The organism is Actinomycetospora sp. CA-084318, from assembly GCF_050955885.1.
Taxonomy (GTDB): domain Bacteria; phylum Actinomycetota; class Actinomycetes; order Mycobacteriales; family Pseudonocardiaceae; genus Actinomycetospora.
The window spans coordinates 5,579,053-5,635,203 of the sequence record NZ_CP192098.1 but is presented as its reverse complement, the minus strand read 5'-3'; the positions used below and the strand labels follow the sequence as shown (position 1 = coordinate 5,635,203).

At 71.3% G+C, this 56,151-nt stretch carries 59 protein-coding genes, 3 tRNA genes and 1 pseudogene (1 of these 63 only partly in view); 59 read left to right on the top strand and 4 right to left on the bottom strand.

Annotated features, from left to right (window positions below; genetic code table 11):
• The 3 genes in view from ACQPYX_RS27465 to ACQPYX_RS27455 are tightly spaced (at most 28 nt apart) and all read left to right on the top strand, a layout consistent with a single transcriptional unit that may run on beyond the window.
• Positions 1–1,109, top strand: partial view of an acyl-CoA synthetase gene (locus tag ACQPYX_RS27465; protein WP_433800450.1) — the 3' portion only. The gene continues 427 nt to the left of window position 1, outside the view; the window shows 1,109 of its 1,536 coding nt (coding positions 428–1,536); its start codon lies beyond the left edge, outside the window; the stop codon is at positions 1,107–1,109.
• Positions 1,106–1,921: an alpha/beta fold hydrolase gene (locus ACQPYX_RS27460; RefSeq protein ID WP_433800449.1), complete on the top strand. Its 816-nt coding sequence runs from the start codon at positions 1,106–1,108 to the stop codon at positions 1,919–1,921. The genes ACQPYX_RS27465 and ACQPYX_RS27460 overlap by 4 nt, the downstream gene beginning before the upstream one ends.
• A 28-nt stretch (positions 1,922–1,949) precedes the next feature.
• The gene (locus ACQPYX_RS27455) at positions 1,950–3,332 is read left to right on the top strand and encodes a WS/DGAT/MGAT family O-acyltransferase (RefSeq protein ID WP_230756031.1); all 1,383 of its coding nucleotides are present in this window, start codon (positions 1,950–1,952) and stop codon (positions 3,330–3,332) included.
• Here ACQPYX_RS27455 and ACQPYX_RS27450 read toward each other — a convergent pair.
• Entirely contained in the window at positions 3,329–4,165 is an 837-nt protein-coding gene (locus ACQPYX_RS27450; RefSeq protein WP_433800448.1) for an alpha/beta fold hydrolase, read from the bottom strand. The two genes, ACQPYX_RS27455 and ACQPYX_RS27450, sit on opposite strands and share 4 nt — an antisense overlap.
• A gap of 134 nt (positions 4,166–4,299) precedes the next feature.
• Here ACQPYX_RS27450 and ACQPYX_RS27445 point away from each other — a divergent pair, with 134 nt between their 5' ends.
• Positions 4,300–4,455, top strand: coding sequence for a hypothetical protein (locus ACQPYX_RS27445; protein WP_433800447.1), 156 nt, complete (start codon positions 4,300–4,302; stop codon positions 4,453–4,455).
• Here ACQPYX_RS27445 and ACQPYX_RS27440 read toward each other — a convergent pair.
• Positions 4,440–5,741 carry a competence/damage-inducible protein A gene (locus tag ACQPYX_RS27440; protein WP_433800446.1) on the bottom strand — a complete coding sequence of 434 codons (1,302 nt, stop codon included), beginning with the start codon at positions 5,739–5,741 and terminating at the stop codon, positions 4,440–4,442. The genes ACQPYX_RS27445 and ACQPYX_RS27440 overlap by 16 nt on opposite strands.
• A 318-nt stretch (positions 5,742–6,059) precedes the next feature.
• Here ACQPYX_RS27440 and ACQPYX_RS27435 point away from each other — a divergent pair, with 318 nt between their 5' ends.
• The 6 genes from ACQPYX_RS27435 to ACQPYX_RS27410 all read left to right on the top strand — a co-directional run bounded on the left by ACQPYX_RS27435 (position 6,060) and on the right by ACQPYX_RS27410 (position 9,420).
• Entirely contained in the window at positions 6,060–8,120 is a 2,061-nt protein-coding gene (locus tag ACQPYX_RS27435; RefSeq protein WP_230756022.1) for a putative bifunctional diguanylate cyclase/phosphodiesterase, read from the top strand.
• A 16-nt stretch (positions 8,121–8,136) separates the two neighbouring features.
• Positions 8,137–8,209 (top strand) — tRNA-Thr (locus ACQPYX_RS27430).
• A gap of 48 nt (positions 8,210–8,257) precedes the next feature.
• A tRNA-Met gene (locus ACQPYX_RS27425) sits at positions 8,258–8,333 on the top strand.
• A gap of 37 nt (positions 8,334–8,370) precedes the next feature.
• Complete coding sequence (gene rpmG, locus ACQPYX_RS27420) at positions 8,371–8,535, top strand: 50S ribosomal protein L33 (RefSeq protein WP_230756020.1); 165 nt, start codon at positions 8,371–8,373, stop codon at positions 8,533–8,535.
• 16 nt (positions 8,536–8,551) lie between these two features.
• Positions 8,552–9,001, top strand: a complete 450-nt coding sequence (locus ACQPYX_RS27415) for an FAS1-like dehydratase domain-containing protein (protein ID WP_433800445.1) — start codon at positions 8,552–8,554, stop codon at positions 8,999–9,001.
• Positions 8,998–9,420, top strand: coding sequence for a MaoC/PaaZ C-terminal domain-containing protein (locus ACQPYX_RS27410; RefSeq protein ID WP_433800444.1), 423 nt, complete (start codon positions 8,998–9,000; stop codon positions 9,418–9,420). Before ACQPYX_RS27415 ends, ACQPYX_RS27410 begins: the two co-directional genes overlap by 4 nt.
• A 60-nt stretch (positions 9,421–9,480) precedes the next feature.
• Here ACQPYX_RS27410 and ACQPYX_RS27405 read toward each other — a convergent pair whose 3' ends face one another.
• On the bottom strand, positions 9,481–10,743 hold the full coding sequence (locus ACQPYX_RS27405; protein ID WP_433800443.1) for a pyridoxal phosphate-dependent aminotransferase: 1,263 nt from the start codon (positions 10,741–10,743) through the stop codon (positions 9,481–9,483).
• A 197-nt stretch (positions 10,744–10,940) separates the two neighbouring features.
• On the opposite strand from ACQPYX_RS27405, the gene ACQPYX_RS27400 reads away from it, so the two are divergent.
• The 49 genes and pseudogenes from ACQPYX_RS27400 to ACQPYX_RS27160 all read left to right on the top strand — a co-directional run bounded on the left by ACQPYX_RS27400 (position 10,941) and on the right by ACQPYX_RS27160 (position 55,164).
• Positions 10,941–11,013 (top strand) — tRNA-Trp (locus ACQPYX_RS27400).
• Between the two features lie 85 nt (positions 11,014–11,098).
• Positions 11,099–11,479 carry a preprotein translocase subunit SecE gene (secE, locus tag ACQPYX_RS27395; RefSeq protein ID WP_433800442.1) on the top strand — a complete coding sequence of 127 codons (381 nt, stop codon included), beginning with the start codon at positions 11,099–11,101 and terminating at the stop codon, positions 11,477–11,479.
• A gap of 130 nt (positions 11,480–11,609) precedes the next feature.
• A complete protein-coding gene (nusG, locus tag ACQPYX_RS27390; protein WP_433803814.1) occupies positions 11,610–12,551 on the top strand; it encodes a transcription termination/antitermination protein NusG in 942 nt (313 codons plus the stop codon).
• 63 nt (positions 12,552–12,614) lie between these two features.
• Positions 12,615–13,049: a 50S ribosomal protein L11 gene (gene rplK, locus ACQPYX_RS27385; protein ID WP_433800441.1), complete on the top strand. Its 435-nt coding sequence runs from the start codon at positions 12,615–12,617 to the stop codon at positions 13,047–13,049.
• Between the two features lie 81 nt (positions 13,050–13,130).
• Positions 13,131–13,841 (top strand): 50S ribosomal protein L1, encoded by a 711-nt coding sequence (gene rplA, locus ACQPYX_RS27380; RefSeq protein WP_433800440.1) that lies wholly within the window; start codon positions 13,131–13,133, stop codon positions 13,839–13,841.
• 333 nt (positions 13,842–14,174) lie between these two features.
• Positions 14,175–14,771 carry a 50S ribosomal protein L10 gene (rplJ, locus tag ACQPYX_RS27375; protein ID WP_433800439.1) on the top strand — a complete coding sequence of 199 codons (597 nt, stop codon included), beginning with the start codon at positions 14,175–14,177 and terminating at the stop codon, positions 14,769–14,771.
• A 43-nt stretch (positions 14,772–14,814) separates the two neighbouring features.
• A complete protein-coding gene (gene rplL / locus ACQPYX_RS27370) occupies positions 14,815–15,204 on the top strand; it encodes a 50S ribosomal protein L7/L12 (protein WP_433800438.1) in 390 nt (129 codons plus the stop codon).
• A 346-nt stretch (positions 15,205–15,550) separates the two neighbouring features.
• Positions 15,551–16,549: pseudogene (locus ACQPYX_RS27365) on the top strand (ABC transporter ATP-binding protein); the annotation flags it as partial.
• 716 nt (positions 16,550–17,265) lie between these two features.
• Positions 17,266–18,060 (top strand): MlaE family ABC transporter permease, encoded by a 795-nt coding sequence (locus ACQPYX_RS27360; RefSeq protein ID WP_286051515.1) that lies wholly within the window; start codon positions 17,266–17,268, stop codon positions 18,058–18,060.
• 52 nt (positions 18,061–18,112) lie between these two features.
• Complete coding sequence (locus ACQPYX_RS27355) at positions 18,113–18,952, top strand: MlaE family ABC transporter permease (RefSeq protein ID WP_179795287.1); 840 nt, start codon at positions 18,113–18,115, stop codon at positions 18,950–18,952.
• Entirely contained in the window at positions 18,949–20,379 is a 1,431-nt protein-coding gene (locus tag ACQPYX_RS27350) for an MCE family protein (protein WP_433800437.1), read from the top strand. Before ACQPYX_RS27355 ends, ACQPYX_RS27350 begins: the two co-directional genes overlap by 4 nt.
• Positions 20,376–21,428, top strand: coding sequence for an MCE family protein (locus tag ACQPYX_RS27345; RefSeq protein WP_433800436.1), 1,053 nt, complete (start codon positions 20,376–20,378; stop codon positions 21,426–21,428). Before ACQPYX_RS27350 ends, ACQPYX_RS27345 begins: the two co-directional genes overlap by 4 nt.
• Entirely contained in the window at positions 21,416–22,648 is a 1,233-nt protein-coding gene (locus tag ACQPYX_RS27340; protein WP_433800435.1) for an MCE family protein, read from the top strand. Before ACQPYX_RS27345 ends, ACQPYX_RS27340 begins: the two co-directional genes overlap by 13 nt.
• A gap of 3 nt (positions 22,649–22,651) precedes the next feature.
• Positions 22,652–23,971: an MCE family protein gene (locus ACQPYX_RS27335; protein WP_433800434.1), complete on the top strand. Its 1,320-nt coding sequence runs from the start codon at positions 22,652–22,654 to the stop codon at positions 23,969–23,971.
• Entirely contained in the window at positions 23,968–25,272 is a 1,305-nt protein-coding gene (locus ACQPYX_RS27330; RefSeq protein ID WP_433800433.1) for an MCE family protein, read from the top strand. Before ACQPYX_RS27335 ends, ACQPYX_RS27330 begins: the two co-directional genes overlap by 4 nt.
• A gap of 1 nt (position 25,273) precedes the next feature.
• Entirely contained in the window at positions 25,274–26,680 is a 1,407-nt protein-coding gene (locus ACQPYX_RS27325) for an MCE family protein (protein WP_433800432.1), read from the top strand.
• Positions 26,646–27,284, top strand: coding sequence for a hypothetical protein (locus tag ACQPYX_RS27320; RefSeq protein ID WP_433800431.1), 639 nt, complete (start codon positions 26,646–26,648; stop codon positions 27,282–27,284). The genes ACQPYX_RS27325 and ACQPYX_RS27320 overlap by 35 nt, the downstream gene beginning before the upstream one ends.
• 14 nt (positions 27,285–27,298) lie before the next feature.
• Positions 27,299–28,372, top strand: coding sequence for a hypothetical protein (locus tag ACQPYX_RS27315; RefSeq protein ID WP_433800430.1), 1,074 nt, complete (start codon positions 27,299–27,301; stop codon positions 28,370–28,372).
• Positions 28,373–28,804: 432 nt separating this feature from the next.
• Complete coding sequence (gene rpoB, locus ACQPYX_RS27310) at positions 28,805–32,287, top strand: DNA-directed RNA polymerase subunit beta (RefSeq protein WP_433800429.1); 3,483 nt, start codon at positions 28,805–28,807, stop codon at positions 32,285–32,287.
• Positions 32,288–32,372: 85 nt separating this feature from the next.
• A complete protein-coding gene (locus ACQPYX_RS27305) occupies positions 32,373–36,281 on the top strand; it encodes a DNA-directed RNA polymerase subunit beta' (RefSeq protein WP_433800428.1) in 3,909 nt (1,302 codons plus the stop codon).
• A 485-nt stretch (positions 36,282–36,766) separates the two neighbouring features.
• Positions 36,767–37,141, top strand: coding sequence for a 30S ribosomal protein S12 (rpsL, locus tag ACQPYX_RS27300; protein ID WP_018330902.1), 375 nt, complete (start codon positions 36,767–36,769; stop codon positions 37,139–37,141).
• Between the two features lies 1 nt (position 37,142).
• On the top strand, positions 37,143–37,613 hold the full coding sequence (rpsG, locus tag ACQPYX_RS27295; RefSeq protein ID WP_230755987.1) for a 30S ribosomal protein S7: 471 nt from the start codon (positions 37,143–37,145) through the stop codon (positions 37,611–37,613).
• 101 nt (positions 37,614–37,714) lie between these two features.
• Positions 37,715–39,817: an elongation factor G gene (gene fusA / locus ACQPYX_RS27290; RefSeq protein ID WP_230755978.1), complete on the top strand. Its 2,103-nt coding sequence runs from the start codon at positions 37,715–37,717 to the stop codon at positions 39,815–39,817.
• Positions 39,818–40,005: 188 nt separating this feature from the next.
• Positions 40,006–41,199, top strand: a complete 1,194-nt coding sequence (gene tuf, locus ACQPYX_RS27285) for an elongation factor Tu (protein WP_230755976.1) — start codon at positions 40,006–40,008, stop codon at positions 41,197–41,199.
• Positions 41,200–41,598: 399 nt separating this feature from the next.
• Positions 41,599–41,904 carry a 30S ribosomal protein S10 gene (gene rpsJ / locus ACQPYX_RS27280; protein WP_018177839.1) on the top strand — a complete coding sequence of 102 codons (306 nt, stop codon included), beginning with the start codon at positions 41,599–41,601 and terminating at the stop codon, positions 41,902–41,904.
• A gap of 8 nt (positions 41,905–41,912) precedes the next feature.
• Complete coding sequence (rplC, locus tag ACQPYX_RS27275) at positions 41,913–42,593, top strand: 50S ribosomal protein L3 (RefSeq protein WP_230755974.1); 681 nt, start codon at positions 41,913–41,915, stop codon at positions 42,591–42,593.
• A 176-nt stretch (positions 42,594–42,769) separates the two neighbouring features.
• The gene (rplD, locus tag ACQPYX_RS27270; protein WP_433803813.1) at positions 42,770–43,453 is read left to right on the top strand and encodes a 50S ribosomal protein L4; all 684 of its coding nucleotides are present in this window, start codon (positions 42,770–42,772) and stop codon (positions 43,451–43,453) included.
• On the top strand, positions 43,450–43,749 hold the full coding sequence (gene rplW / locus ACQPYX_RS27265) for a 50S ribosomal protein L23 (RefSeq protein WP_433800427.1): 300 nt from the start codon (positions 43,450–43,452) through the stop codon (positions 43,747–43,749). Before rplD ends, rplW begins: the two co-directional genes overlap by 4 nt.
• Before the next feature lie 14 nt (positions 43,750–43,763).
• Positions 43,764–44,603 (top strand): 50S ribosomal protein L2, encoded by an 840-nt coding sequence (gene rplB / locus ACQPYX_RS27260; protein ID WP_230755970.1) that lies wholly within the window; start codon positions 43,764–43,766, stop codon positions 44,601–44,603.
• A gap of 18 nt (positions 44,604–44,621) precedes the next feature.
• Positions 44,622–44,903 carry a 30S ribosomal protein S19 gene (gene rpsS / locus ACQPYX_RS27255; protein ID WP_018330910.1) on the top strand — a complete coding sequence of 94 codons (282 nt, stop codon included), beginning with the start codon at positions 44,622–44,624 and terminating at the stop codon, positions 44,901–44,903.
• A 49-nt stretch (positions 44,904–44,952) separates the two neighbouring features.
• A complete protein-coding gene (rplV, locus tag ACQPYX_RS27250; protein ID WP_433800426.1) occupies positions 44,953–45,366 on the top strand; it encodes a 50S ribosomal protein L22 in 414 nt (137 codons plus the stop codon).
• Positions 45,366–46,193 carry a 30S ribosomal protein S3 gene (gene rpsC / locus ACQPYX_RS27245; protein WP_230755959.1) on the top strand — a complete coding sequence of 276 codons (828 nt, stop codon included), beginning with the start codon at positions 45,366–45,368 and terminating at the stop codon, positions 46,191–46,193. The genes rplV and rpsC overlap by 1 nt, the downstream gene beginning before the upstream one ends.
• Before the next feature lie 2 nt (positions 46,194–46,195).
• Positions 46,196–46,612, top strand: coding sequence for a 50S ribosomal protein L16 (gene rplP / locus ACQPYX_RS27240; RefSeq protein ID WP_230755957.1), 417 nt, complete (start codon positions 46,196–46,198; stop codon positions 46,610–46,612).
• Entirely contained in the window at positions 46,612–46,848 is a 237-nt protein-coding gene (gene rpmC / locus ACQPYX_RS27235; protein WP_230755955.1) for a 50S ribosomal protein L29, read from the top strand. Before rplP ends, rpmC begins: the two co-directional genes overlap by 1 nt.
• Positions 46,845–47,183 (top strand): 30S ribosomal protein S17, encoded by a 339-nt coding sequence (gene rpsQ, locus ACQPYX_RS27230; RefSeq protein WP_305058992.1) that lies wholly within the window; start codon positions 46,845–46,847, stop codon positions 47,181–47,183. The genes rpmC and rpsQ overlap by 4 nt, the downstream gene beginning before the upstream one ends.
• Positions 47,184–47,250: 67 nt before the next feature.
• On the top strand, positions 47,251–47,619 hold the full coding sequence (gene rplN, locus ACQPYX_RS27225; protein ID WP_018330916.1) for a 50S ribosomal protein L14: 369 nt from the start codon (positions 47,251–47,253) through the stop codon (positions 47,617–47,619).
• A gap of 4 nt (positions 47,620–47,623) precedes the next feature.
• Positions 47,624–47,947 carry a 50S ribosomal protein L24 gene (gene rplX, locus ACQPYX_RS27220; protein WP_230755948.1) on the top strand — a complete coding sequence of 108 codons (324 nt, stop codon included), beginning with the start codon at positions 47,624–47,626 and terminating at the stop codon, positions 47,945–47,947.
• Positions 47,944–48,504, top strand: coding sequence for a 50S ribosomal protein L5 (gene rplE, locus ACQPYX_RS27215; RefSeq protein ID WP_230755946.1), 561 nt, complete (start codon positions 47,944–47,946; stop codon positions 48,502–48,504). Before rplX ends, rplE begins: the two co-directional genes overlap by 4 nt.
• 2 nt (positions 48,505–48,506) lie before the next feature.
• Positions 48,507–48,692, top strand: coding sequence for a type Z 30S ribosomal protein S14 (locus tag ACQPYX_RS27210; RefSeq protein WP_018330919.1), 186 nt, complete (start codon positions 48,507–48,509; stop codon positions 48,690–48,692).
• A gap of 241 nt (positions 48,693–48,933) precedes the next feature.
• Complete coding sequence (gene rpsH, locus ACQPYX_RS27205; protein WP_230755944.1) at positions 48,934–49,332, top strand: 30S ribosomal protein S8; 399 nt, start codon at positions 48,934–48,936, stop codon at positions 49,330–49,332.
• Positions 49,333–49,351: 19 nt separating this feature from the next.
• Complete coding sequence (gene rplF / locus ACQPYX_RS27200; RefSeq protein ID WP_230755942.1) at positions 49,352–49,888, top strand: 50S ribosomal protein L6; 537 nt, start codon at positions 49,352–49,354, stop codon at positions 49,886–49,888.
• Positions 49,888–50,289 carry a 50S ribosomal protein L18 gene (rplR, locus tag ACQPYX_RS27195; RefSeq protein ID WP_230755939.1) on the top strand — a complete coding sequence of 134 codons (402 nt, stop codon included), beginning with the start codon at positions 49,888–49,890 and terminating at the stop codon, positions 50,287–50,289. Before rplF ends, rplR begins: the two co-directional genes overlap by 1 nt.
• Before the next feature lie 40 nt (positions 50,290–50,329).
• The gene (gene rpsE, locus ACQPYX_RS27190; protein WP_018330924.1) at positions 50,330–50,932 is read left to right on the top strand and encodes a 30S ribosomal protein S5; all 603 of its coding nucleotides are present in this window, start codon (positions 50,330–50,332) and stop codon (positions 50,930–50,932) included.
• A gap of 3 nt (positions 50,933–50,935) precedes the next feature.
• On the top strand, positions 50,936–51,115 hold the full coding sequence (gene rpmD / locus ACQPYX_RS27185) for a 50S ribosomal protein L30 (RefSeq protein WP_230755937.1): 180 nt from the start codon (positions 50,936–50,938) through the stop codon (positions 51,113–51,115).
• A gap of 1 nt (position 51,116) precedes the next feature.
• Positions 51,117–51,569: a 50S ribosomal protein L15 gene (rplO, locus tag ACQPYX_RS27180; protein WP_230755935.1), complete on the top strand. Its 453-nt coding sequence runs from the start codon at positions 51,117–51,119 to the stop codon at positions 51,567–51,569.
• A gap of 202 nt (positions 51,570–51,771) precedes the next feature.
• Positions 51,772–53,091 (top strand): preprotein translocase subunit SecY, encoded by a 1,320-nt coding sequence (gene secY, locus ACQPYX_RS27175; RefSeq protein WP_230755933.1) that lies wholly within the window; start codon positions 51,772–51,774, stop codon positions 53,089–53,091.
• 104 nt (positions 53,092–53,195) lie between these two features.
• The gene (locus ACQPYX_RS27170) at positions 53,196–53,753 is read left to right on the top strand and encodes an adenylate kinase (protein WP_433800425.1); all 558 of its coding nucleotides are present in this window, start codon (positions 53,196–53,198) and stop codon (positions 53,751–53,753) included.
• 44 nt (positions 53,754–53,797) lie between these two features.
• Entirely contained in the window at positions 53,798–54,640 is an 843-nt protein-coding gene (gene map, locus ACQPYX_RS27165) for a type I methionyl aminopeptidase (RefSeq protein ID WP_433800424.1), read from the top strand.
• A 53-nt stretch (positions 54,641–54,693) separates the two neighbouring features.
• Positions 54,694–55,164, top strand: a complete 471-nt coding sequence (locus tag ACQPYX_RS27160) for a DUF1707 SHOCT-like domain-containing protein (RefSeq protein ID WP_433800423.1) — start codon at positions 54,694–54,696, stop codon at positions 55,162–55,164.
• Positions 55,165–55,182: 18 nt separating this feature from the next.
• Here the strand turns inward: ACQPYX_RS27160 and ACQPYX_RS27155 are convergent, their stop codons facing one another.
• Positions 55,183–55,962 (bottom strand): 3-hydroxyacyl-CoA dehydrogenase, encoded by a 780-nt coding sequence (locus ACQPYX_RS27155; RefSeq protein WP_433800422.1) that lies wholly within the window; start codon positions 55,960–55,962, stop codon positions 55,183–55,185.
• Positions 55,963–56,151: the final 189 nt, after the last annotated feature.

The following is a 56,151-nucleotide window of genomic DNA, read 5'->3' as shown; positions in this document are numbered from 1 at the left end:
TGGCCGGGACGTCCGCCGAGCCGTTGGCCGACCAGCCCCGCGGCTCCGACATGCTCTACTCCTCGGGCACCACCGGCCGCCCCAAGGGGATCAAGCCGCCGCTGCCCGACCGCCAGGTCGACGAGCCCGGTGACCTCCTGCTCGCCGTGTTCGGCAAGCTCTACGGGTTCGACGAGGACACGGTCTACCTGTCGCCGGCGCCGGTCTACCACGCCGCGCCGCTGCGCTACTGCGGGATGATCCAGTCGACCGGCGGCACCGTGGTGCTGATGCAGCGCTTCGACCCCGAGGGCGCCCTCGCGGCGATCGCGGAGCACCGCGTCACCCACGGCCAGTTCGTGCCCACGATGTTCGTGCGCCTGCTCAAGCTGCCGCAGGAGACGAAGGACGCCTACGACGTGTCGAGCCTGCGCGTCGTGGTCCACGCCGCGGCGCCGTGCCCGGTCGACGTCAAGCGCGCCATGATCGACTGGTGGGGCCCGGTGCTGCAGGAGTACTACGCCTCCACCGAGGCCAACGGCGTCACGCTCATCGACTCGGCGACCTGGCTGGAGCACCCCGGCTCGGTCGGCCGCGCGGCGCTCGGCGTCCTGCACATCTGCGACGACGACGGGCGCGAGGTCCCGACGGGGGACGTGGGCACGGTCTACTTCGAGCGCGACGAGCTCCCGTTCGCCTACCACAACGACGACGAGAAGACCCGCGCCGCGCAGCATCCCGAGCACCCCACCTGGACGACGACCGGCGACCTCGGCCGGGTCGACGAGGAGGGCTTCCTCTACCTCACCGACCGCAAGAGCTTCATGATCATCTCGGGTGGCGTGAACATCTACCCGCAGGAGATCGAGGACGCCCTCGCCCTGCACCCGAAGGTGCTCGACGTCGCCGTCGTCGGGGTCCCCGACGAGGACATGGGCGAGTCGGTCCTCGCGGTGGTCAGCCCCGCGGGCGAGCCGTCCGACGACCTGGCCGAGGAACTCCTCGCGCACCTGCGGGGCCGTATCGCGGGCTACAAGGTGCCGAAGCGGCTGGTGTTCGACGACGACCTGCCGCGCACCCCCACCGGCAAGCTGGTCAAGGGGCAGCTGCGCGAGCGGTACGCCGCGTGAGCACCGACGCGCACCGCGGCGGCACCGGGTCGCCCCTGGTGCTGCTGCACGGCGCCTCGGTGTCCTGGCGCTCGTGGCAGCCGGTGCTCGCCCCGCTCGCGCGGGAGCACCGCGTGTTCGCCCCGACGATGCCCGGTCACCGCGGCGGACCGGTGTGGGACACCGCCCTCGGCCCGTTCACGATCGACCGCCTCGTCGACGGCGTCTGCGCCCAGCTGGACGCGGAGGGGATCGACACCGCCCACGTCGTCGGGAACTCCCTCGGCGGGTGGGTGGCCCTCGAGCTCGTCCGGCGGGGCCGGGCGCGGTCGGCGGTGGCGCTGTCGCCCGCCGGGGCGTGGCGGTCGGGCTGGGACCTGCGGCGGCTGCTGTGGACCTTCCGCGTGCTGCGGGCCGTGGCGCGACCGTCGTTCGCCCCGGTGCTCGCCGGGAACCCGCGCCTGCGTCGGGCGCTGCTGCGCAAGACCATGGAGCACGGCGACCGGGTCGGCCCGGAGCTGGTACCGGACATGATCGCCGACGTCCGGCAGTGCGACGTGCTGCTGCCGTTGCTCGACGCCGCCGTCGCGCACGGGGCGACCCGCGTGCTCCGGGACCTGTCCTGCCCGGTCCGGATCGCCTGGGCCGAGCACGACCGGATGATCCCCTGGCGGTCCTACGGCGCCCCGATGCGCCGCGTCGTCCCCGACGCCGAGTTCGTCCGCCTGCCCCGCGTCGGCCACGTGCCGATGTGGGACGACCCCGCCCTCGTCGTCGACGCGGTCCTCGGCGTCACCCGCACCGTCGACGCCTCCCGGAGAGCCCTCGCATGATCCCCGTCGCTCCGCTCGCCCCGCACGCATGACGACCCTCGTCCCACCGCAGGACGCGCTGTTCCTCCTCGGCGAGTCCCGCGAGAACCCGACCCACGTCACCGCCCTGCAGATCCTCCGGCCGCCCGCGGACGCCGGCGAGGACTGGCTCGACGAGCTGTACGCGACCCTCGTCGACCCCACCGACCTGAAGAGCGCCTTCGCGCGCAGGCCGGTCCGGTCGCTCACGACCGCGGGGGCCTGGGCCTGGGAGCCCGACGAGGACCTCGACCTCGCGAGTCACGTGCGCCGGACGGCACTCCCGGCCCCCGGCCGGGTGCGCGAACTGCTCGAGCACGTGTCCGCGCTGCACGCCCGGCTGCTCGACCGCAGCCGCCCGCTGTGGGAGGCCGAGCTCGTCACCGGGCTCGCGGACGGTCGCTTCGCACTGGTCACGAAGCTGCACCACTCGCTGTTCGACGGCATCACGCTGAGCCGGCACATCGTCTCCGGGCTGGCGTTCGACCCGGAGACCCGCGGGTGCCGACCGCCCTGGCGTCGCAGCACCACCCGACCCCGGCGGTCGTCGGGCGAGGAGGACGGCGGCACCGTCGGCGACCTGATCCGCAGCGCCGCCGGCATGGCCGGCGGGGTCGTCGGTGGTCTCCCGGCCCTGGCGAGGGCGCTCGCGCAGGTCGCCACGGGCGACGTCGGGGTCGCCTTCCAGGCCCCGCACACCCGCCTGAACGAGCGGCTCTCCGGGCAGCGCCGCTTCGCGGGCGAGAGCTGGCCGTACGCCCGGCTCGCCGACGTGGCGAAGCGCCACGAGGTGACCGTCAACGACGTCGGGCTCGCCATGTCCTCGGGCGCGCTGCGGGCCTATCTCGACGACCTCGGGGAACTGCCCCCGAGCTCGCTGGTGGCGATGGTGCCGGTGTCGCTGCGCGGGACGGACACCCGGGGCGAGGCCACCCAGGGCAACGCCTGGGGCTCGGTCTTCTGCGTGCTCGGCACCGATCTCGCCGACCCCGCCGACCGGCTCGCCAAGGTGCACGCCTCGATGACGCAGGGCAAGGCGGCGCTGCGCTCGCTCGACCCGGTCACGTCGGTGGCGCTGAACGTCGCGACCATGGGTCTCGCGGCCCTGCCGACCCTGCGGATGCTGCCGATGCCGCCGCGGCCGGTGGTCAACCTGATCATCTCGAACGTGCCCTCCACCGAGGAGCGGCAGTACTTCGACGGTGCCGAGGTGACCGACAACTACCCGGTGTCCATGGTGGCCGACGGGCAGGCCCTCAACATCACGCTCGTGCGCTACGCCGACGAGATGGCCTTCGGGCTCACCGGCTGCCCGCGGGCGGTACCGCACCTGCAGCGCCTGCTCGGCCACCTCGACACCGCGCTGGTCGAGCTGGAGTCGATCCAGCCCTAGACGTGCTCGCCGACGTGCTCCACGACGAGGTCCGCGAGGTCGTCCGGGGCCTCGTCCGGAATCCAGTGCGAGACCCCGGAGAGCACGACGAGCCGGTGCGGGGCGAGCACGAACCGGTCGTTGTGCTCCACGGCGGCGCGGGTGATGAAGCCGTCGCCGTCGCTCCACACCTGCAGGGCCGGCCGCTGCACCGGCCGGTGGGTGTAGCCCGGCGCCGCGAACGGCAGTGCCCGGTACCAGTTCAGCGGGCCGGTCGGGAACCGGGAGACGGCGGCCGCGTCCCGGGCGGCCTGGTCACGGGACGCGCCCGTCCGGCGCAGGATCGCGGCGAAGCGGGCCTCGTCGCCGAGCAGACGCTCCGGCAGCCACGGCAGCTGGAAGGCGCCCATGTACCAGGAGTGCGGCAGCTGCGGGCCCGCGTACATCGCGCGGAGGAACGCGGCGGGGTGCGGCACGGACACACCGGTCACGGTGCGGACCAGTTCCGGGCGGTGCGCCGCGAGCGCCCAGGCCACCACGGCGCCCCAGTCGTGCCCGACGACGTGCACCGAGCCGGCCCCGGAGGACTCCACGAGCGCGGCGGCGTCCTCGACGAGGTGCTCCACCCGGTAGGCGCGCCGACCCGAGGGCCGCGCGCCGGGGGAGTAGCCCCGCTGGTCCGGCGCGAGCGTGCGCAGGCCGGCGTCGTGCAGCCGCGCGGCGACCGGACCCCACGAGGCCGACGTCTGCGGGAACCCGTGCAGGAGCAGCACCGTCTCGTCCGCGTCCCGTGGCCCCGCGTCGACGACGTCGAAGCGCAGGGAGCCGTGGGTGAACGCGGTCAGCCGGGTCATGGTCCACATCGTGCCGCAGGACGCACGCGACACGTGCGGCGAACGCACCGTGTGCGGGGGTGCTCACGTTACGGTCGGCCCGCGCCCGATCCGGGTGGTGCACCGACCGGCGGAAGGACGCGATGAACCCGCGTGTGCGACTCCTGATCATCCTGGTCGTCGTCGCGATCGTGCTCTACTTCGTCATCGCCCAGCCCGACAACGCGGCCGCCCTCGTGCGCACCGTGCTCGCCGCGATCGGCGACGCCGTCGAGCAGATCATCCGCTTCTTCCGTCAGCTCACCGCCTGATCGCGCGGCGTGAGGATCCGCCGCACCAGGTGCATCGCGAGCACGACGGAGCGCTCGCGCACGTCGCCGCGCTCGCCCGGCAGCACCGGGTCGCGGACGATCTCGGCGCCGTCGGCGGTGCGCACGCAGAAGCAGACGTAGCCCACCGGCTTCGCCTCGGTGCCACCGCCGGGGCCCGCGATCCCGCTGATCGCCACCGCGACGTCCACGCCGAAGGCCTCGATCGCCCCCCGCGCCATCGCCTGCACGGCGCGGGGGGACACGGCGCCGTCGGTGTCGAGGACCTCCTGTGGCACGCCGAGCAGGTGCGCCTTCGCCTCGTTCGAGTAGGACACGATGCCGCCCTGCACGTGGGCGGAGGCGCCGGCCGGTGCGGTGAGCCGCCCGGCGAGCAGGCCACCGGTGCAGGACTCGGCGGTCGCGATGGTGTGTCCGGAGAGCAGGTCGAACAGGATCTCGTCGATCGTCTCGCCGGTCCGGGAGAACACCGCGGACCCGTGGCGGGCGTCGATCTCCGCGACGACCGCGTCGTGCGCGGCCGCCGCGGCCTCGTCGCCGGGAGCGCGGCGCAGGTCGACCTCGAGGGTGAAGTCGCGCAGGCAGGTGACGATCTCGAGCGGGGTGAGGTCGATGCGGCCGCCGACCGCGCGCAGGGTGGCCGCGATCTCCGACTCCGGGACACCGAACAGCCGCAGGTGGGTCTCCGCGAACGGCTCGGTGCGCGCCAGCAGCGCCTGCATCGGCGCGGAGGCGACCGCGTCGTCCCACATGCCCTGGACCTCGCGCGGAGGTCCCGGCAGCACCAGCACCGTGGGCCGGAAGCCGTCGCCGGGCGGGACCGCGAGGCCGGGGGCGGTGCCGACCGGCGGGATGGCGGAGGCCCCGCGCGGCACCATCGCCTGCTTGCGGTTGGCCTCCGCGAGCGCGTCGGCGTCCCAGCGCAGACGGTCGGCGAAGCGGGCGATGATGTCGCCGACCACCTTCTCCATGTGCTCGTCGAGCTCGAGCGGTCGGCCGGTGAGGTCCGCGACCACGGCCGCGGTGAGATCGTCGGCGGTCGGGCCGAGGCCGCCGCTGGTGACCACCAGGTCGAGCCCGGCGAGGGAGCGCAGCGCCGCCTCCATCTCCTCCGGCCGGTCGCCGACCAGGACGATCTCGGTGACGTCGATCCCGAGCCGACCGAGGCGCTCGGCGATCCAGGGCCCGTTCGCGTCCCGTACGCGGCCCGCGAGCAACTCGCTGCCGGTGGCGACGATGCCCGCCGTGACCCGTGCTCCCGCGGCCATCCGCTCCTCCTCGTCCACGACGGTGCGTCCGGTCCATCCCACCAGGACCGGGCGCGGTCCGCCGGTCGGCGTGAGCCCGGTGCCGGGTCGTGTCGATCCTGTCCCGGACGGTGACTGAATCCGATGGTTCCCCCGGAGATCGCGCACGATTGCTACGGACGGGTGATATACGGCGCCCCAGATCCATCAGGATTCTTGCGTAGAGTGAGCGGGTACCTGATGGGGTGACTGCATGACGTCCCGAGCGCGGGCGGAGGTGAGGGCCATGACGGCGACGACGCGGCGGCCCCGCACCCGACCCACCGGACGGGCCCGGCGGTGAGCGCGGGTCTCGTCGCGGTCGCCGTCGCGGTCGCCGTGGTCGGGCTGCTCGTCGTCGTCGCCCTGCTGCTGCGCGGCGCCCGCCGCCGCCGCTCGTCCGACCTGCGGACCCTCGGGGCGGTCGGGCGGGCGCTCGCCGCCCACGCCGGCCGCCGCGGCACCGACGACGGTCGTGTCGCCGCCCGGGCGGTCGCCGAGGCGTTGCGGGCGCGCTACGACGCGCGGCGGGTGGTGCTCGCGGTCGCCTCGGTCGTGGAGCACGCGGGTGCCCCCCTGCCCGAGGACCTGCGCGCCGTCGACCTGGTGGCCCCGGACGAGGCGTTCACGGCGCGCGGGGCGTCCCGGTGGCACCGGCGCACGGCCCCGGACGAGGTCCGCGGGTGGATGACCGCGCGCCGCGCGACCGAGGTGCTCGTCGCGCCGGTCGCGGCCCCCGAGATCCACGACGCGGCGGGCGAGCCGCTCTCCTCGCAGGTGGTGCGCGCGCGGCGCGGCGTCGTCGAGATCCACGACCCGGGACGGGGCCGGGCACGCCGGTCCGGCGCCCGTCGCCGGCCCGGTCGCGCCGTGGTCCGCGGCGAGCTCGCCCTGCTCGCCACCATCGCGCGGCAGGTGGGCGCCGAGGTGGAGAACACGCGGCTCGAGGCCCGCCTGCGCCGCGACGCCCACCGCGACCCGCAGACCCGCCTGCTCAACCGGTCCGGCTTCCTGCAGGCGTGCGCGCGCGAGGTCCACGCCGGTGCCGGCGCGGTCGCGGTCATCTCGTTCGGCCTGCTCGACCAGGTCAACGACACCCTCGGACACGCCGGTGGGGAGCACTTCGTGGCCCTCGCGGCCCGGCGCCTGGACGCCGTGTGCGGCAGCGAGCGCGCCGCGAGCGTGGCCCCGGGCGCCCGGCTCGCGGCCCGGTTGGAGGGCGACACCTTCGCCGTCCTCGTCGCGGGGGTCGACCCGCCCACCGCGAAGGCGAGCGCCGAGGAGATGCGCGAGGCCCTCGCCCGCCCGCTGGTGCTCGAGGGCATCCCGTTCGAGGCGCCCGTCCTGGTCGGGGTCGCCGCGGCCGGTGTCCCCGGGCTCGCCGGGGAGCACGACCCGCACGTGCTCGCGTCCCGCCTGCTCGCCCGCGCCGACGTCGCGCTGACCGCGGCCCGCGACGGCGGGCCCGTCCGCTGCTACGACCCGAGCATGGGGGAGCGGGCGGACCGCAGGCTCGCCGTGATCCGCGGCTTCGGGCGGGCCGTGGAGGGCGGGCACCTGCGGGTGCACTACCAGCCCACGGTCTCGCTGGAGGGCCGGACGGTGCTGGGGGTGGAGGCCCTCGCGCGCTGGGAGCACCCGGAACTCGGCGCGCTGCTGCCCGACGAGTTCGTGCCCGTCCTCGAGGCCACCGGCCAGATCGGCGGGCTCACCGAGTTCGTGCTCGACGAGTCCCTCGCGGCCGCCCGCCGCTGGCTCGACCGGGGCCGCCGGCTCTCGGTGGCGGTCAACCTCTCGGTCGGCTCCCTGGACGACGACTTCCCGGAGCTGGTCGCGGCCGCGCTCGCCCGGCACGGCGTCCCGGCCGAGCTGCTGACCCTCGAGGTCACCGAGAGCGGGGTGTCGGTCGAGCGCGACCACGCCCTGCCGGCGCTGCGCCGGCTGCACGCGCTGGGCTGCCGGCTCGCCGTGGACGACTTCGGCACCGGGCAGTCCTCGCTCGCGCACCTGCGGCGGTTGCCGGTGGACACCGTGAAGATCGACAAGAGCTTCGTGCTCGGGATGGGCACCGAGTCCGGTGACGTCGCGGTGGTCCGGGCCATCGTCGAGATGGGGCACACCCTCGGGCTGACGGTGGTCGCGGAGGGCGTCGAGAGTGCCGCCGTGCGCACCGCGCTGGCCGAGATGGGCTGCGACGTGGCGCAGGGCTACCTGGTCTCCAAGCCGCTGCCGGTCGGGAGCCTGGAGCGGTGGCTGGACGCGCTGGCCGAGGCAGGGGGTGCCGCGCAGGGTGCGGAGGGAGGCCCTGTACGCTGGTCACCGCCCGCAGAGACGGCGCCCGGAACCCCCGGGGCGGCCTGAACCGGCGGGATGACTGGCCCCTTTAGCTCAGTCGGCAGAGCGTCTCCATGGTAAGGAGAAGGTCTACGGTTCGATTCCGTAAAGGGGCTCGGCGAGAGGAGACCGGCGGGGGATTCCCGCCGGTTTCGTCATGCCGTGGCGGTGTAGCTCAGGTGGCAGAGCAAGCGGCTCATAATCGCTGTGTCGCCGGTTCAAGTCCGGCCACCGCTACCAGGACAGACGCAGTCGTAGTTCTCGAAAGGACACTCCCATGGCCGCAACCGACGTGCGCCCGAAGATCACGCTCGCGTGCGAGGAGTGCAAGAACCGCAACTACATCACGCGCAAGAACCGGCGCAACGACCCCGACCGGCTCACGCTGAAGAAGTTCTGCCCGAACTGCGGCACCCACCGCGGGCACCGCGAGACCCGCTAGGAGCGGGTCCCGCGCCGTGGCTCTCGACGCGTCGTTCGTCGGTCGCTCCTGGCCGCCCCGCACCTACCGCGTGGGGGCGGAGAAGGTCCGTGAGTTCGCCCGGGCCGTCGGGGCGACCGACCCGGTCCACACCGACGTCGAGGCGGCGCGGGCGGCGGGGCACGCCGACGTCGTGGCCCCGCCGACCTTCCCGGTGGTCTTCACCTGGGAGGCCACGCGCGAGGTCGTGGACGACCCCGCCCTCGGCCTGGACTTCACCCGCGTCGTGCACCGCGATCAGGCCTTCGAGCTGCACCGGCCGGTCGTCGCGGGCGACGTGCTGACCACCGTCGTCAGCGTCGCCGAGATCAAGGAACTCGCGGGCAACGACGTCGTGACCTTCCGCTGCGACGTCACCGACCCCGACGGTGCGTCGGTGCTGGTCAGCACCGCCACCCTCGTCGGGCGGGCCGGGGAGGACGCATGATGCTCCCCGCGGTGACCACCGGTGACGAGATCGCCGGCCGCGAGGTCACGCTCACCCGCGCCGACCTCGTCCGCTACGCCGGCGCGTCGGGCGACCTCAACCCCATCCACTGGAGCGAGCGCACCGCCACGGCGGTCGGGCTCCCCGGGGTCATCGCGCACGGGATGCTGACGATGGCCCTCGCCGCCCAGTTCGTCGCGGACTGGGCCGGCGACCCCGCCGCCGTGCGGTCGTTCTCCACCCGCTTCACCCGGCCCGTCGTCGTCCCGGACGACGACGAGGGCGCCACGGTGACGATCGGCGCCACGGTGAAGGCGGTCGACGACGACGGGTCGGTCACCCTCGGCGTGACCGCCGTCGGCCCGGACGGCAAGGCCGTCCTGGGCAAGGCCGTCGCGGTCGTCCGCTCGCGCCGATAGGGCCACGGCCTGCGGGACGTCCGGCCCGGGGGTCCCCCGGGTACCGGACGCCCCGACCGGTCAGCGCATCTCGGCGAGGAGCTCCGCCATCCGGGTCACCCCGGCGCGCAGGTCGTCGTCGCCGAGCGCGTAGGACAGGCGGAAGTAGCCCGGCGTCCCGAACGCCTCACCCGGCACCACCGCGACCTCGGCGTGCTCGAGGATGGCCGCGGCGAGGTCGACCGACGTCTTCGGGCGCTCGCCGCGGAGCTCCCGGCCGAGCAGGCCCTGGACGTCGGCGTACGCGTAGAAGGCGCCCTTCGGAGTCGGGCACTCGACCCCGTCGATCGCGGAGAGCAGCTCGACGATGGTCCGCCGGCGACGGTCGAAGGCCGCGCGCATCTCGTCGACCGCGTCGAGCGGGCCGGACACGGCGGCGAGCGCGGCGCGCTGCGCCACGTTGCAGACGTTCGAGGTGACGTGCGACTGCATGTTCGCGGCCGCCTTGATCACGTCGGTCGGGCCGATCAGCCAGCCCACCCGCCACCCGGTCATGGCGTAGGTCTTGGCCACGCCGTTCACGACGATGCAGCGGTCGGCGATCTCCGGGACCGCCACCGGCATGGACACGTGCTCGGCACCGTCGTAGACGAGGTGCTCGTAGATCTCGTCGGCGATCACCCAGATGCCGTGCTCGGCGGCCCACCGGCCGACGGCCTCGACGAGCTCGCGCGGCGCGACGGCGCCGGTGGGGTTGGACGGGGAGCACCACAGCAGCACCTTGGTGCGCGGGGTCCGCGCGGCCTCCAGGGCCTCGACGGTGGGCAGGAAGCCCGTCGAGGCGTCGGTGTCGACCTGGACCGGCTCGCCGCCGGCCATGCGCGCGGCCTCGGGGTAGGTGGTCCAGAACGGCGCCGGGAGCAGGACCTCGTCGCCCGGGTCGACGATCGTCGCGAAGGCCTCGAACACGGCCTGCTTGCCGCCGTTGGTGATGAGCACCTGCGAGGCGCTGATCTCCCAGCCGGAGTCGCGCAGCGTCTTCGCGGCGACGGCCTCGCGGAGCTCGGGCAGCCCGCCGGCGGGGGAGTAGCGGTGGTTCTTCGGGTCGCTGCACGCGGCCACGGCGGCGTCCACGACCGGCTGCGGGGTCGGGAAGTCCGGCTCGCCCGCGCCGAACCCGATGACCGGCCGGCCGGCCGCCTTGAGGGCCTTCGCCTTGGCGTCCACGGCGAGCGTCGCCGACTCCGCGATCCCGCCGATGCGCTCGGAGATGCGCCGGTCGGTGGCGGCGGGGGCGTGGCCCCCCGGGGACGTCGAGCCCGACGAGGGCGTGACTGCGGTCATGTCGTGGGATTCTCCCACGTGCGCGCACCCCGGTTCCGGGGGGAGGTCGCGGCCCGTCCCGGGGCGCCCCGGGGTCGTCGGGAACGCCGGTGACGGGGTGCCGTAGCATGGTCGGTGAAGGACGGGGAGTCCTCGATTCGGCGCGTGCGCGCCCGGGTCCGTGGCCCCCCGCCCGGCGGCTCCCGACGAGCCGCCACAGGGGCGTAGCTCAACTGGCAGAGCAGCGGTCTCCAAAACCGCAGGTTGCAGGTTCAAGTCCTGTCGCCCCTGCACTGCGACGTGCAGGAATCGAGAGACGGCGCCCGGCTGCCGGCCCGCCGGGCGTCCGGCGGACGGGCCGGGTGAGGACGGAACAGTGAGCGAGGAGCGCAGCGGCCGCGGGGCCAACCGGCCCGACGGCGACGACGCGCGTGCCGACGCCCGTCCCACCACGGCCGCGGGCCGGCGCCGACGCGGTGCTCCCGACGCCGACACCGCGTCGGGATCGGTCGCCACCAAGGGCACCGCCACCCCGTCCCGCGACGGCCGCCCGACGGCGTCCGAGGGGTCGGTGTTCGCCCGGCTGCGCCGCTTCCTGCGGGAGGTCGTCGCCGAGCTGCGCAAGGTGCACTGGCCGACCCGGCGGCAGATCGTGGTCTACACCGCGGTGGTCCTGGTCTTCGTGGCGTTCATGGTCACCCTGGTCGGGCTGCTGGACGTCGGGTTCCAGAAGCTGACCTTCACGCTGTTCGGCTGACCGCCCGACCACCGGCCCCGGGCCGGTACCCGAGTGCGGACGCCAGGCCGCGCACCCGAAGGAAGTGAGAAGCGAAGTGACCTCCGCAGATGTTCCCGCCACCGGGCCCGAGGGCGGCGAGCCCGAGCTCGTGGGCGAGGCCCGCACGCGCGGCGTGATCGTGCGCGAGGGCTCCGACCTCAGCACCGAGGAGGCCCCGGCCACCCTCGACGACGCCGAGGTCGCCCGGGCCGCCGCGCGGGCCCGTGAGGAGGGCGACGTCCCCGAGGGCGACGAGGAGGTCGACCCGGAGGCCGACCTGGCCGCGGCGCGGGAGGCGCTCGGGGGGACCCCCGAGGAGGAGCCCGAGGACCTGCCGAGCCAGGCGGCCGGGACGGGCGACGCCGCCGTCGTCGAGGCCGAGGGCGCCCCGGCCGTGGTGCCGACCGAGCCCGCCGAGCCGGAGGAGCCCGAGGACCCGGTCCAGGCGCTCAAGGACTCGCTGCGGCTCGCCCCCGGTGACTGGTACGTCGTGCACTCCTACGCCGGCTACGAGAACAAGGTGAAGACGAACCTCGAGACGCGCGTGCAGACGCTCGACGTCGAGGACTTCATCTTCCAGGTCGAGGTGCCCACCGAGGAGGTCACCGAGATCAAGAACGGGCAGCGCAAGCAGGTCCAGCGCAAGGTGCTGCCCGGCTACATCCTGGTGCGGATGGAGCTCAACGACGCCTCGTGGAGCGCCGTCCGCAACACGCCGGGCGTCACGGGCTTCGTCGGGGCGACGTCGCGGCCCTCGCCGCTGACCCTCGACGAGGTCGTGAAGTTCCTGCTGCCGCGCCAGGAGGCGCCGGCGAAGAAGGCCAAGGGCGGCGACACGGCCGCCGCGGCCGCCGACACCCGCGGGCCCGCGCCGGTCGAGGTGGACTTCGAGGTGGGCGAGTCGGTCACCGTCATGGACGGCCCGTTCGCCACACTCCCGGCGAGCATCTCCGAGGTCAACGTCGACGCCCAGAAGGTCAAGGTCCTGGTGTCGATCTTCGGCCGCGAGACCCCGGTGGAGCTCGGCTTCAACCAGGTCTCGAAGATTTAGTCGTCCCCGCGCCGGTCCGGGCGGCGGGGCGAGCCCCGAGAAGAACGTGAGGAAGTCCGAGGAATGCCCCCGAAGAAGAGGCGACTCTCCGCGGTCGTCAAGCTGCAGATCAAGGCGGGTGCGGCCACGCCGGCCCCGCCGGTCGGCCCCGCGCTGGGTCAGCACGGCGTCAACATCATGGAGTTCTGCAAGGCCTACAACGCGGCCACCGAGGCGCAGCGTGGGCAGGTCGTGCCGGTCGAGATCTCGATCTACGAGGACCGCTCCTTCACCTTCGCGCTGAAGACGCCGCCGGCCGCCAAGCTGCTCCTCGCCGCGGCGGGGATCCAGTCCGGCAGCCCGACGCCGCACTCGAAGAAGGTCGGCACGGTCACCGACGCGCAGGTCCGTGAGATCGCGCAGACCAAGATGGCCGACCTCAACGCGAACGACATCGACCAGGCCGCCAAGATCATCGCCGGGACCGCCCGGTCGATGGGCCTGACCGTCTCCGGCTGACCCACTCCCGCCGGAGTTCCCGTGGGAGGGCGTGCGCCGCCCGTCACCACACCTGATCCGCATCCGTACGAAGGACAGAGCATGAAGCGCAGCAAGGCCTATCGCCAGGCCGCCGAGCTGATCGACGAGGAGCACCTCTACGCGCCCCTCGAGGCGGTCGAGCTCGCGAAGAAGACCTCGACCACGAAGATGGACGCGACCGTCGAGGTCGCGATGCGTCTCGGGGTCGACCCCCGCAAGGCCGACCAGATGGTCCGCGGCACGATCAACCTCCCGCACGGCACGGGCAAGACGGCCCGCGTCATCGTCTTCGCCACCGGGGACAAGGCCACCGAGGCCGAGGCGGCCGGCGCCGACGTGGTCGGCTCCGACGACCTCATCGAGCGCATCCAGGGCGGGTGGCTCGAGTTCGACGCCGCCGTCGCCGCGCCGGACCAGATGGCCAAGGTCGGGCGCGTGGCCCGCATCCTCGGCCCGCGCGGTCTGATGCCGAACCCGAAGACCGGCACGGTCACCCCGGACGTGACCCGTGCCGTCTCCGACATCAAGGGCGGCAAGGTCAACTTCCGGGTGGACAAGCAGGCCAACCTGCACCTGGTCATCGGGAAGGCCAGCTTCGACGCCGAGAAGCTCGTCGAGAACTACGGGGCAGCCCTCGACGAGATCCTGCGCGCGAAGCCGTCCGCCGCGAAGGGCCGCTACGTCAAGAAGATCACCGTCACGACGACGATGGGCCCGGGCATCCCGGTCGACCCGAACCGCACCCGGAACCTCACCTCGCCCGAGGCCTGAGTTCTCGCGGTCCCGGCCCGGGACACCCCGCTCGACGGGGTGTCCCGGGCCGTCGCGTATCCTGGACCGGACACCCCGACGGGTCCGCCCGTCGGCATCGTCACCGAGTTCCACCCGAGACCGTCGGTCTCCTCCCCGGCTCCGGCCGTGGGGGACGAAGGTCCGCTCCGGCGGACGGCCTGCGCAGGAGGACGAGGCAGCGATGAGCAGCGGGTTCCTGCCCGCCTCCTCCATCGAGCCCCGTGCGCCTGCGCACGGGGCTTCCTTCGTTTCCGGGCCCGTCGTCTCCGGGGGAGCACCGTCCGTACGCCCGAGTGAGGAGAGGAGGCGCGGATGGCTGAACGTGCACCGGCCGCCGACAAGGTGGCCGCCGTCGCCGAGATCGCCGCGGAGTTCCGCGACGCCTCGGCCATGGTCGTCACCGAGTACCGGGGCCTGACGACGAAGCAGATCACGCAGCTGCGACGGTCGCTGGGCGCCGACGTGAACTACACCGTCGCCAAGAACACGCTGGTCAAGCTCGCCGCCGCCGACGCGGGGGTCGAGGGACTCGACGAGCTCCTGGTCGGTCCGACGGCGATCGCCTTCGTGTCCGGGGAGCCCGTCGACGCCGCCAAGGCGCTGCGCGAGTTCCAGAAGGACAACAAGGCCCTCGTGGTCAAGGGCGGCTACATGGAGGGGCGTCCCCTCTCCGCCGCCGAGATCACGAAGCTGGCCGACCTGGAGTCCCGCGAGGTCCTGCTGGCGAAGCTCGCCGGCGCGATGAAGGGCAACCTTGCGAAGGCCGCCGGCCTGTTCAACGCCCCGGCCTCGCAGATCGCGCGCCTGGCCCAGGCCCTGCAGGACAAGCGGGCCGCCGAGGGCAGCGGGAGCACCGAGGAGGCCGTCGCGGCGGTCGAGTCGGCCGACGCCACCGCCGCCGAGTCCTGATCCCCGACACCACCCCCTGAACGCAGAAAGAGGGACCGCCACCATGGCGAAGCTTTCCACCGACGAGCTGCTCGACGCCTTCAAGGACATGACGCTGCTCGAGCTCTCGGAGTTCGTGAAGAAGTTCGAGGACACCTTCGAGGTCACCGCGGCCGCCCCGGTCGCCGCGGCCGCCGCGCCCGCCGCGGGCGGCGCCGCCGCCCCCGCCGAGGAGGAGAAGGACGAGTTCAACGTCGTCCTCGAGGCCGCCGGCGACAAGAAGATCCAGGTCATCAAGGTCGTCCGCGAGGTCGTCTCGGGCCTGGGCCTCAAGGAGGCCAAGGAGCTCGTCGAGAGCGCGCCGAAGCCGATCATCGAGGGTGTCGCCAAGGAGGCCGCCGAGGCCGCCAAGGCGAAGCTCGAGGAGGCCGGCGCCAAGGTCAGCCTGAGCTGATCCGGCACGCGTCTCTCCCGCAGGGGGTAGACGCGCCATCACTCGCACGACGGGGCGGGGTCCGACACGGACCCCGCCCCGTCGTCGTTCCTGGACCGTTCGGACCAGCGAATTCCGGTTCTCGCTCACCCGTTCGCCGCGCGTCCGGCTCCGCCGTACGCAGGGGTATCCCTGACGGGTGACCCGGGTTACCCGTCCAGTAACCTCCCGCAGCGCAGGTCGTTGTCGCTGTGATGCCCGACTCCTCGGGCCGTCGCGCCGTGGTCGGGCGCACAGTTCGGACGGGTCACGAGAACGGCCCGGTCCGTCCCACGGCGAGGTCGGACACCAGGCCGGGAGGAATTCAATGGGTGGCGTCGAGGTCGGGATCAAGAACCTCTCGAAGTCCTTCGGCAGCTCCAACATCTGGTCCGACGTGACGCTGACGCTGCCGGCCGGTGAGGTCAGTGTGCTGCTGGGACCGTCGGGTACCGGTAAGTCGGTCCTGCTGAAGTCGATCATCGGGCTGCTGAAGCCGGAGAAGGGCTCGATCTTCATCCACGACACCGACCTGGTTCGGTGTTCGGAGTCGCGGCTCTACGAGATCCGCAAGCTGTTCGGGGTGCTGTTCCAGGACGGCGCGCTGTTCGGGTCGATGAACCTCTACGACAACATCGCGTTCCCGCTGCGCGAGCACACCCGCAAGGGCGAGTCCGAGATCAAGGACATCGTCATGGAGAAGCTGGACCTGGTCGGTCTGGGCGGCGCCGAGGACAAGTTGCCCGGCGAGATCTCCGGTGGGATGAAGAAGCGCGCGGGGTTGGCGCGGGCGCTGGTGCTCGACCCGGAGATCATCCTGGTCGACGAGCCGGACTCGGGTCTGGACCCGGTCCGCACCGCGTACCTGAACCAGCTGATCGTGGACCTGAACACCCAGCTGGACGCGACGATCCTGATCGTGACCCACCACCTGGGCACCGCCCGGTCGCTGCCGGACAACATCGGGATGTTGTTCCGGAAGAACCTGGTGATGTTCGGGCCGCGGGAGGTGCTGCTGACCTCCGAGGAGCCGGTGGTGCAGCAGTTCCTGCAGGGTCGCCGGATCGGCCCCATCGGGATGTCCGAGGAGAAGGACACCGCCCAGATGGAGGCGGAGATGGAGGAGCTGAAGAAGCAGGGCGGGTCGGCGGAGTCCGAGGAGTCGTTCATCGACCCGCAGCTGCTGCCCACCGAGGGCCTCGGTGAGCGCAAGGCGGTGCAGCGGCGCAAGGACCGGGTCATGCAGGTCCTGCACACCCTGCCGGAGAAGGCGCAGACCGCGATCCTCGAGTCGTTGACCGAGGAGGACATGCAGCGGTACGGGATCTCGAAGGACCAGGACCGTACGGAACTGATCGAGGTCACGCGGGACCAGCCGCCCTCCGACGCCGACCCGTTCGGCTACCAGGCGATGGAGGAGAACCAGACCGAGTCGATGACCGAGGGGTCGCCGGCGGAGTCCGGGGGCGAGCCCGGGTCGGGTGACCCCGACGGTGACGCGGAGGCCCGCAAGGCGCCGCCGGAGCCGCCGGAGTCCGACGAGCCGCTGGTCGGCGTTCCGGTCGACGACTACGCCGGCGGCACGGTGGTGCTCCCGCAGGCCGGCGAGCACACCAAGTCCGAGGACGAGAAGTCCGACGAGAGCGGCGCGGCTCCCGAGGACGCCTCCGGGTCGAGCTCGGAGATGACGGAGACGGCCGCCGACGACACCGCGACCAGTCCCGGGAAGGACGCCGACGACGACCAGCGCACCGAGCAGATTCCGGTCGCGCAGGACTCGTCCTCGGCGACCGGGCCCGACGAGGGCCCGACGCAGCTCGTGGCGACGCCCGGTGCGATCGCCGACCGCTCGGACCGCGGGGACGAGCGCTCCGGGTGGGCGATGCCCGCCGCGACCGGCGCCGAGGGCGGCGAGCAGTCCGCGGCCGACCAGCTCGCCGGCGGCGCCAACCCCGCGAACACCCCCTCGTCCGACTCCGGCTCCGGCTCGGAGCGCAAGCGCTCCGAGGGCGGCCTGCGCCGGCTCTTCCGCCGGAGCGACTCGTGACCTCCCGCATCACCGCCGGGCGCTTCCCGGGCGCGGGGGCACTCTCCGCCACCGGCAAGCTCTTCGCCCTCGGTCTGGACATCTTCGTCGGCATCTTCCAGCGGCCGTTCCAGACCAAGGAGTTCATCGAGCAGTGCTGGTTCATCTCGCGGGTGTGCATCCTGCCCGCGGCGCTGGTCTCGATCTCCTTCGGCTCGGTCATCTCCCTGCAGCTGGGGTCGCTGATCCGGCAGTTCGGCGCGCAGTCGTTCTCCGGCGCGGCCAGCACGCTGGCGGTCATCCAGCAGGCGGCCCCGGTCATCTGCGCCCTCCTGGTGGCGGGCGCGGGCGGCTCGGCGGTCTGCGCCGACCTCGGCGCCCGCACCATCCGTGAGGAGATCGACGCGATGGAGGTGCTGGGCATCAACCCCATCCAGCGCCTCGTCGTCCCCCGCGTCCTCGCCGCGATGCTGGTGTCGGCGCTGCTGTTCGGTCTGGTCTCGATCGTCGGCGTGGCCGGCGGCTACTACTTCAACGTGGTCCTGCAGGGCGTCACCCCGGGCGCCTACATCCAGGGCTTCTCGGCTCTCTCGAAGCCCAGCGACCTGCTCGTCGGCTTCATCAAGGCGGTCCTGTTCGGCCTCGCGGCCGGCGTCGTCGCGGCCTACCGGGGGTTGAACCCCTCCGGTGGACCGAAGGGCGTGGGGGACGCGGTCAACCAGGCCGTGGTCATCACGTTCATCCTGCTGTTCGCGATCAACGTGATCGTGACGGCGGTCTACCTGAACCTCGTCCCACCGAACAAGTTCTAGGTCCGGACCACCTCATGCGGCTCGCTCCCCACACAGCCGGAGACACATCACGATGGCAGTGATCACGCGTCGCGCCCGCGCGCTCGTGGACGGCCCCCTGGGCGTCCTCGACACGATGGGGGACCAGGCGGCGTTCTTCGCGAAGACGATCGGCTGGATCCCCCGCACCCTGCGCCGCTACAAGCGCGAGGTGCTGCGCCTCCTCACCGAGGTCGCCTTCGGCTCGGGTGCCCTGGCGCTCATCGGCGGAACCGTCGTCATCGTGGCGACGCTGACGTTCTTCACCGGCTCGGTCGTCGGTCTGCAGAGCTACTCGGCCCTGAACCAGATCGGCACCTCGGCCTTCTCCGGCTTCGTGACGGCCTACTTCAACACCCGTGAGGTGGCGCCCCTGGTCGGTGCGCTCGCCCTGTCCGCGACGGTCGGGGCCGGCTTCACCGCCCAGCTCGGCGCGCAGCGGGTGTCCGAGGAGATCGACGCGCTCGAGGTCATGGCGGTGCCCTCGCTGCCGTTCCTCGTGACCTCGCGCGTCATCGCCGGCTTCATCGCGGTGATCCCGCTCTACGTCATCGGCCTGGTCGCCTCCTACCTGGCGTCCCGGCTGCTGGTGACGAACTTCTACACGCAGTCCTCGGGCACCTACGACCACTACTTCAACCTGTTCCTGCCGCCCGAGGACGTCGTCTACTCGTTCGCCAAGGTCCTGGTCTTCGCCTTCGCGATCATCCTGATCCACTGCTACTACGGCTACAACGCCGGCGGCGGCCCCGCGGGCGTCGGCGTGGCGGTCGGTAACGCGGTGCGGAACTCGATCGTCGTCTTCACCGTCCTGGACAACCTGCTGACCCTGGCCATCTGGGGCACCACGACGTCGGTCCGGATCGCCGGATGACCGCGCCGGTGAAGGACCTCCGCCCCCCGCTGTCCTCCACGCGCCGCCGCCTCTACGGGGTCGCGCTGCTGGTGATCATCGCGCTCGTCATCGGGCTGTGCCTCGCGCAGTTCAACAAGGTGTTCAAGTCCGTCGAGATGGTGACGCTGCAGACCGACACGGTCGGCAACCAGCTCTCGGCGCAGGGCGACGTCAAGGTCCGCGGCGTCATCGTCGGCGAGATCCGGTCGGTGTCCTCGGACGGGCAGAAGGCGACCGTCGAGATGGCGATGGACCCGGACGCACTCTCCGCGATCCCGAGCAACGTCACCGCGCGGCTGATCCCGAAGACGCTCTTCGGTGAGCGCTACGTGTCCCTGCAGATCCCGCCGAACCCCACGCAGCGACGGCTGGAGGGCGGGGACCTCATCCCCGAGGACCGCTCGCAGAACGCGGTGGAGACCGAGCAGGTGCTGAACAACCTGCTCCCGGTGATCCAGGCGGTCGAGCCGCAGAAGCTCTCGGACACCCTCGGCGCGATCTCGCAGGCGCTCTCCGGGCGTGGCACCCAGACCGGTCAGACCCTGGTGCAGCTCAACCAGTTCCTCACCGGGATCAACCCGTCGCTGCCCGACCTCATCAACGACCTGCGCCTGCTGGCCCCGACCGCGGACATCTACAACGCCGCGCTGCCGGACCTGCTCTCCGCGCTGGACAACCTGGTGACGACGAGCCGCACGCTCGTCGAGGAGCGCGCGGCGTTCGAGTCGACGTTCCGCTCGGTCACCTCCGCCTCCGACGTCACGACGACGTTCCTGGCGGCCAACCGGGACAACATCATCGAGCTCGCCGCCCGGTCGTATCCGGTGCTCGACCTCCTGCGCCGGTACAGCCCCGAGTTCCCCTGCCTGTTCCAGCAGCTGACCGACCTGACGCCGAAGATCAACGACGTCCTCAAGCCGGACACCGGCATCCAGATCGCGGCCGAGATCGTCATCGACCGCGGCAAGTACGTGCCGAGCGACAGCCCGGCCTTCCGCGACAAGCGCGGGCCGCGTTGCTACTTCGTCAACGGCAAGGCGCCGCAGTACCCGCCGGGCGGCCCGTTCGCGGACGGCTCGTACGCCCCGCCCGCCGCGTCCAACGCGAACATGGACGCCACCGGCGGGGACAACGGCGGCGTGCAGACCCGCCAGGCGAATCCCGCCACCACCGGTGGCGGCACGCCCGGCACGAGCACCGCCCCGGCGCCGACCGCGGGGCAGGGCGCGGCGCGGATCGACGCGGCCAACATCGGTCTGCCGAACACGCCCAACTCCCCGGAGGAGCGCAGCTTCGTGACCGAGCTGACCGCCATGCAGATGGGCGTGGCCCCGTCGCAGGTGCCGGCGTTCGCCCCCTACCTGACGGGCGCGACCATGCGCGGCACCACGGTGGAGCTCCGATGAGGGGCGTCGTCGCCCCGCTGGTGAAGCTGGGCATCTTCGCGCTGGTCACCGTGCTCTCGGTGGTGCTCCTGCTGGGCACCATCCAGAACAACTTCTTCGGCTCGACCGAGCAGTACAAGGCCCGCTTCACCGACGCGTCGGGCCTGATCGCGGGCAGCGACGTGCGGATCGCCGGCGTCCGGGTCGGTCGCGTCAACGACGTCGAGGTCGTCGACCGGTCGGTCGCGGAGGTCTCGTTCACCGTCGACGAGACCCGGAAGCTCCCGATCGGGGCCCGCTACGCGATCAAGTACCAGAACCTGGTCGGGCAGCGGTACCTCGACATCCAGCGCGGCAACGGGCCGATGAACCAGTTCCTGGAGCCGGGCGGGGTCGTCCCCGTGACCCAGACCCAGCCGCCGCTGAACCTCACCGTCGTCTTCAACGGGTTCAAGCCGCTGTTCCAGGCGCTGAGCCCGGACGACGTGAACAAGCTGTCGTTCGAGATCATCCAGGTGCTGCAGGGCGAGAGCGGCAACATCAACCAGTTGCTCGCGAGCACCGCGTCGCTGACCTCGACGATCGCCGACCGCGACGCCGTGATCGGCCGGGTCATCGACAACCTGAACCTGACGCTCGACACCGTGAACGCCCGCGACGACAAGCTCTCGAGCCTCATCGTGTCGCTGCAGCAGCTGGTGAGCGGCCTCGCGCAGGACCGGGTGGCCATCGGGTCCACCCTGCAACCGATCGCCGACCTCACGCAGGTGACCGCCGGCTTCCTCGCCGACGCCCGCCCGCCGCTGCGCGACGACATCGTCAAGCTCGGCCAGCAGGCGGACATCCTCAACCGCAACCGGGGCCTCGTGGAGAACTTCCTCCGGAACACGCCGCAGAAGGCCAACAACTTCGGGCGGGCCGGCAGCTACGGCTCCTGGTTCAACTTCTATCTCTGCTCGGCCGGCGTGAAGCTGGACACGACCCTCCCGGGGCCGATCCAGCTGCCGCTGCCGCCGCAGATCGACATCTCCATTCCGCTCCCGGGGACGGAGTACCGATGCAGCGGATGAAGCCGTTCCGCAAGCGCAACCCGATCATCATCGGCGCGGTGAGCCTGCTGGTCCTCGTGCTCCTGGTGCTCGCATCGCTGAACATCCGCGACCTGCCCCTCATCGGGCAGGGGGCGACCTACACCGCCCGCTTCGGCGAGGCGGCGGGCGTCCAGCCCGACGACGACGTGCGCGTCGCCGGGATCCGCGTCGGCTCCGTCACCGACGTCGCCCTCGACGGCAACGACGTGGTCATCTCGTTCAAGGCGCCGGACGCCTGGATCGGGGACCAGACCCGCGCCTCGATCGAGATCAAGACGCTGCTGGGCCAGAAGTACATCGCGCTGGACCCGGAGGGCTCGCAGGCGCTGGACCCGGACGTGTCCATCCCGCGCAGCCGCACCACGGCCCCGTTCGACGTCATCCAGGCGTTCTCCGACCTCACCACCACGGTGGAGGGGCTGAACACCGACCAGCTCGGCGAGAGCCTCAACACGCTGTCGCAGACCCTCGACGGGGCGTCCGGCCCGATCCGGCCGGCGCTCGACGGGCTCTCCCGGCTCTCCCGGACGATCTCCTCCCGCGACCAGGAGCTCGCGAAGCTCCTGGCCAACACGCGGGCGACGACGCAGGTCCTCGCCGACCGCAACCGCGACGTCGAGGTGCTCATCCAGAACGGCAACCTGCTGCTCGGGGAGCTGCGCAGCCGCAAGGCCGCCATCGACGACCTCCTCAACGGCACGATCGCGCTGTCCAACCAGCTCCGCGGCCTCGTCGCGGACAACCGGGCGACGCTCGGGCCGACGCTGGAGAGCCTCAACGGCGTCCTGACGACGCTGCAGGAGAACTCGGCGAACCTCGAGAACGGCATCCGCCTGCTCGCCCCGTTCGTCCGGGTGTTCGCCAACGTGGTCGGCAACGGCCGCTGGTTCGACGCCTACATCTGCAACCTGGACCCGCCGCTGGACCAGGCCTGCAACCCGGGCGCAGCGGGCGGCAACCCCGCCGGGTTCCTCACCGACCTGCTCGGCAACCTGGCGCCCGGCTCCCCGGTCATCACGGGGGCGGTCAACCAGCTCGGTCAGCCCCTGCTCCAGGCCGGCCAGCAGGCCGGGATCGACCTGAACTCCCTGTTCCCGGGCGGCGTGCCGCTCATCAACCCCGCCGCGATCGGCCAGCGCCAGGCGGCGCCCGCGCCGGCCCCGGCGCCCGCCCAGCAGCCGACCCAGGGAGGGGGCTGACCCGTGACGACGCGCCTCACGACGCTGTTCGACAGCTTCGCCCGGACCCTCGCCATCGTGCTGATCGTCGCGCTCGTCGCGACGGGCGGCCTCTGGTACGCCCTGCAGCGCGGGAGCTCCCGCACGATCACGGCGTACTTCACGAGCGTGGTCGGCCTCTACACGAAGAACACCGTGAACGTGAACGGTGTCCCGGTCGGCACCGTCGAGGACATCACCCCGCAGGGCAACGTCGTCCGCGTCGAGCTCCGGGTGGACAACCGGGTGCCGGTCGCGGCCGACGCGAAGGCCGTGATCGTCGCCCCGACCCTGGTCTCGGACCGGTACGTCCAGCTCGGCCCGGCCTACACCGGCGGGCCGATGATGAACGACGGCGCCGTGATCCCGGTCCAGCGCACCGCGGTCCCGGTGGAGCTCGACCGCGTCTACCAGAGCCTCGACCAGCTCGCGACCTCGCTGGGTCCGAACGGGGCGAACAAGGACGGCGCGCTCAACGGCCTGCTGCGCTCCTCGGCGAACGCCCTCGGCGGCAACGGCGAGGCGCTCAAGCAGACGATCACCGAGCTCGCCGGTGCGGTCGGGACGCTGTCGGACAACCGCGGCAACCTCTTCGCGACCGTCGACAACCTCGGTGTCTTCACCAACATGCTCGCCCGCAACGACGGGCAGGTGCGGCTGCTGAACAACCAGCTGGCCGACATCTCCGGCTTCCTCGCGGCGGAGCGCGGCAACCTCTCGCAAGTCCTGCAGGTGCTCCCGCCGGCCCTCGAGGACGTCGCGTCGTTCGTCCGGGAGAACCGGGACGGGCTGCGGACCGACGTCGGCCAGCTCGCGAGCATCACCGACATCCTCGTCCGGCAGAGCCGGGCGTTGGCCGAGATCGGTGACGCCGCCCCGCTCGCCCTGGGCAACCTGACGAACTCGTTCAACGCGAGCTCGGACACCCTCGACGTCCGGCCCGTGCTGTTCCCCGGGTTCAACCTCCCGCCGATCAGCCGGTCCCAGCTGCTCTGCGGCCTGCTCAACGGCGGGCTCCTGCCGGTGCCGCAGAACGTGCCGCTGCCGCCGCTGCTGGCGGCCGGACAGGTCGCCTGTGCCACGCAGACCCCGGCGGGCGTGCAGGCGCTCAACCAGGCGCTGGTGCCCTTCCAGCAGCTGGCGGGCCTGCTCAACCAGAACCAGACGGTCGCCCCGCTCGCGACGAACCTGCTGGCGGGCGCCACGCAGGGCCTGACCCCGCGCGAGGCGACCCAGGACACCGCCCCGCTGACCCAGCCGGGACAGGACCTGATCACGGGACTCACGACCGGAGGGGGACGGTGACCACCACACGTCGCCGCCACGCCTGGCGGCTCGCGGCCGTCGCGCTCGTCGCGGCGGTGGGCCTGTCCGGCTGTGGCCTGCAGTCCATCCAGGAGGTGCCGCTCCCCGGCGGCGCGTCGCTCGGCGACAACCCCTACACCGTGACGGCGCTGCTCTCGAACGTCGTCGACCTCGTCCCGAACGCCAGTGTGCGGACGAACGACGTCCCCGTGGGCGTCGTCCGCGACGTGCGGCTCGCGCCGGACGGGTGGACGGCCGAGGTGACGATGTCGGTTAACGGCGACGTCATGCTGCCCGCGAACGCGATGGCCCGGCTGCGCCAGACCAGCCTCCTCGGCGAGAAGTTCGTGGAGCTGGGCAACCCGGCGATCGGGGCCCCGCAGGGCCGGCTGCAGAACGGGGCGGTCATCCCGCTCGACCGCACCGACGTCGGCGCACAGGTCGAGGAGGTCCTGGGGGCGCTCTCGCTGCTGCTCAACGGCGGCGGCGTGGAGAAGATCCAGACGATCTCCCGCGAGCTGAACAACGCCCTGTCCGGCAACGAGGGCCAGATCCGGGCACTCCTGGACAACCTCAACGTGTTCGTCGGGACCCTCGACCAGCAGCGGGCCGACATCGTGCGGGCGCTCGACTCGGTCGACCGGCTGGCCAAGACCCTGGCGGACCAGCGGGCCAAGATCGCGAACGTCATCGACAACCTGCAGCCCGGGCTCGACGTGCTCAACCAGCAGCGCGGCCTGCTGGTCGGCACGCTGCAGGCCCTCCAGCGGCTGTCGGTGGTCGGCACCGACGTGATCAACCGCGCCGGGCAGAACACGATCGCCGACCTCTACGCCCTGCAGCCGATCCTGCAGAACCTCATCGCCTCCGGGGACGCCCTGCCGGGCTCGCTGCAGATCCTCCTGACGATCCCGTTCGCCGACAACGCCCTGAACGTCATCAAGGGCGACTTCGCGAACATCGACGTGTCCCTGGAGATCTCGCTCCAGGGCCTGCTGCAGAACCTGCTCGGGATCAACCCCGGGGCGACGAACCTCAACCAGATCTTCGCCCTCCTGCAGAACCAGCAGCTGGCACGGGCCACGGGGAACCCGCTGATCGCCCTCCCGGGCGTGACGGGCCTCCCCGCGACCGGCGCACCGACCACCGCCACGACGACGGGTACGGGCGCTCCCGCGGCCACGACACCGGGGGCGGGCACCGGGGGCACGACCGGCGGCGATGTCCCGGCCGGCACCGGGACGGACGCACCGGCCGGGTCGGGCGAGTCGACCGCACCGACGCAGGGCGAGGGCAACTGACATGACGAAGAAGATTCGGAACCTGCTGATCCTCTTCGTCGTCCTCTCGGTCGTCGGGATCGGCTACATCGCCTTCCGCTACGTCGGTGCCGACTCGCTCATCGGGCTCGGGCCGTACACGGTCAAGGTCGAGATGCGCGACTCGGGCGGCATCTTCCCGAAGGCGTCGGTGAGCTACCGCGGCGTCGAGATCGGGAAGGTCGGCGACATGCGGATCACGCCCGACGGCCTCGAGGTCGACCTCGAGATCGAGAACGAGGCTCCGGAGGTCCCGGCCTCGGCCGTGGCCGTGATCGCGAACCGTTCCGCGGTCGGTGAGCAGTACGTCGACCTGCAGCCCCCGCGCGACGGCGGGCCCTACCTCGAGGACGGGTCGGTCATCCCGGTCGACCGGGTGCGGACGCCGACCCAGATCGACGGCCTGCTCGCGAACCTGAACACCCTCGCCACCTCGGTGCCGATCCCGGAGCTCCGGACCACCGTCGACGAGCTCTACACCGCCTTCGACCGCACGGGGCCGGACCTGCAGCGGCTCCTCGACAGCTCGAACGCGTTGGTCGCCACGGCCATCCAGCAGCTGCCGCAGACCACCCAGCTGCTCCGGGACGGCCGCACCGTGCTCGCGACGCAGGCGAGCCTCGGCCCGCAGATCCTGTCGTTCAGCCGCGACCTCAACCTGTTCACCGCGCAGCTCAAGGCGGACGACCCGAACCTGCGCCGCCTGGTCCGGGCCGCACCGCCCGCCGCCGAGCAGCTCGAGGGCCTGATCCGGGAGACCGGGCCGGACCTGTCCCGGGTCATCGCGAACGTGCTCACCACGGTCCGGATCATCCAGCCCCGCCTGGCCGGGGTGGAGCAGCTGCTCGTCACCTATCCCGGCCTGTCCGCCGTGGCGCCCGCCGTGGTGCCCGGGGACGGCCGGGTGCACTTCGGCCTGGTCCTGAACATCGCGGACCCGCCGTACTGCCGGGACGGCTACCTGCAGCCGGACGCCGGCTGGCGGCCCGCGACGGACCAGAGCTTCATCCCGATGGACACCCGGGTGTTCTGCGCCCAGGGCGGCCAGGTGAACCCGCGCGGTGCGCAGCACACGCCGGAGCTGGACGGCTCGAAGCGGCCGTACGGCGAGATCCTGGACCCGAACCAGTTCTACTACGGTCCGACCGCTCCGCCCGGGACGTTCCCGAACATCACGCCCGTGCCTGCGACGCCCTACACGCCCGGTCAGAAGCCGGCCCCGGTCCCCGGCCAGAACCAGAACGGGAACCCCGGGTCATCGGCGTCACAGGCCTCGTCGCAGAATGCAGACCAGACCACCGCGTTCAGCGCGACGTCGTCGTCCCCAGCCGACGTCCTCGCGAACTCCGGGCGCGGTGCCCCGCCGATCGTCATCCCCGGCCTGGGCTGACCACGACCGGCGGGCCTCCCACCCCGAGGAGCTGAGCACCCTGCCCACCACCGACACGCTCGAGAAGCCGTCCTCCCCGCGACGGGGCCCGCACGCCCCGTCGCAGCGGACGACGATCCGCGTCCTCGCCGTCCTGACGGTCCTCGCCTTCGCGGCGGCCGTCGCGGCCGGCTTCTACTGGTGGGTCGGAGCCCACGGCCCGACCGCGAACCAGGCGCGCGACCGCGACGTCGCGGTGGACGCCGCCGAGCAGATCGTCGTCAACATCAACACGGTCCGCCCGCAGACCGTCGACGCCGACCTGCAGGCCGCCCAGACCTCGCTGACCGACCCGATGCTCTCCGAGTACCAGAAGGTCCGCCAGCAGTTCGCCGACAGCCTCAAGAAGGCCCAGGCGTCCGTCGTCGCGACGCCCGCCGGGGCCTCGCTGACGGCCTTCGACGACGACCGCGGCACCGCGTCCGCCCTCGTCGCGATCAACGTGACGGCGTCCAGCGCCAACCAGCCGCCCACGCAGAAGCAGCAGCTCTTCCAGGTCGACATGCAACGCACGCCGGACGGGTGGAAGGCCTCGAAGGCCGCCCCGACCGCGGGCCAGAGCTAGAGGAGGGAGCGTCGATGCCGCCCCGTACCCGCAGCACCACGACGACCGCCCCCGCCGGCCGGCGCCCGAAGGTCGCGGGCCTCCGCGCCCCGGGCCGCCGCGGCGTGACCGGCGAGGCCACCCCGGACGCCGGCCCGGAGGTCGCGTCGGAGTCCGTCGAGGAGACCCGGTCGGGCACCGCCCCCACCGAGGTCGCCCCGGCGGACGTCCGTCCCGACGACACCGTCGGCGCAGGCACCGCTGGCACCGCTCCGGCGGAGCCCGCGACCGCGGAGCCGACGACCCCGGAGGCCGGGGAGACCACGCCGGCCGACGACGGCGACGCGTCCGGTGCCGCGACGACCGCGACCCGGCCGGCCGACCGCGACGGCGGCGCCGCGCGACCGACCCCGAAGGCCCGCCGGACCGGCCGGACCATGACGCCGACCGCGGCCGAGCCCGCACCCCGCCGGGGCGGCACCGCCGTGCTCGACCGGCCGGCCCCGGCCCGCCCGGCCGCGGCCGCGGAGCCGACCCGGGAGTCCCGCCTCGGGCGGGTCGCCGGGGCGGTCACCCGCCCGGTGGCGGCGCTCGGCGCGAACCCGCGGCGCCTGATCACCGTGCTCGCCGTCGTGCTCGTGCTGAGCCTCGGCCTGGGGACCTGGGCGTTCCTCGCCGCCCGTGCCGACCGCGCGGACGGCACGTCGTACGCCAACCAGGCCGTGGTGGACGTCGGCGGCACCGCGGAGGTGGTGGGCCAGACCCGCCAGGCGATGGAGCAGATCCTCTCCTACGACTTCACCAAGCTCGACGACTCGGTCAACGCGGCGAAGACGCAGGCGACCGGCACCTTCGCCTCCGAGTACCTCTCGGTCTTCGAGCAGACGATCCGCAAGCCGGCGACGGACCAGAAGCTGCGCCAGACGGCGACCGTGCTGAACATCGGCGTCGAGCAGCTCTCGTCGGACCGCGCGACGATCATGGCGCTGGTCCAGTTCACCGCCGAGCGCACGACGAACGGTCAGACGACCAACGCCCCCGGCCTGCTCACCGTGCAGGTCGTCAAGGAGGACGGTCGCTGGAAGATCAGCGAGCTGAAGCCGGTCTGACCGCCCGCTCCCGCGGCCCCGAGCCCGGGAGGCGAACCCCACGATGGGGTCGTCTCCCGGGCTCGTCGTCGTCCGGGGTGGCTCTGACCTGCGACGGGAGCGACGCGACGCGCCCGGTTCGGCTGCGCGTCGGACTTGACGCGAGCGTGGTCACCGGTCACTCTGTTCCCAGCGCGAGACCCCCGACGTCCGACCCCGCGGTCGGTCCCGGACCCCCGGTCCGGACCCCGCAGGCGCGTCACGGTAGGGGGGTGTTCGACACGTGCGCCCACCCGTGGCTAGACTGTCGGATCGCGCTGCCTTGTCGTGTCTCCACGTCACCCGTGGGTACCCCGAAGGCCGCGCTGAATCGGCCGCCCGGGGCATAGCGCTGCGTCTCAGGCGGACGAGCTACTGACAGCGTCAGACAGCGTTGTTCCGGAAGGACGCATCTTGGCAGTTACCCGCGCCACCAGGTCCTCGAACCACCACGCGTCGTTCCCCGGAGCTCCCCTCCGGGTCTCCTTCGCCAAGCTCGACCAGCCGCTGGAGGTCCCCGACCTCCTCGACCTGCAGACCAAGTCCTTCGAGTGGCTGGTCGGCAGCGAGGAGTGGTTCGAGCGCCGCGTGGACGCGGGCGAGGACACTCCGGTCGGTGGTCTGGAGGAGGTGCTCGCGGAGATCTCTCCGATCGAGGACTTCTCCGGTTCGATGTCCCTGTCCTTCTCCGACCCGCGCTTCGACGAGGTGAAGGCCTCCGTCGAGGAGTGCAAGGACAAGGACATGACCTACTCGGCCCCGCTCTTCGTGACGGCCGAGTTCACGAACAACACGACCGGTGAGATCAAGTCCCAGACGGTCTTCATGGGTGACTTCCCCGTGATGACCGACAAGGGCACGTTCATCATCAACGGCACCGAGCGCGTGGTCGTCTCGCAGCTCGTGCGCTCGCCCGGCGTCTACTTCGACCGCACCGTCGACAAGACGACGGACAAGGACGTCTTCAGCGTCAAGATCATCCCGAGCCGCGGGGCGTGGCTCGAGTTCGACGTCGACAAGCGCGACACCGTCGGTGTCCGCATCGACCGCAAGCGCCGCCAGCCGGTCACCGTGCTGCTGAAGGCCCTCGGCTGGACCACCGAGCAGATCCAGGAGAAGTTCTCCTTCTCCGAGACGCTGCTCGCCACGCTCGAGAAGGACGCCACGGCCGGCCAGGACGAGGCCCTGCTCGACATCTACCGCAAGCTGCGTCCGGGCGAGCCGCCGACGCGCGAGTCGGCGCAGACGCTCCTGGAGAACCTGTTCTTCAAGGACAAGCGCTACGACCTCGCGAAGGTCGGCCGCTACAAGGTCAACAAGAAGCTGGGCCTCGACGTCGAGCCGTCGACCGGCACGCTGACCGAGGACGACATCATCCAGACGATCTCCTACCTCGTGCGTCTGCACGCGGGGGAGACCGAGGTGGCGGCCGAGAACGGCGACACGATCCCGGTCGAGACCGACGACATCGACCACTTCGGCAACCGGCGCCTGCGCACGGTCGGCGAGCTCATCCAGAACCAGATCCGGGTCGGGCTCTCCCGCATGGAGCGCGTCGTGCGCGAGCGCATGACGACCCAGGACGTCGAGGCGATCACGCCGCAGACCCTGATCAACATCCGTCCCGTCGTGGCGGCGATCAAGGAGTTCTTCGGCACCTCGCAGCTCTCGCAGTTCATGGACCAGACCAACCCCCTCGCGGGCCTGACGCACAAGCGCCGGCTCTCCGCGCTGGGCCCGGGTGGTCTGTCGCGTGAGCGCGCGGGCATGGAGGTCCGGGACGTCCACCCGTCGCACTACGGCCGCATGTGCCCGATCGAGACCCCGGAGGGCCCGAACATCGGCCTGATCGGGTCGCTGTCGAGCTTCGCGCGGGTCAACCCGTTCGGCTTCATCGAGACGCCGTACCGCAAGGTCGTCGACGGGGTCGTCATCGACCAGATCGACTACCTGACCGCCGACGAGGAGGACCGCTTCGTCGTCGCGCAGGCCAACGCGCCGCTCGACGAGGACGGCCGCTTCCTCGACGACCGCGTGCTGGTCCGCCGCAAGGGCGGCGACGTCGACCTCATCGCGCCGACGCGCGTGGACTACATGGACGTCTCGCCGCGCCAGATGGTGTCGGTCGCGACGGCGATGATCCCGTTCCTCGAGCACGACGACGCCAACCGCGCCCTCATGGGCGCGAACATGCAGCGTCAGTCGGTGCCGCTGCTGCGTTCCGAGTCGCCGCTGGTCGGCACCGGGATGGAGCTGCGCGCCGCGGTCGACGCCGGCGACGTCATCGCCGCGGACCGTCCGGGTGTGGTCGAGGAGCTGTGCGCCGACTACATCACGATCATGGACGACGACGGCCAGCGGACGACGCACCGGCTGCACAAGTTCACGCGCTCCAACCAGGGCACGTGCATCAACCAGAAGCCGATCGTCTCCGAGGGCGACCGCGTCGAGGCCCGCCAGGTCCTCGCCGACGGGCCGTGCACCGAGGACGGTGAGATGGCCCTGGGCAAGAACCTGCTCGTGGCGATCATGCCGTGGGAGGGGCACAACTACGAGGACGCGATCATCCTGTCGCAGCGTCTCGTGCAGGACGACGTCCTGACCTCGATCCACATCGAGGAGCACGAGATCGACGCCCGCGACACGAAGCTCGGCGCCGAGGAGATCACCCGGGACATCCCGAACGTCTCCGAGGAGGTCCTCGCCGACCTCGACGAGCGCGGCATCATCCGCATCGGTGCCGAGGTGGCCGACGGCGACATCCTGGTCGGGAAGGTCACGCCGAAGGGCGAGACCGAGCTGACCCCGGAGGAGCGCCTGCTCCGCGCGATCTTCGGTGAGAAGGCGCGCGAGGTCCGCGACACCTCGCTCAAGGTCCCGCACGGCGAGACCGGCAAGGTCATCGGCATCCGCGTGTTCTCGCGGGACGACGACGACGAGCTGCCGCCCGGGGTCAACGAGCTGGTCCGCGTCTACGTGGCCCAGAAGCGCAAGATCTCCGAGGGCGACAAGCTCGCCGGCCGCCACGGCAACAAGGGTGTCATCGGCAAGATCCTGCCGGTCGAGGACATGCCGTTCCTCGCGGACGGCACGCCGGTCGACATCGTCCTGAACACGCACGGCGTGCCGCGACGCATGAACATCGGCCAGGTCCTCGAGACCCACCTCGGGTGGATCGCGAAGAGCGGCTGGGAGGTCGACGCGGACAACACCGCCGAGTGGGCCGTGAACCTCCCCGACGACATGCGCCGGGTGGAGCCCGACACGAACACCGCCACCCCGGTGTTCGACGGTGCCCGCCAGACCGAGATCTCGGGGCTGCTGGGCTCGACGCTGCCGAACCGCGACGGGGTCCGCCTGGTCGGCCAGGACGGCAAGGCGCAGATCTTCGACGGACGTACCGGCGAGCCGTACCCGCACCAGATCGCGGTCGGCTACATGTACATCCTCAAGCTGCTGCACCTGGTGGACGACAAGATCCACGCCCGGTCGACCGGCCCGTACTCGATGATCACGCAGCAGCCGCTCGGTGGTAAGGCGCAGTTCGGTGGTCAGCGCTTCGGTGAGATGGAGTGCTGGGCGATGCAGGCCTACGGCGCGGCGTACACGCTGCAGGAGCTGCTGACGATCAAGTCCGACGACGTGCTCGGCCGCGTCAAGGTCTACGAGGCGATCGTCAAGGGCGAGAACATCCCGGAGCCGGGCATCCCGGAGTCCTTCAAGGTGCTCCTCAAGGAGCTCCAGTCGCTGTGCCTCAACGTGGAGGTGCTGTCCTCGGACGGCGCCGCCATCGAGATGCGCGACGGCGACGACGAGGACCTCGAGCGGGCCGCGGCCAACCTGGGCATCAACCTCTCGCGCAACGAGTCGCCCTCCGTGGACGACGTCGTCAACTGACGCCTCGCGCCCGGGCCGGTGCCACCGCGCCGGCCCGGGACCGCGGACCCTCTAGACATCAGCTCACCCATCCAGGGGAGAACCTTTGCTCGACGTCAACTTCTTCGACGAGCTCCGGATCGGTCTGGCCACCGCCGACGACATCCGGCAGTGGTCCTTCGGCGAGGTCAAGAAGCCCGAGACCATCAACTACCGCACGCTCAAGCCCGAGAAGGACGGACTCTTCTGCGAGAAGATCTTCGGTCCGACGCGGGACTGGGAGTGCTACTGCGGCAAGTACAAGCGCGTCCGCTTCAAGGGCATCATCTGTGAGCGCTGCGGCGTCGAGGTGACCCGCGCCAAGGTGCGCCGGGAGCGGATGGGCCACATCGAGCTGGCCGCGCCCGTCACGCACATCTGGTACTTCAAGGGCGTCCCGTCGCGGTTGGGCTACCTGCTCGACCTCGCGCCGAAGGACCTCGAGAAGATCATCTACTTCGCGGCCTACGTCATCACGGACGTGAACGCGGAGCAGCGCCACAACGACCTCTCCACGCTCGAGAACGAGATCGCCGGGGAGCGCAAGCGCCTCGAGTCGCAGCGCGACAACGACCTCGAGGCCCGCGCGCAGAAGCTCGAGAGCGACATCGCCGAGCTCGAGGCCGAGGGCGCCAAGTCCGACGTGCGCCGCAAGGTCAAGGAGGGCGGCGAGCGCGAGATGCGCCAGCTGCGCGACCGTGCGCAGCGCGAGCTCGACCGCCTGCAGGAGGTGTGGGACACCTTCGCCAAGCTCGACCGCGGGCAGCTCATCCAGGACGAGTCGCTCTACCGCGAGCTCTACGACCGCTACGCGGACTACTTCACCGGTGCCATGGGTGCCGAGGCGATCCAGAAGCTGCTGGACACCTTCGACATCGACGCCGAGGCGGAGAACCTCCGCGAGACCATCCGCTCGGGCAAGGGGCAGCGCAAGCTGCGCGCGCTCAAGCGGCTCAAGGTCGTCGCCGCGTTCCAGGCCACGGGCAACCGTCCCGGCGGCATGGTGCTCGACTGCGTCCCGGTCATCCCGCCGGACCTGCGCCCGATGGTGCAGCTCGACGGTGGCCGCTTCGCGACCTCCGACCTCAACGACCTGTACCGCCGGGTCATCAACCGCAACAACCGCCTCAAGCGACTGATCGACCTCGGCGCGCCCGAGATCATCGTCAACAACGAGAAGCGGATGCTGCAGGAGGCCGTCGACGCGCTGTTCGACAACGGCCGCCGTGGACGGCCGGTGACCGGGCCGGGCAACCGCCCGCTCAAGTCGCTGTCCGATCTGCTCAAGGGCAAGCAGGGCCGGTTCCGCCAGAACCTGCTCGGCAAGCGCGTCGACTACTCGGGCCGCTCGGTCATCGTGGTCGGCCCGCAGCTCAAGCTGCACCAGTGCGGCCTGCCGAAGCAGATGGCGCTCGAGCTGTTCAAGCCGTTCGTCATGAAGCGGCTGGTCGACCTCAACCACGCCCAGAACATCAAGTCCGCCAAGCGGATGGTCGAGCGTCAGCGCGGCCAGGTCTGGGACGTGCTCGAGGAGGTCATCAACGAGCACCCGGTGATGCTGAACCGGGCGCCCACGCTGCACCGCCTCGGCATCCAGGCCTTCGAGCCGCAGCTGGTCGAGGGCAAGGCCATCCAGCTCCACCCGCTGGTGTGCGAGGCCTTCAACGCCGACTTCGACGGCGACCAGATGGCGGTCCACCTGCCGCTGTCGGCGGAGGCGCAGGCCGAGGCCCGCATCCTCATGCTGTCGGCGAACAACATCCTCTCGCCGGCGTCGGGCAAGCCGCTCGCCATGCCGCGACTGGACATGGTCACGGGGCTCTACTACCTGACGACCAAGCGTCCGGGCGCCGAGGGCGAGGGGCGGGCGTTCTCGTCGCCGGCCGAGGCGATCATGGCCTACGACCTGGGGACGCTGCACCTGCAGGCGCCGTGCCGCATCCGCCTGACCGGGGACGTCGTGCCCGGCCCGGGGATGGTCGGCGAGGACCACGAGCCCGGCACGCCGTGGCTCGCGGACACCACGCTGGGTCGGGTGCTCTTCAACGAGCTCCTGCCCGAGGACTACCCCTTCGTCGACGACCTGCTGCCGAAGAAGCGGCAGGCGGCGATCATCAACGACCTCGCCGAGCGGTACTCGATGACCGAGGTCGCCATGACGCTGGACCGGCTGAAGGACGCCGGCTTCCACTGGGCCACGCGCTCGGGCGTCACGGTCGCCATGGACGACGTGGTCGTGCCCGCGAACAAGGCCCAGATCCTCGAGGGCTACGAGGAGCGGGCCGAGCAGGTCAACAAGCGCTACCAGCGCGGTGCGCTCTCCTACCAGGAGCGCAACGACGAGATGGTGCGCATCTGGGGCCAGGCCACCGAGGAGGTGGCGAAGGCGATGGAGGACCAGTTCCCCGAGGACAACTCCATCCGCCGCATCGTCGAGTCGGGCGCGGCCGGCAACATGACCCAGATCCGCCAGCTGGCGGGCATCAAGGGTCTGGTCGCGAACCCGAAGGGCGAGTTCATCCCGCGCCCGATCAAGGCGAACTACCGCGAGGGCCTGACGGTCGTCGAGTACTTCATCTCGACCCACGGCACGCGCAAGGGTCTGGCCGACACCGCGCTCCGCACGGCGGACTCGGGCTACCTGACCCGTCGTCTGGTCGACGTCTCGCAGGACGTCATCGTCCGCGAGGTCGACTGCGGGACCGAGCGCGGCGTGCCGATGCCGATCGCGGAGCGCGTCGGGGACACCCTGCAGCGCGACGTGCACGTCGACACCAGCGTCTACACCCGTACCGCGGCGTCCGACGTCACCGACGCGAGCGGTGAGGTCGTCCTCGCCAAGGGCGGCGACATCGGCCAGCAGGCGATCGACTCGCTCATCGCCCACGGCATCGACAAGGTCCGTGTCCGCAGCGTCCTGACCTGCGACTCGGCCCAGGGTGTCTGCGCGATGTGCTACGGCCGCTCGCTCGCGACCGGCCAGCTCGTCGACGTCGGCGAGGCGGTCGGCATCGTCGCCGCGCAGTCGATCGGTGAGCCCGGCACCCAGCTGACCATGCGTACCTTCAAGCAGGGTGGCGTGGCCGGCGAGGACATCACGACCGGTCTGCCCCGTGTGCAGGAGGTCTTCGAGGCCCGCGTGCCGAAGGGCAAGGCGCCGATCGCCGACGTCGACGGCCGGGTGCAGCTCGAGGACGGCGAGAAGTTCTGGAAGATCACCCTGATCCCGGACGACGGGTCGGAGGAGGTCGTCTACGACAAGCTGTCCAAGCGGCAGCGGCTCGCCACCCTCACTGTGGACGGCACCGAGCGTCCGCTGCAGGACGGCGACCACGTCGACGTCGGGCAGCAGCTGCTCGAGGGCACCGCGGACCCGCACGAGATCCTGCGCGTCATGGGCCCGCGCGAGGTGCAGCTGCACCTCGTCGACGAGGTCCAGAAGGTGTACCGCTCGCAGGGTGTGTCGATCCACGACAAGCACATCGAGGTCATCGTCCGGCAGATGCTGCGCCGGGTGACGATCATCGACTCGGGCGCGACGGAGTTCCTGCCCGGCGGTGTCGTGGACCGTGCCGAGTTCGAGGGCCAGAACCGCAAGGTCGTCGCCGAGGGCGGCGACCCGGCGGCGGGGCGTCCGGTGCTCATGGGCATCACGAAGGCCTCGCTGGCCACCGAGTCGTGGCTGTCGGCCGCGTCGTTCCAGGAGACGACGCGGATCCTGACCAACGCCGCGATCGAGGGGAAGTCCGACAGCCTCGTGGGGCTGAAGGAGAACGTCATCATCGGCAAGCTCATCCCGGCCGGCACCGGCATCAACCGGTACCGGAACATCCAGGTGCAGCCCACCGAGGAGGCGCGCGCCGCGGCGTACGCGCTGCCGAGCTACGACGACGGGTACTACTCGCCCGACGTCTTCGGCGGCGGCAGCGGCGTGGCCGTCCCGCTCGACGACTACGACTTCGGTCAGTACCGCTGACGGAGCGCACCCCGCACGACCCACGCCCCCGTCCGGCTCCGCCGGGCGGGGGCGTCCTGCTGTCCGGGGACGGTCGGGTCCGGGGAATGCCGACCGGCGGGCCGGCGTTGTGACTGCTCGAGGCGCCGTTGGTGTAGTCTGCGGCGAGCCCGTTCGGAGTCGCGTGTACGGCGACCCGATATGGAGATCCACCGTCGGTCTTCGAGGGCACGCAGGGTCCGTCGAGGGCGCCCCGGGTTCCACCGGGAGGACGCGGATCCGGACCCACCTGCGAACCCGCGTGTCAACGCCGGGTATCGTCGTACCCGGTGCCCGACGCGATCGGGTCGTTGCGCTGCGCCCGGTCCGGGCGTCGCCGACGACGACCGGGTGCGTCGGCGGTGTCGAGTGTGAGGGCCGTGGACGCTCTCAGCGACACGCCCGACCCCGCGACCGGGGTCCGACACCGACGAGACAGCGAAGCAGGACACGAGCCAGAGGAACGAATGCCCACCATCCAGCAGTTGGTCCGCCGGGGCCGCGAGGACAAGGTCGAGAAGACCAAGACCGCGGCCCTCAAGGGCAGCCCGCAGCGACGCGGTGTCTGCACCCGCGTCTACACGACCACCCCGAAGAAGCCGAACTCCGCGCTCCGCAAGGTCGCGCGCGTGCGCCTCTCGAACCAGATCGAGGTCACCGCGTACATCCCCGGCGAGGGCCACAACCTGCAGGAGCACTCGATCGTGCTCGTGCGCGGCGGTCGTGTGAAGGACCTGCCGGGCGTTCGCTACAAGATCATCCGCGGTGCGCTGGACACGCAGGCGGTCAAGAACCGCAAGCAGGCCCGCAGCCGCTACGGGACGAAGAAGGACAAGGGCTGACATGCCGCGCAAGGGACCCGCTCCGAAGCGTCCGCTGGTGTCCGACCCCGTGTACGGGGCCCCGCTGGTGACGCAGCTGGTGAACAAGGTGCTCGTCGACGGCAAGCGGTCGCTCGCCGAGCGCATCGTGTACGGCGCCCTCGAGGGCTGCCGCGAGCGCAACGGCGCCGACCCGGTCGTCACGCTGAAGCGGGCGCTGGACAACGTGAAGCCGGCCCTCGAGGTCCGCAGCCGCCGCGTCGGTGGCGCGACCTACCAGGTGCCGATCGAGGTGCGCGCCGGTCGTTCGACCACGCTCGGCCTGCGCTGGCTGATCACCTACGCGCGCGCCCGCCGGGAGAAGACGATGGTCGAGCGGCTCACCAACGAGCTCCTCGACGCCTCGAACGGTCTCGGTGCCGCGGTCAAGCGCCGCGAGGACACCCACAAGATGGCCGAGTCGAACAAGGCCTTCGCGCACTACCGCTGGTGACGCGGGCCGGCCCCCGGTGAGAACCGTCGGGGGCCGCCCGATGTCGCGCAGGTCCGCCGCGCCAGACCCGCGGCGACGATCCGACAAGGAAGAGGAATTCCGTGGCACGCGACGTGCTGACCGACCTGGGCAAGGTCCGCAACATCGGGATCATGGCCCACATCGACGCGGGCAAGACCACCACGACCGAGCGCATCCTGTACTACACCGGCATCAACTACAAGATCGGTGAGGTCCACGACGGCGCGGCCACGATGGACTGGATGGAGGAGGAGCAGAAGCGCGGCATCACGATCACGTCGGCCGCGACGACGACCTTCTGGAAAGACCACCAGATCAACATCATCGACACCCCCGGCCACGTCGACTTCACGATCGAGGTCGAGCGCAACCTGCGCGTCCTCGACGGTGCGGTCGCCGTGTTCGACGGCAAGGAGGGTGTCGAGCCCCAGTCGGAGACGGTGTGGCGCCAGGCCGACACCTACGACGTCCCGCGCATCTGCTTCGTCAACAAGATGGACAAGCTCGGCGCGGACTTCTACTTCACCGTGCAGACCATCAAGGACCGGCTGCACGCGAAGCCGCTCGTCCTGCAGCTGCCGATGGGGGTCGAGTCCGACTTCTACGGCGTGATCGACCTGGTCCGCATGCGCGCCCTCACCTGGCGCGGTGAGGTCTCCAAGGGCGAGGACTACACGGTCGAGGAGATCCCGGCCGAGTACGCCGAGAAGGCGGCCGAGTACCGCGAGGCCCTCATGGAGGCCATCGCCGAGAACGACGAGTCGCTCATGGAGCGCTACTTCGCCGGCGAGGAGATCTCCGTCGAGGACATCGAGCACGGCATCCGCGCCGTGACGGTGACCAGCGAGTACAACCCGGTGCTCTGCGGGACGGCGTACAAGAACAAGGGCGTGCAACCCATGCTCGACGCCGTCATCGCCTACCTGCCGGCGCCGGTCGACGTGAAGCCGGTCGAGGGGACGCTGCTCGACGGCGAGACCCCGGTCGTGCGCCACGCGACGACCGAGGAGCCCTTCGCGGCGCTCGCGTTCAAGATCATGAGCCACCCGTTCTACGGGAAGCTCACCTACATCCGCGTCTACTCGGGCAAGATCGCCTCGGGCGCGCAGATGATCAACTCGACGAAGGACCGTAAGGAGCGCATCGGGAAGGTCTTCCAGATGCACTCCAACAAGGAGAACCCGGTCGACGAGGCCATGGCCGGGCACATCTACGCGGTCGTCGGGCTCAAGGACACCACGACGGGTGACACGCTCTGCGACCCGCAGAACCCGGTCATCCTCGAGTCGATGGTGTTCCCGACCCCGGTCATCGAGGTCGCGATCGAGCCGAAGTCGAAGGCCGACCAGGAGAAGCTCTCCACCGCCATCCAGCGGCTCACCGACGAGGACCCGACCTTCCAGGTCGCCCGCGACGAGGAGACCGGCCAGACCATCATCAAGGGGATGGGCGAGCTCCACCTCGAGGTGCTGGTCAACCGGATGAAGTCCGACTTCAAGGTCGAGGCCAACATCGGCAAGCCGCAGGTGGCCTACCGGGAGACCATCCGCCGCCCGGTGGAGAAGTACGAGTACACGCACAAGAAGCAGACCGGCGGCTCCGGCCAGTTCGCGCGCGTCATCATCGCGCTCGAGCCGATGGAGAAGTCCGAGGACGGCGCGCTCTACGAGTTCGTCAACAAGGTCACCGGTGGTCGCGTCCCGCGCGAGTACATCCCGTCGGTCGACGCCGGCGCCCAGGACGCCATGCAGTACGGCGTGCTGGCCGGCTACCCGATGACGGGCCTGCGCCTGACGCTGCTCGACGGTCAGTACCACGAGGTCGACTCGTCGGAGATGGCGTTCAAGGTCGCCGGCTCGATGGCGCTCAAGGAGGCGGCCCGCAAGGCGGACCCGGCCATCCTCGAGCCCCTGATGGCCGTCGAGGTGTCGACGCCCGAGGACTACATGGGCGACGTCATCGGCGACCTGAACTCCCGCCGTGGCCAGATCCAGGCCATGGAGGAGCGCAGCGGCAACCGGATCGTCAAGGCCGTGGTGCCGCTCTCGGAGATGTTCGGCTACGTCGGTGACCTGCGGTCGAAGACCCAGGGCCGGGCGAACTACTCCATGCAGTTCGACTCGTACGGCGAGGTCCCGGCCAGCGTGGCCAAGGAGATCATCGCCAAGGCGACCGGCGAGTGACCCCGGCCGTGCCCCGTCGTCCCGGACCGGGACGACGGGGCGCGGTGAGGCGGGGGATCCGTCCCCGTTAGCCTCGTGGAGTCACCTCGGGTCCTCCGCCCGGCGTCAGCCCACCCAGAGGACCGCACGACCGACGTACCGCCGAGCCCGGCGACGACAGACCCAGAAAGTCCAGGAGGACGAGAGCAGTGGCGAAGGCCAAGTTCGAGCGGACCAAGCCGCACGTCAACATCGGCACCATCGGTCACATCGACCACGGCAAGACGACGCTGACGGCCGCGATCACCAAGGTCCTGCACGACAAGTACCCGGACCTCAACCAGGCGTCCGCGTTCGACCAGATCGACAAGGCGCCGGAAGAGCGTCAGCGCGGCATCACGATCTCGATCGCGCACGTCGAGTACCAGACCGAGAACCGGCACTACGCGCACGTCGACTGCCCCGGGCACGCCGACTACGTGAAGAACATGATCACCGGTGCCGCGCAGATGGACGGCGCGATCCTCGTGGTCGCCGCCACCGACGGCCCCATGCCGCAGACCCGCGAGCACGTGCTGCTCGCGCGCCAGGTCGGCGTGCCCTACATCGTCGTGGCGCTGAACAAGGCCGACATGGTCGACGACGAGGAGATCATGGAGCTCGTCGAGATGGAGGTCCGTGAGCTGCTCAGCTCGCAGGACTTCCCCGGCGACGACCTCCCCGTGGTCCGCGTCTCGGCCCTGAAGGCCCTCGAGGGCGACGCCGAGTGGGCCGACGCCATCGTCAGCCTGATGAACGCCGTCGACGAGGCCATCCCCTCGCCGGAGCGCGACACCGAGAAGCCGTTCCTCATGCCCGTCGAGGACGTCTTCACGATCACCGGCCGCGGCACCGTCGTCACCGGTCGCGTCGAGCGCGGCATCGTCAAGGTGAACGAGGAGGTGGAGATCGTCGGCATCAAGGCCAAGTCGACGAAGACCACCGCCACCGGCATCGAGATGTTCCGCAAGCTCCTCGACGAGGGGCGCGCCGGCGACAACGTCGGCCTGCTCGTCCGCGGCATCAAGCGCGAGGACGTCGAGCGCGGCATGGTCATCTGCAAGCCGGGCTCGATCACCCCGCACACCGAGTTCGACGGCCAGGTCTACATCCTGGGCAAGGACGAGGGCGGCCGGCACACGCCGTTCTTCAACAACTACCGCCCGCAGTTCTACTTCCGGACCACGGACGTCACCGGTGTCGTGACGCTGCCGGAGGGCACCGAGATGGTCATGCCCGGTGACAACACCGAGATGTCCGTCCAGCTGATCCAGCCCATCGCCATGGAGGAGGGCCTCCAGTTCGCCATCCGCGAGGGTGGCCGGACCGTGGGCGCGGGCCAGGTCACGAAGATCCACAAGTAGGACCCTCACCCCGGTGTCGGGGCGCCCACGGGCGCGTGCGACACTGGTGGGGTTGCTTGCCCGGGCGGTCGGCTCAATCGGTATCGAGCCGACCGCCCCGGCGTGAGCGGGGTCCGTCGAGGACCCGGGCACGAACCGGACGTCACCCCAGGGCGTCGTCCACCGTGCCGTGCGAGCCCCGGGAGGGGCGACCGCGGGACGGACACACCATGAACAGCGAGGGTCAGCGCACAGCGAGGGCCTGAGGCCGCGGAGCGACGAGCGTCCGGGGCGCACCGGCCGGAGGCGTCGACACGCCCGACCGCGTGGACCGGAGGTCCGCGGGGTCGCCGCGCGGGACGACCGCCGCGGGGCCGGTGCGGCATCGTTCGAGGACGAGAAGAGGAACGGCAAGCCACCATGGCGGGACAGAAGATCCGCATCAGGCTCAAGGCCTACGACCACGAGGCCATCGATGCGTCGGCTCGCAAGATCGTCGAGACCGTGACGCGCACCGGTGCCTCCGTCGTCGGCCCGGTGCCGCTGCCGACGGAGAAGAACGTGTACTGCGTCATCCGCTCGCCGCACAAGTACAAGGACTCGCGCGAGCACTTCGAGATGCGCACGCACAAGCGACTGATCGACATCGTCGACCCGACGCCCAAGACGGTGGACGCGCTCATGCGCATCGACCTGCCGGCCAGCGTCGACGTCAACATCCAGTGAGGCCCGGCATGTCTGCAGATCCTCTCCGCAGCAACGAGCGGCGCCTGAGCGGCGTGCTCGGCACCAAGGTCGGCATGACCCAGGTGTTCGACGAGGCGAACCGCGTCGTCCCCGTCACCGTCGTGAAGGCGGGCCCCTGCGTCGTCACGCAGGTGCGGACCCCTTCCGTGGACGGCTACAACGCGGTCCAGATCGCCTTCGGCGCCATCGACCCCCGCAAGGTGAACAAGCCGGAGGCCGGCCACTTCGCCAAGGCAGGCGTGACGCCCCGGCGCCACCTCGTCGAGCTCCGCACCTCGGACGCCTCGTCCTACGAGGTCGGCCAGGAGGTCACCGCCGAGGTGTTCTCCGCCGGTGCCGTCATCGACGTCACGGCGAACAGCAAGGGCAAGGGCACCGCGGGTGTCATGAAGCGCCACGGCTTCCACGGCCTCGGCGCCAGCCACGGCACCCAGCGCAAGCACCGCTCGCCCGGCTCCATCGGTGGCTGCGCCACCCCGGCCCGTGTCTTCAAGGGCACGCGCATGGCCGGCCGGATGGGCAACGTCAAGACCACGACGCAGAACCTGACCGTCCACGGCGTGGACGCCGACGCGGGCCTGCTGCTGATCCGCGGCGCCGTCCCCGGCCCGCGCGGCGGCCTGGTCCTCGTCACCTCTGCTGCCAAGAAGGGCGGTGACCAGCAGTGACGACGCCTGACGGCCACACCCCGGGCGTGAGCGACACCGAGGGCCCCGACGCGGGCGAGTCGGTCGACGCCGGCACCTCGTCGGCGACCGAGGCCGCGACCTCGACGCTGGCGGTCGCCCGCCGCCGCGGGTTCTCCGCCGGCGACGCCCGCCGCTCCGCGCGCCGCGAGGCGCAGCTGAGCGCCGCGACCGGCGAGACCCGCACGGTCACCGTCCACACGCCCACGGGCGGCACGGACGGCACCGCGGAGCTCCCCGGCGACCTCTTCGACGCGCCCGCGAACACCGCGCTGATGCACCAGGTGGTCACCGCGCAGCTCGCCGCGGCCCGCCAGGGCACGCACGACACGAAGACCCGCGGCGAGGTCCGGGGCGGCGGCAAGAAGCCGTACCGCCAGAAGGGCACCGGCCGCGCCCGCCAGGGTTCGACCCGCGCCCCGCAGTTCACCGGCGGTGGCACCGTGCACGGGCCGACGCCGCGGGACTACTCGCAGCGGACCCCGAAGAAGATGAAGGCCGCCGCCCTCCGGGGTGCGCTGTCCGACCGGGCCCGCCACGAGCGGATCCACGTCTTCTCCGCGCTCGTCGACGGCGCCACGCCCTCGACCAAGGGCGCCCGGACGGCCCTCGCCGGCGTCATCACGGCGGACCGGGAGCACCGCACGGTGCTGGCGGTCGTGGCCCGGGACGACGAGGCCGGTCGCCGCAGCGTCGCGAACCTGCCGGCCGTGCACCTGCTGACGCCGGACCAGCTGAACACCTACGACGTGCTCCGCGCGGACGACGTGGTCTTCACGTCGGCGGCGCTGGACGCGTTCGTGAGCGCCCGCACCGCGCGCGCCGAGGAGGTCGACCAGTGATCGCGGACCCGCGCGACATCATCATCGCGCCGGTGATCTCGGAGAAGAGCTACGGCCTTCTCGAGGAGCGCCAGTACACGTTCCTGGTGCGCCCGGACGCGAACAAGACCCAGATCAAGATCGCCGTGCAGGAGATCTTCGACGTGACGGTGGCGAGCGTGAACACGCTCAACCGTGAGGGGAAGCGCAAGCGTTCCCGCACCGGCTACGGCAAGCGCAAGGACACCAAGCGCGCCGTCGTCACCGTGACGCCCGAGAGCCGGACGATCGACGTCTTCGGCGGGCCCGGGGCCTAGGGGAGTCAGCAACCATGGGAATTCGCAGGTACAAGCCGACGACCGCCGGGCGGCGTGGCGCGAGCGTCTCGGACTTCGCCGAGATCACGCGTGACCACCCGGAGAAGTCGCTCATCCGCCCGCTGCACAACAAGGGCGGCCGCAACGCCACCGGCCGGATCACCACCCGGCACCAGGGTGGCGGCCACAAGCGGGCCTACCGGCTGATCGACTTCCGCCGCAACGACAAGGACGGCGTGCCGGCCAAGGTCGCGCACATCGAGTACGACCCGAACCGCAGCGCCCGCATCGCCCTGCTGCACTACGCCGACGGCGAGAAGCGCTACATCATCGCGCCGGAGCGTCTCGGCCAGGGCGACGCGGTGGAGAGCGGCGTCCGCGCCGACATCAAGCCGGGCAACAACCTCCCGCTGCGCAACATCCCGACCGGCACCGTGGTGCACGCGATCGAGCTCCGCCCCGGTGGCGGCGCCAAGATCGCGCGCTCCGCCGGCGCCCGGGTGCAGCTGGTGGCCAAGGACGGGCCGTACGCCCAGCTCCGGATGCCGTCCGGCGAGATCCGCAACGTCGACGTGCGCTGCCGCGCGACGATCGGCGAGGTCGGCAACTCCGACCACTCGAACATCAACTGGGGCAAGGCGGGCCGCAACCGCTGGCGCGGCAAGCGCCCGACGGTGCGCGGTGTCGCGATGAACCCCGTCGACCACCCGCACGGTGGTGGTGAGGGCAAGACGTCCGGTGGCCGCCACCCGGTGAACCCGGCGGGTACCCCGGAGGGCCGCACCCGCGGCCGCAAGGAGAGCGACCGCATGATCGTGCGCCGCCGGCGTACCGGCAAGAACAAGAAGCGATAGAGCAGGAGGGAGACAGCGATGCCACGCAGTGTCAAGAAGGGGCCGTTCGTCGACGACCACCTGCTCAAGAAGATCGACGCGCTGAACGACTCGAACCGCAAGTCGGTCATCAAGACCTGGTCGCGCCGCTCGACGATCATCCCGGACATGCTCGGCCACACGCTGGCCGTGCACGACGGGCGCAAGCACGTCCCGGTCTTCGTCTCGGAGGCCATGGTCGGGCACAAGCTCGGCGAGTTCGCCCCGACCCGCACGTTCCGCGGGCACGTCAAGGAGGACCGTCGGTCGCGTCGCCGCTAGGCACGCACCCGCCGGTCACGACCCGCGAAACCAGGAAGGTAGACGAACGATGTCTGCACCAGCCGACACCGACACGACGCCCCGGGGCGCCGTGGCTCGGGCGCGCTACGTGCGCATGTCGCCGATGAAGGTCCGCCGTGTCGTGGACCTGGTCCGCGGCATGCCCGTGGACCGGGCCGCCTCGGTGCTGCAGTTCGCCGAGCAGGCCGCCGCCAAGCCGGTGGCCAAGCTCGTGGCGAGCGCGGTGGCCAACGCCGAGAACAACTTCGCGCTGGACCCCGCCACGCTCGTGATCTCGACGATCACCGTGGACGAGGGCCCGACCATGAAGCGGTTCCAGCCCCGGGCGCAGGGGCGTGCGTACCGCATCCGCAAGCGCACCAGCCACATCACCGTCGAGGTCACCTCGGTGACCGAGGCGGACAAGGGTGGTCGCCGGCGCTCGAAGGGAAGGACCCGCTGATGGGTCAGAAGATCAACCCGCACGGGTTCCGTCTGGGCATCACCACGGACTGGAAGTCCCGGTGGTACGCCGACAAGCAGTACGCCGACTACGTGGCCGAGGACGTCAAGATCCGCCGCATGCTCTCCAAGGGCATGGAGCGGGCCGGCATCTCCAAGGTCGAGATCGAGCGCACCCGGGACCGGGTCCGCGTCGACATCCACACCGCCCGTCCGGGCATCGTCATCGGCCGCCGCGGCGCCGAGGCGGACCGGCTGCGCGGCAACCTCGAGAAGCTGACCGGCAAGCAGGTCCAGCTGAACATCCTCGAGGTCAAGGGCGCGGAGGCGGACGCGCAGCTCGTGGCGCAGGGCGTCGCCGAGCAGCTGTCCAACCGCGTCTCGTTCCGCCGCGCGATGCGCAAGGCCATGCAGTCGGCCATGCGTTCGCCGGGCGTCAAGGGCATCCGGGTGCAGTGCTCCGGCCGTCTCGGTGGTGCCGAGATGTCGCGCTCGGAGTTCTACCGCGAGGGCCGGGTGCCGCTGCACACGCTGCGCGCCGAGATCGACTACGGCCTGTTCGAGGCCCGGACCAACTTCGGCCGCATCGGCGTGAAGGTCTGGATCTACAAGGGCGACGTCGTCGGCGGCAAGCGCGAGGCCGAGCGCCAGGCGGCGCTCGACGCCGCGACCCGCGAGCCGCGCCGCGGCAACCGCGGGGGCGGCAACGACCGCCCGCGTGGCCGGCGCTCCGGCGCCTCCGGCACGACCGGCTCGGGCACCGAGGCCGGGCGCGCCGCCGCCGAGCAGGCCGCGAACGCGCCCGCGACCACCGGATCGGAGGCCTGACCATGCTGATGCCCCGCCGGGTCAAGTTCCGCAAGCAGCACCGGCCGGACCGGTCCGGTGCCGCCAAGGGCGGCACGCAGATGTCGTTCGGCGACTACGGCATCCAGGCGCTCGAGCACGGCTACGTGACGAACCGCCAGATCGAGTCGGCCCGTATCGCCATCACCCGCCACATCCGTCGTGGCGGCAAGGTCTGGATCAACATCTTCCCGGACCGTCCGCTCACCAAGAAGCCCGCCGAGACCCGCATGGGTTCCGGCAAGGGCTCGCCGGAGAAGTGGATCGCGAACGTGAAGCCGGGCCGGGTCATGTTCGAGATGAGCTACCCCAACGAGGCCACCGCCCGTGAGGCACTGCGTCGCGCGCAGCACAAGCTGCCGATGCGCTGCCGCATCGTCACCCGCGAGGAGGCGTTCTGATGGCAGCGGGAACCCCCGCCAGCGAGCTGCGCGAGCTGTCCGCCGAGGACCTCGTCGCGCGTGCCCGTGAGGCCAAGGCCGAGCTGTTCAACCTCCGGTTCCAGATGGCGACCGGGCAGCTCGACAACAACCGCCGGCTGCGGACCGTCCGCCACGACATCGCGCGCATCTACACGGTGATGCGCGAGCGTGAGCTCGGACTGTCCGCGGCCCCTGACGAGGAAGGGGCGGCATGACCAGCGCCGCTGACAGCGAGCAGGTGCGCAGCGAGGTCAAGGCCGACGCCCCTGCCGAGCAGAAGCCGGGCGAGCGGAACGACGAGCGCGGCCTGCGCAAGACCCGTGAGGGCCTCGTCGTCTCGGACAAGATGTCCAAGACGATCGTCGTGAGCCTCGAGGACCGGGTGAAGCACCCGCGCTACTCGAAGGTCATCCGCCGGACCAAGAAGGTCAAGGCGCACGACGAGCACAACACCGCCGGCCCGGGCGACCGCGTCCTGCTGATGGAGACGCGGCCGCTCTCGGCGACGAAGCGCTGGCGCCTGGTCGAGATCCTCGAGAAGGCCAAGTAATACCCCTCGCCGAGGGCCACGTCGAAACCATCCGGCGCTCGCCGCCGGGAAGGTCAGGAGAGAAGCAGTGATCCAGCAGGAGTCGCGACTCCGGGTCGCCGACAACACGGGTGCCAGGGAAATCCTGTGCATCCGTGTGCTCGGTGGCTCGTCCCGCCGTTACGCGGGCATCGGCGACGTCATCGTGGCCACCGTCAAGGAGGCCATCCCGGCGTCCGGCGTGAAGCGCGGCGACGTCGTCAAGGCCGTCGTGGTGCGCACCGTCAAGGAGAAGCGCCGCCCGGACGGTTCGTACATCAAGTTCGACGAGAACGCCGCGGTGATCATCAAGAACGACCGCGAGCCGCGCGGGACCCGCATCTTCGGCCCGGTCGGCCGTGAGCTCCGCGACAAGCGGTTCATGCGGATCATCTCGCTCGCGCCGGAGGTGCTGTAGCCAGATGAAGGTCAAGAAGGGCGACACGGTCCTCGTCATCGCCGGCAAGGACAAGGGCGCGAAGGGCAAGGTCATCCAGGCCTACCCCGACCGCGACAAGGTCCTCGTCGAGGGCGTCGGCCGGGTCAAGAAGCACACCGCCCAGTCCGCCAACCAGCGGGGCGCGCAGTCCGGCGGGATCGTCACGCAGGAGGCCGCCATCCACGTCTCGAACGTGATGGTCGTCGACTCGGACGGCAAGCCGACCCGCGTCGGCTACCGCGACGGCGGCGAGGGCGAGCAGAAGCGCGTGCGCGTCTCGCGCCGCAACGGGAAGGACATCTCGTGACCAGCACCGAGGCCCGTCCCCGGCTGCAGCAGCGGTACCGGGACGCGATCCGTCAGGAGCTGACGGACCAGTTCCACTACGAGAACCCGATGCTCGTGCCCGGCGTCGTCAAGGTCGTCGTGAACATGGGCGTCGGCGAGGCCGCGCGCGACTCGAAGCTGATGGAGGGCGCGGTCCGCGACCTCACCCTCATCGCCGGCCAGAAGCCGGAGATCCGCCGGGCGCGCAAGTCCATCGCGCAGTTCAAGCTGCGCGAGGGCATGCCGATCGGTGCGCGCACCACGCTGCGCGGGGCGCGGATGTGGGAGTTCCTCGACCGCCTGGTCTCGATCAGCCTGCCGCGTATCCGCGACTTCCGTGGGCTCTCGCCGAAGCAGTTCGACGGCGCGGGCAACTACACGTTCGGTCTGTCGGACCAGACGATGTTCCACGAGATCGACCAGGACTCGATCGACCGGCCGCGGGGGATGGACATCACCGTGGTCACCTCCGCGACCACCGACGAGGAAGGCCGGGCCCTGCTGCGCGCCCTCGGCTTCCCGTTCAGGGAGAACTGAGCATGGCGAAGAAGGCACTGGTCAACAAGGCCGCCGCGACCCCGAAGTTCAAGGTCCGCGGCTACACCCGCTGCAACCGCTGCGGGCGCGCGCGTGCGGTGCTCCGCAAGTTCGGGCTCTGCCGCGTCTGCCTGCGCGAGATGGCGCACCGGGGCGAGCTCCCGGGCGTCAGCAAGTCCTCGTGGTGAGCGCGCCCGACACGGCCGAGACCGTGACCGAGGAGGAGCTGCCGGGTCGTCCGATCGACCCGCAGCTGCTCGAGCTCATCCAGCGCGTCGCCCACCGGGAGCACCTGCTCGGACAGGACTCCCAGGGCACGACGCACCCCTCTGTTTCTCTGACCCGCCCCGGACGCCGCAGGCCCGCCACGAGGTCGTCCGTCCGCCGGACGACCCGGGGTACCACGGCGAGGAAGGTGACCTGGTCGCGATGACGATGACCGACCCCATCGCGGACATGCTCACGCGCATCCGCAACGCCAACTCGGCGTTCCACGAGAGCGTGACCATGCCGCACAGCAAGCTGAAGGCCCACGTGGCCCAGGTCCTGCTCGAGCAGGGCTACATCGCGGGATACCGCGACGAGCCGGCGGCCGTCGGCAAGTCCCTGGTCATCGACCTGAAGTACGGGCCGAACCGTGAGCGCAGCATCGCCGGCCTCAAGCGCATCTCGAAGCCGGGCCTGCGCATCTACGCGAAGTCGACCGAGCTGCCGCGCGTGCTCGGCGGCCTCGGCGTCGCGATCATCTCGACGTCCTCGGGGCTGCTGACCGACCGTCAGGCCCACCAGCGACGGATGGGCGGGGAAGTCCTCGCCTTCGTCTGGTAGCGGAGAGGGGAACCGAACCATGTCTCGCATCGGTAGGGCCCCGATCACCGTGCCGTCCGGCGTGGACGTCGCGGTCGAGGGCCAGAACGTCACGGTGAAGGGGCCCAAGGGCACCCTGAGCCACACGGTCGACCGTCCGATCTCGGTGCAGCTCGAGGACGGCGTGCTGTCGGTCTCGCGCCCGAACGACGAGCGGGAGAACCGCGCGCTGCACGGGCTCTCGCGCTCGCTGCTGAACAACCTCGTCCTGGGCGTGACCCAGGGCTACGAGCGCAAGCTCGAGATCCACGGCGTCGGCTACCGCGTGCAGCTCAAGGGCTCGACCCTCGAGTTCGCGCTCGGCTACAGCCACCCGGTCCGGATCGAGGCGCCCGAGGGCATCACGTTCGCGGTCGAGAACCCGACCCGCTTCTCGGTGCAGGGCATCGACAAGCAGGTCGTGGGCCAGGTGGCCGCGAACATCCGGCGGCTGCGCAAGCCCGACCCGTACAAGGGCAAGGGCGTCCGGTACGCCGGCGAGCAGATCCGCCGCAAGGTCGGGAAGACGGGTAAGTGATGGCTGAAGCGACCACCCAGAAGCGCACCACGGTCGGCAAGAGCGTCTCGCAGACCCGCCGCGCCGGCCTCGTCCGTCGGCACGCCCGCCTCCGCAAGAAGGTCGAGGGCACGCCGGAGCGTCCGCGCCTCGTCGTCACCCGGTCCTCGCGGCACATCACCGCGCAGGTCATCGACGACCTGGCCGGGCACACGCTGGCCCACGCCTCCAGCATGGAGGCCGACGTCCGCGGGCTGGAGGGCGACAAGAAGGCGCAGGCCGCGAAGGTCGGCGAGCTCGTCGCCTCCCGCTCCAAGTCCGCCGGCATCGACGCGGTCGTGTTCGACCGCGGCGGGCGCCGGTACCACGGCCGCATCGCGCAGCTCGCGGACGCGGCCCGCGAGGGGGGCCTGACGTTCTGATGGCCAGCCTCGTCACGTACACGCAAGGGAAGGACGCCTGATGCCGGGCACTCAGCGCCGCGAGGGCGGCGGCCAGGGCGGGCGCGACCGCGACCGTCAGGGCGGCGGCCGCGGCGGCGCCCAGGACAGGACGCCGCACCTCGAGCGCGTCGTCGCCATCAACCGCGTGGCCAAGGTCGTCAAGGGCGGCCGCCGCTTCAGCTTCACCGCGCTCGTCATCGTCGGCAACGGCGACGGCGAGGTCGGGGTGGGCTACGGCAAGGCCAAGGAGGTGCCGGCCGCGATCGCCAAGGGCGTGGAGGAGGCGAAGAAGAACTTCTTCCGCGTCCCGCGCATCGGCGGCACCATCACGCACCCGGTGCAGGGTGAGGACGCCGCCGGCGTCGTGCTCCTGCGCCCCGCGAGCCCCGGTACCGGTGTCATCGCCGGTGGCCCGGTGCGCGCGGTCCTGGAGTGCGCAGGGATCCAGGACATCCTGTCCAAGTCCCTGGGCAGCCAGAACGCCATCAACATCGTGCACGCCACGGTGGCGGCCCTGAAGGCGCTGCAGGTCCCCGAGGCCGTCGCGGCCCGCCGGGGTCTGCCGCTCGACGAGGTCGCGCCGGCGCGGATGCTGCGCCAGCGCGCCGGTCAGGGGGTCTGACCCATGGCCGACCTCAAGGTCACGCAGATCAAGTCCGTGATCGGGGGCAAGCGCAACCAGCGCGAGACCCTGCGCACGCTGGGCCTGCGCCGGATCGGCGCGACGGTCACGCGGCCGGACGACCCGCAGAACCGCGGGCTGATCCACACCGTGCGGCACCTCGTCACGGTCGAGGAGGTCTGACATGAGCGAGTCCCCGCTCAAGCTCCACCACCTCCGTCCCGCTCCCGGGAGCAGGACGGAGAAGACCCGCGTCGGTCGCGGTGAGGCCTCGAAGGGCAAGACGGCCGGTCGCGGTACGAAGGGCACGGGCGCCCGCAAGAACGTGCCCGCGCGCTTCGAGGGCGGCCAGATGCCGCTCCAGATGCGCCTGCCGAAGCTCAAGGGCTTCCGCAACCGCAACAAGGTCGTGGCGCAGGTCGTCAACATCGGCGACCTCGCGCGGCTGTTCCCGAACGGCGGCGAGGTCGGCCCGGCCGAGCTCGTGGCCGCCGGCGCCGTCCGCGCCGGGCACCCGGTGAAGGTGCTCGGGGAGGGCGACCTCGGCTCGGTGACGCTGCAGGTGAGCGCGCACGCGTTCTCCGGCGCCGCCAGCGAGAAGATCGGTGCCGCGGGCGGGACGACCACCGTCCTGTAGTCCGCACGCCACCGCGCCACCGGGCCCGGAGGAGCTCCCTCGGAGCACCTCCGGGCCCGTTCTCGTCTGCTGTTACGCTCGCCTGCAGGCCGATCCGCGTCTCGTCGGACCGCCCCGCACCACGTCGGGGCGTCGGCCGTGCCGGCCGGGACACCCGGTAGCGCGGCGGGGCCGGACATCGACGAACCAGCTGGAGGTCCGAGTGCTCGGCCCCGTGCGGTCCGCGCTGGCGACGCCGGACCTGCGCAAGAAGATCCTCTTCACGCTCGGCATCGTGGCCGTGTACCGGTTGGGTGCCACCCTCCCGGCGCCCGGTGTCTCGTACACGAACGTGCAGGCCTGTCTGCGCCAGGTCGAGGGCGGCGACTCGCAGAGCGTCTACGCCCTGATCAACCTGTTCTCCGGCGGGGCGCTGCTCCAGCTGTCGATCTTCGCGCTGGGCATCATGCCCTACATCACCGCGAGCATCATCGTGCAGCTGCTCACCGTGGTCATCCCGCGGTTCGAGCAGCTGAAGAAGGAGGGGCAGTCCGGCCAGGGCACCCTCACGCAGTACACGCGGTACCTGACGATCGCACTGGCGATCCTGCAGTCCACCGGCATCGTCGCGCTGGCCGACCGGGGGCAGCTGTTCCAGAACTGCGACCCGAGCCAGTTCCCGATCCTGCCGAACGCGGGCATCTTCGACCTCGCGGTCATCGTGCTGGTCATGACGGCCGGCACCGCGGTCATCATGTGGTTCGGCGAGCTGGTCACCGAGCGCGGCGTCGGCAACGGCATGTCGCTGCTCATCTTCTGCTCGATCGCGGCCCGCATCCCGGCCGAGGGCCAGCAGATCCTCTCCAGCTCCGGCGGCCTCGTCTTCGCCGTCGTCTGCCTCTTCGGCCTCGCCATCATCGCGAGCGTCGTGTTCGTCGAGCAGGGTCAGCGGCGGATCCCCGTGCAGTACGCCAAGCGCATGGTCGGGCGGCGCATGTACGGCGGGACGTCGACCTACCTGCCGCTCAAGGTCAACCAGGCCGGTGTCATCCCGGTCATCTTCGGCTCGTCGCTGCTCTACCTGCCCGACCTGCTGTCGCGGCTCGTGGGCAACTCGACGTCCGGCTTCGCGGTGTTCGTGCAGAACTACCTCGCGAACCAGTCGAACCCGGTCCACATCGTCCTGTACTTCGCGCTGATCATCTTCTTCACGTACTTCTACGTGGCCATCACGTTCAACCCGGAGGAACGGGCGGACGAGATGAAGAAGTTCGGCGGGTTCATCCCCGGCATCCGTCCGGGCCGGCCGACCGCGGAGTACCTGCAGTACGTGCTGTCGCGCATCACCTTGCCGGGATCGATCTACCTGGGCATCATCGCTGTCCTCCCGAACTTCTTCCTGGGCATCACGGGCCAGGGTCAGAACCAGAACTTCCCCTTCGGCGGGACCGCGGTGCTGATCATGGTCGGTGTCGGCCTGGACACGGTGAAGCAGATCGAGAGCCAGCTGATGCAGCGCAACTACGAGGGCTTCCTGCGCTGACGACCGGGTACGGTCCCGCCCCCTCGACGGGGAGCGCCCCAGGCGCCCTCCGGGCAGGATGGGTCGGTGGCCGACGTGGGTCGGCGCAGGAGAGGAGAGTGGACATGAGGATCGTTCTGGTGGGACCGCCCGGGGCCGGGAAGGGCACGCAGGCGGCGCGGTTGTCGGAGCGGCTCGCCGCCCCGCACATCTCCACCGGCGATCTCTTCCGCGAGAACATGAAGAACGAGACCGAGCTCGGCAAGGAGGCCCAGCGCTACGTCGACGCGGGCGACCTGGTGCCGGACGCGGTCACCGTCGCGATGGTCAAGGACCGCCTGGCGCAGTCCGACGCCGCCGAGGGCTTCCTGCTCGACGGCTTCCCGCGGAACACCTCGCAGGCCGACGAGCTGAACACCGTGCTCTCCGACCTCGACCAGCGCCTGGACGCCGTCCTCCTGTTCGAGGTCGACGACGAGGAGCTCATCCAGCGCCTCACCGCGCGCGGCCGGTCGGACGACACCGAGGAGGTCATCCGCAACCGGCAGGAGGTCTACCGCCGGGAGACCGCCCCGCTGATCGAGTACTACCGCGACATCCTCGTCAAGGTCGACGCCATGGGCAGCATGGACGAGGTCACCGACCGCGCCATGGACGCGCTGGCCGACGAGCCGGAGGACTGAGCCGCGTGGGCGCCGGCGGTCTCTCCGGAGGACGTCTCGCGGAGGTGACCGCCGGTCTCGGTCGGGTCGCCGGACGGTTGTCCGGCGGCCGCTTCGGGACGGACGTCCAGCTCAAGACCCGCGGCGAGATCGAGGCCATGCGGGCGGCCGGCCTGGTCGTGGCCGCGACGCTCGAGCGGGTCGGCGCGGCGGCGGCCGTCGGGGTCTCCACCCGGGAGCTCGACGAGCTCGCCGAGACGACGATCCGCGAGGCCGGGGCGGTGCCCTCCTTCCTGGGCTACCACGGCTTCCCGGGCAGCATCTGCGCGTCGGTGAACGCGGAGGTCGTGCACGGCATCCCGGCCGCCACGACCGTGCTGGCGGACGGCGACCTGCTCTCGGTCGACTGCGGGGCGATCCTCGACGGCTGGCACGGCGACGCCGCGGTGACGCTGCACGTCGGCACGGTGCGTCCGGGCGACGAGGCGCTGTCCGCCGCCTGCCGGGCCGCGATGTGGGCCGGGATCGCCGAGGTCCGTCCGGGCAACCGGCTCGGGGACGTCTCGCACGCCGTCGAGAGCGAGGTGACCCGCCACCGGACGCCGGACGGCGGGTCCTTCGGCATCGTCGCCGACTACGGCGGGCACGGGATCGGCACCGAGATGCACATGGAGCCGTTCCTGCCCAACGTCGGGCGGGCCGGGACCGGCCTGCGGCTGCGCGAGGGCATGGTCCTCGCCGTCGAGCCGATGCTCACCGCCGGCGACCCGGAGACCGACGAGCTCGACGACGAGTGGACCGTGGTCACCGTCGACGGCGGGCGGGCCGCGCACTGGGAGCACACGGTGGCCGTCACCGACGAGGGTCCCCGGGTGCTCACCGCGCCGCTCTCCGATTCGGATAGCTGAACTCTCCGCTATCTGGGTACTCTGCCTCCACGGGACGAGCCGGGGAGGCCGGGATGGCGGAGCAGGGTGCAGTGCGGGTGTCGGACGCCGAGCGCGAGGACGTCGCGCGGCGGCTCCTCGCGGCGCACGGCGAGGGGCGGCTGACGCTCGTCGAGTACGACGAGCGCGTGGGCGCGGCGCACGCGGCGGTGGTGCGCGACGACCTGACGCCCCTGCTGGCGGACCTGCCGGCGGGTCCGGTCGGTCAGGTGATGGACCGCGGGACGACGACGCGACCCGCACCGACCCGACGTCGGGAAGGATTCCCCCTGGTCCCGTCGGGGCTCCCGGCGCCGTGCGGGTCCGGTCGGGGCGCGGTGGCCGCGTGGGCGACGGTGAGCCTGGTCAACGTGGTGATCTGGCTGGCCGTGTCGCTCGGGACGGCGGCCGTGATGTACCCGTGGTGGATCTGGGTCGCGGGCCCGTGGGGCCTGGCGTTGGCGCTCGGCGGCGTCGGCCGGGCGGTGGCCCGCCCCCGCGTGTGAGGGCGGGCCGGGCCGGGACTACTTCGGGGCCATGCGGATGGCGCCGTCGAGCCGGATCGTCTCGCCGTTGAGCATCGGGTTCTCGACGATGTGCGCGGCGAGGGCCGCGTACTCGGTCGGGTCGCCGAGGCGGGAGGGGTGCGGGACCTGCGCGCCGAGGGAGTCGATGTGCTCCTGCGGCAGCGTCGCGAACAGCGGGGTGTGGAACAGGCCCGGGGCGATCGTGCAGACCCGGATGCCGATCGAGGCGAGGTCCCGCGCGATCGGCAGGGTCATGCCGACGATGCCGCCCTTGGAGGCCGAGTAGGCGGCCTGCCCGATCTGGCCGTCGAACGCGGCGACCGAGGCGGTGTTGACGATGACGCCGCGGTCGCCGGTGTCCACGCCCGGGTCGGAGAGGGCGGAGTTCTCGCTCATGGCCTGCGCGGCGAGCCGGATGACGTTGAACGTGCCGACCAGGTTGACGTTCAGCACCCGGGTGAAGTCCTCGAGCGGGAACGGCCCCTTGCGGCCCGCGGTGCGGTGCGCGCTGCCGATCCCCGCGCAGTTGATCGCCACGCGCAGCGTGCCGAGACCGGCCGCGGCGTCGATCGCCTGGCCGACCTGTTCGGGGTCGGTCACGTCGGCGGGGGAGAACACCACCCGCTCGCCCAGCTCCTTCGCCACCTCGGCCCCCGCCGACGACGGCAGGTCCACGATCACCACCGACGCGCCCTGCGCGTGCAGCTTCTCCACGGTCGCCCGGCCCAGGCCGGAGGCCCCGCCGGTCACCAGTGCGACGACACCGTCGACGTCCACGTGCTCCTCCTCGATTGCTCGGTGGTCGACATCGTGGCGCCGCGAGGAGAAACGGTCAATGCTGACTCCTTGACAGCGGGCGCACCCGCCGTCCGGGTCGCCGACACGCCCCGCGTACACTGAGGAGCTGGTGCGCGTGTCGTGCCGAGTTCCCGCGCGTGCCCCCGAGGCCTCGTGGGGCCGGGACCT

Bases quoted from the DNA above. Each gene is read 5' to 3' on its own strand.
- ACQPYX_RS27455 (WP_230756031.1), top strand. From the start codon at position 1,950: ATGACGACCCTCGTCCCACCGCAGGACGCGCTGTTCCTCCTCGGCGAG.
- ACQPYX_RS27450 (WP_433800448.1), bottom strand. From the start codon at position 4,165: ATGACCCGGCTGACCGCGTTCACCCACGGCTCCCTGCGCTTCGACGTC.
- ACQPYX_RS27440 (WP_433800446.1), bottom strand. From the start codon at position 5,741: ATGGCCGCGGGAGCACGGGTCACGGCGGGCATCGTCGCCACCGGCAGC.
- rpmG (WP_230756020.1), top strand. From the start codon at position 8,371: ATGGCCGCAACCGACGTGCGCCCGAAGATCACGCTCGCGTGCGAGGAG.
- ACQPYX_RS27410 (WP_433800444.1), top strand. From the start codon at position 8,998: ATGATGCTCCCCGCGGTGACCACCGGTGACGAGATCGCCGGCCGCGAG.
- ACQPYX_RS27405 (WP_433800443.1), bottom strand. From the start codon at position 10,743: ATGACCGCAGTCACGCCCTCGTCGGGCTCGACGTCCCCGGGGGGCCAC.
- rplK (WP_433800441.1), top strand. From the start codon at position 12,615: ATGCCCCCGAAGAAGAGGCGACTCTCCGCGGTCGTCAAGCTGCAGATC.
- rplA (WP_433800440.1), top strand. From the start codon at position 13,131: ATGAAGCGCAGCAAGGCCTATCGCCAGGCCGCCGAGCTGATCGACGAG.
- rplJ (WP_433800439.1), top strand. From the start codon at position 14,175: ATGGCTGAACGTGCACCGGCCGCCGACAAGGTGGCCGCCGTCGCCGAG.
- rplL (WP_433800438.1), top strand. From the start codon at position 14,815: ATGGCGAAGCTTTCCACCGACGAGCTGCTCGACGCCTTCAAGGACATG.
- ACQPYX_RS27355 (WP_179795287.1), top strand. From the start codon at position 18,113: ATGGCAGTGATCACGCGTCGCGCCCGCGCGCTCGTGGACGGCCCCCTG.
- ACQPYX_RS27350 (WP_433800437.1), top strand. From the start codon at position 18,949: ATGACCGCGCCGGTGAAGGACCTCCGCCCCCCGCTGTCCTCCACGCGC.
- ACQPYX_RS27345 (WP_433800436.1), top strand. From the start codon at position 20,376: ATGAGGGGCGTCGTCGCCCCGCTGGTGAAGCTGGGCATCTTCGCGCTG.
- ACQPYX_RS27340 (WP_433800435.1), top strand. From the start codon at position 21,416: ATGCAGCGGATGAAGCCGTTCCGCAAGCGCAACCCGATCATCATCGGC.
- ACQPYX_RS27325 (WP_433800432.1), top strand. From the start codon at position 25,274: ATGACGAAGAAGATTCGGAACCTGCTGATCCTCTTCGTCGTCCTCTCG.
- ACQPYX_RS27315 (WP_433800430.1), top strand. From the start codon at position 27,299: ATGCCGCCCCGTACCCGCAGCACCACGACGACCGCCCCCGCCGGCCGG.
- rpsL (WP_018330902.1), top strand. From the start codon at position 36,767: ATGCCCACCATCCAGCAGTTGGTCCGCCGGGGCCGCGAGGACAAGGTC.
- rpsG (WP_230755987.1), top strand. From the start codon at position 37,143: ATGCCGCGCAAGGGACCCGCTCCGAAGCGTCCGCTGGTGTCCGACCCC.
- rpsJ (WP_018177839.1), top strand. From the start codon at position 41,599: ATGGCGGGACAGAAGATCCGCATCAGGCTCAAGGCCTACGACCACGAG.
- rplC (WP_230755974.1), top strand. From the start codon at position 41,913: ATGTCTGCAGATCCTCTCCGCAGCAACGAGCGGCGCCTGAGCGGCGTG.
- rplB (WP_230755970.1), top strand. From the start codon at position 43,764: ATGGGAATTCGCAGGTACAAGCCGACGACCGCCGGGCGGCGTGGCGCG.
- rpsS (WP_018330910.1), top strand. From the start codon at position 44,622: ATGCCACGCAGTGTCAAGAAGGGGCCGTTCGTCGACGACCACCTGCTC.
- rplV (WP_433800426.1), top strand. From the start codon at position 44,953: ATGTCTGCACCAGCCGACACCGACACGACGCCCCGGGGCGCCGTGGCT.
- rpsC (WP_230755959.1), top strand. From the start codon at position 45,366: ATGGGTCAGAAGATCAACCCGCACGGGTTCCGTCTGGGCATCACCACG.
- rplP (WP_230755957.1), top strand. From the start codon at position 46,196: ATGCTGATGCCCCGCCGGGTCAAGTTCCGCAAGCAGCACCGGCCGGAC.
- rpmC (WP_230755955.1), top strand. From the start codon at position 46,612: ATGGCAGCGGGAACCCCCGCCAGCGAGCTGCGCGAGCTGTCCGCCGAG.
- rpsQ (WP_305058992.1), top strand. From the start codon at position 46,845: ATGACCAGCGCCGCTGACAGCGAGCAGGTGCGCAGCGAGGTCAAGGCC.
- rplX (WP_230755948.1), top strand. From the start codon at position 47,624: ATGAAGGTCAAGAAGGGCGACACGGTCCTCGTCATCGCCGGCAAGGAC.
- ACQPYX_RS27210 (WP_018330919.1), top strand. From the start codon at position 48,507: ATGGCGAAGAAGGCACTGGTCAACAAGGCCGCCGCGACCCCGAAGTTC.
- rpsH (WP_230755944.1), top strand. From the start codon at position 48,934: ATGACGATGACCGACCCCATCGCGGACATGCTCACGCGCATCCGCAAC.
- rplF (WP_230755942.1), top strand. From the start codon at position 49,352: ATGTCTCGCATCGGTAGGGCCCCGATCACCGTGCCGTCCGGCGTGGAC.
- rplR (WP_230755939.1), top strand. From the start codon at position 49,888: ATGGCTGAAGCGACCACCCAGAAGCGCACCACGGTCGGCAAGAGCGTC.
- rpsE (WP_018330924.1), top strand. From the start codon at position 50,330: ATGCCGGGCACTCAGCGCCGCGAGGGCGGCGGCCAGGGCGGGCGCGAC.
- rpmD (WP_230755937.1), top strand. From the start codon at position 50,936: ATGGCCGACCTCAAGGTCACGCAGATCAAGTCCGTGATCGGGGGCAAG.
- rplO (WP_230755935.1), top strand. From the start codon at position 51,117: ATGAGCGAGTCCCCGCTCAAGCTCCACCACCTCCGTCCCGCTCCCGGG.
- ACQPYX_RS27170 (WP_433800425.1), top strand. From the start codon at position 53,196: ATGAGGATCGTTCTGGTGGGACCGCCCGGGGCCGGGAAGGGCACGCAG.
- ACQPYX_RS27160 (WP_433800423.1), top strand. From the start codon at position 54,694: ATGGCGGAGCAGGGTGCAGTGCGGGTGTCGGACGCCGAGCGCGAGGAC.